At 68.6% G+C, this 55476-nt stretch carries 55 protein-coding genes and 1 tRNA gene (2 of these 56 cut by a window edge); 30 read left to right on the top strand and 26 right to left on the bottom strand.

All coding sequences use genetic code 11. The features are described 5' to 3' along the window. Together EES48_RS02285 and murC are read right to left on the bottom strand one after the other, a co-directional pair. A protein-coding gene (locus EES48_RS02285) for a hypothetical protein (RefSeq protein ID WP_122464751.1) crosses the window boundary here: on the bottom strand, positions 1-272 show its 5' portion. It extends 199 nt beyond the left edge of the window; only the first 272 of its 471 coding nucleotides appear in the window; it begins with the start codon at positions 270-272; the stop codon falls past the left edge of the window. Continuing rightward, entirely contained in the window at positions 269-1723 is a 1455-nt protein-coding gene (gene murC, locus EES48_RS02280) for a UDP-N-acetylmuramate--L-alanine ligase (protein ID WP_122464750.1), read from the bottom strand. The genes EES48_RS02285 and murC overlap by 4 nt, the downstream gene beginning before the upstream one ends. A gap of 243 nt (positions 1724-1966) precedes the next feature. Here murC and topA point away from each other — a divergent pair, with 243 nt between their 5' ends. Further along, positions 1967-4576 carry a type I DNA topoisomerase gene (topA, locus tag EES48_RS02275; RefSeq protein WP_122465093.1) on the top strand — a complete coding sequence of 870 codons (2610 nt, stop codon included), beginning with the start codon at positions 1967-1969 and terminating at the stop codon, positions 4574-4576. Positions 4577-4606: 30 nt separating this feature from the next. Here topA and gyrA read toward each other — a convergent pair whose 3' ends face one another. Then, the gene (gene gyrA / locus EES48_RS02270) at positions 4607-7387 is read right to left on the bottom strand and encodes a DNA gyrase subunit A (protein WP_122464749.1); all 2781 of its coding nucleotides are present in this window, start codon (positions 7385-7387) and stop codon (positions 4607-4609) included. Between the two features lie 134 nt (positions 7388-7521). On the opposite strand from gyrA, the gene EES48_RS02265 reads away from it, so the two are divergent. Continuing rightward, positions 7522-8127 (top strand): superoxide dismutase family protein, encoded by a 606-nt coding sequence (locus EES48_RS02265; protein WP_122464748.1) that lies wholly within the window; start codon positions 7522-7524, stop codon positions 8125-8127. 39 nt (positions 8128-8166) lie between these two features. On the opposite strand, the gene EES48_RS02260 is transcribed toward EES48_RS02265, so the two are convergent. Next, the gene (locus tag EES48_RS02260) at positions 8167-8724 is read right to left on the bottom strand and encodes a DUF1003 domain-containing protein (protein ID WP_122464747.1); all 558 of its coding nucleotides are present in this window, start codon (positions 8722-8724) and stop codon (positions 8167-8169) included. A gap of 197 nt (positions 8725-8921) precedes the next feature. Here EES48_RS02260 and EES48_RS02255 point away from each other — a divergent pair, with 197 nt between their 5' ends. Then, on the top strand, positions 8922-9278 hold the full coding sequence (locus EES48_RS02255) for a chromosomal replication initiator DnaA (protein WP_122464746.1): 357 nt from the start codon (positions 8922-8924) through the stop codon (positions 9276-9278). Further along, positions 9275-9991 (top strand): DUF6456 domain-containing protein, encoded by a 717-nt coding sequence (locus tag EES48_RS02250; RefSeq protein WP_122464745.1) that lies wholly within the window; start codon positions 9275-9277, stop codon positions 9989-9991. Before EES48_RS02255 ends, EES48_RS02250 begins: the two co-directional genes overlap by 4 nt. Positions 9992-10038: 47 nt before the next feature. Here the strand turns inward: EES48_RS02250 and EES48_RS02245 are convergent, their stop codons facing one another. Then, positions 10039-10470: a SufE family protein gene (locus EES48_RS02245; RefSeq protein WP_122465092.1), complete on the bottom strand. Its 432-nt coding sequence runs from the start codon at positions 10468-10470 to the stop codon at positions 10039-10041. 202 nt (positions 10471-10672) lie between these two features. Here EES48_RS02245 and EES48_RS02240 point away from each other — a divergent pair, with 202 nt between their 5' ends. Further along, positions 10673-12367, top strand: coding sequence for a sensor histidine kinase (locus EES48_RS02240; protein WP_122464744.1), 1695 nt, complete (start codon positions 10673-10675; stop codon positions 12365-12367). Positions 12368-12371: 4 nt separating this feature from the next. On the opposite strand, the gene EES48_RS02235 is transcribed toward EES48_RS02240, so the two are convergent. Further along, positions 12372-13250 (bottom strand): hypothetical protein, encoded by an 879-nt coding sequence (locus EES48_RS02235; RefSeq protein WP_122464743.1) that lies wholly within the window; start codon positions 13248-13250, stop codon positions 12372-12374. Positions 13251-13332: 82 nt separating this feature from the next. On the opposite strand from EES48_RS02235, the gene EES48_RS02230 reads away from it, so the two are divergent. From EES48_RS02230 to cckA, 7 genes are all read left to right on the top strand, one after another. Then, positions 13333-13650 (top strand): DUF1491 family protein, encoded by a 318-nt coding sequence (locus EES48_RS02230; RefSeq protein WP_122464742.1) that lies wholly within the window; start codon positions 13333-13335, stop codon positions 13648-13650. A 134-nt stretch (positions 13651-13784) separates the two neighbouring features. Further along, entirely contained in the window at positions 13785-14165 is a 381-nt protein-coding gene (locus EES48_RS02225; protein ID WP_122464741.1) for a hypothetical protein, read from the top strand. A gap of 167 nt (positions 14166-14332) precedes the next feature. Beyond that, positions 14333-14611, top strand: coding sequence for a hypothetical protein (locus tag EES48_RS02220; RefSeq protein WP_122464740.1), 279 nt, complete (start codon positions 14333-14335; stop codon positions 14609-14611). Positions 14612-14707: 96 nt separating this feature from the next. After that, positions 14708-14971 (top strand): flagellar biosynthesis protein FliQ, encoded by a 264-nt coding sequence (gene fliQ, locus EES48_RS02215; RefSeq protein ID WP_122464739.1) that lies wholly within the window; start codon positions 14708-14710, stop codon positions 14969-14971. A 1-nt stretch (position 14972) separates the two neighbouring features. Beyond that, entirely contained in the window at positions 14973-15743 is a 771-nt protein-coding gene (fliR, locus tag EES48_RS02210) for a flagellar biosynthetic protein FliR (RefSeq protein ID WP_122464738.1), read from the top strand. After that, a complete protein-coding gene (flhB, locus tag EES48_RS02205) occupies positions 15736-16812 on the top strand; it encodes a flagellar biosynthesis protein FlhB (RefSeq protein ID WP_122464737.1) in 1077 nt (358 codons plus the stop codon). Before fliR ends, flhB begins: the two co-directional genes overlap by 8 nt. 164 nt (positions 16813-16976) lie before the next feature. Then, positions 16977-19028 (top strand): cell cycle histidine kinase CckA, encoded by a 2052-nt coding sequence (cckA, locus tag EES48_RS02200; RefSeq protein WP_122464736.1) that lies wholly within the window; start codon positions 16977-16979, stop codon positions 19026-19028. Between the two features lie 15 nt (positions 19029-19043). Here cckA and EES48_RS02195 read toward each other — a convergent pair whose 3' ends face one another. Together EES48_RS02195 and EES48_RS02190 are read right to left on the bottom strand one after the other, a co-directional pair. Next, positions 19044-19379 (bottom strand): chorismate mutase, encoded by a 336-nt coding sequence (locus tag EES48_RS02195; RefSeq protein WP_122464735.1) that lies wholly within the window; start codon positions 19377-19379, stop codon positions 19044-19046. Continuing rightward, on the bottom strand, positions 19376-20206 hold the full coding sequence (locus tag EES48_RS02190; protein WP_122464734.1) for a ferredoxin--NADP reductase: 831 nt from the start codon (positions 20204-20206) through the stop codon (positions 19376-19378). The genes EES48_RS02195 and EES48_RS02190 overlap by 4 nt, the downstream gene beginning before the upstream one ends. Before the next feature lie 134 nt (positions 20207-20340). On the opposite strand from EES48_RS02190, the gene EES48_RS02185 reads away from it, so the two are divergent. Both EES48_RS02185 and EES48_RS02180 read left to right on the top strand, forming a co-directional pair. Further along, positions 20341-20415, top strand: a tRNA-Gly gene (locus tag EES48_RS02185). A gap of 163 nt (positions 20416-20578) precedes the next feature. Further along, complete coding sequence (locus tag EES48_RS02180) at positions 20579-23479, top strand: TonB-dependent receptor (protein WP_162997962.1); 2901 nt, start codon at positions 20579-20581, stop codon at positions 23477-23479. A 6-nt stretch (positions 23480-23485) separates the two neighbouring features. On the opposite strand, the gene EES48_RS02175 is transcribed toward EES48_RS02180, so the two are convergent. Continuing rightward, entirely contained in the window at positions 23486-23878 is a 393-nt protein-coding gene (locus EES48_RS02175; RefSeq protein WP_122464732.1) for a response regulator, read from the bottom strand. A 149-nt stretch (positions 23879-24027) separates the two neighbouring features. Here EES48_RS02175 and lpdA point away from each other — a divergent pair, with 149 nt between their 5' ends. Next, positions 24028-25440 carry a dihydrolipoyl dehydrogenase gene (gene lpdA, locus EES48_RS02170; protein ID WP_122464731.1) on the top strand — a complete coding sequence of 471 codons (1413 nt, stop codon included), beginning with the start codon at positions 24028-24030 and terminating at the stop codon, positions 25438-25440. A gap of 3 nt (positions 25441-25443) precedes the next feature. Here lpdA and EES48_RS02165 read toward each other — a convergent pair whose 3' ends face one another. Continuing rightward, positions 25444-26409, bottom strand: coding sequence for a pepsin/retropepsin-like aspartic protease family protein (locus EES48_RS02165; protein ID WP_122464730.1), 966 nt, complete (start codon positions 26407-26409; stop codon positions 25444-25446). 130 nt (positions 26410-26539) lie between these two features. Between EES48_RS02165 and EES48_RS02160 the strand changes: the two genes are divergently transcribed. After that, positions 26540-26857, top strand: a complete 318-nt coding sequence (locus EES48_RS02160) for a hypothetical protein (protein WP_122464729.1) — start codon at positions 26540-26542, stop codon at positions 26855-26857. Here the strand turns inward: EES48_RS02160 and EES48_RS02155 are convergent. The 4 genes from EES48_RS02155 to fsa all read right to left on the bottom strand — a co-directional run bounded on the left by EES48_RS02155 (position 26854) and on the right by fsa (position 30167). Continuing rightward, positions 26854-27675 carry a retropepsin-like aspartic protease gene (locus tag EES48_RS02155; protein ID WP_162997961.1) on the bottom strand — a complete coding sequence of 274 codons (822 nt, stop codon included), beginning with the start codon at positions 27673-27675 and terminating at the stop codon, positions 26854-26856. The two genes, EES48_RS02160 and EES48_RS02155, sit on opposite strands and share 4 nt — an antisense overlap. Positions 27676-27877: 202 nt before the next feature. Then, on the bottom strand, positions 27878-28792 hold the full coding sequence (locus EES48_RS02150) for a tyrosine recombinase XerC (protein WP_205679323.1): 915 nt from the start codon (positions 28790-28792) through the stop codon (positions 27878-27880). Continuing rightward, on the bottom strand, positions 28789-29457 hold the full coding sequence (locus EES48_RS02145; protein WP_122464726.1) for a DUF484 family protein: 669 nt from the start codon (positions 29455-29457) through the stop codon (positions 28789-28791). The genes EES48_RS02150 and EES48_RS02145 overlap by 4 nt, the downstream gene beginning before the upstream one ends. 56 nt (positions 29458-29513) lie before the next feature. Beyond that, positions 29514-30167: a fructose-6-phosphate aldolase gene (gene fsa / locus EES48_RS02140; RefSeq protein ID WP_122464725.1), complete on the bottom strand. Its 654-nt coding sequence runs from the start codon at positions 30165-30167 to the stop codon at positions 29514-29516. 30 nt (positions 30168-30197) lie between these two features. Here fsa and EES48_RS02135 point away from each other — a divergent pair, with 30 nt between their 5' ends. The 10 genes from EES48_RS02135 (at position 30198) to EES48_RS02090 (ending at position 41325) form a co-directional block, all read left to right on the top strand. Then, on the top strand, positions 30198-32357 hold the full coding sequence (locus tag EES48_RS02135) for a primosomal protein N' (RefSeq protein ID WP_122464724.1): 2160 nt from the start codon (positions 30198-30200) through the stop codon (positions 32355-32357). A gap of 70 nt (positions 32358-32427) precedes the next feature. Then, complete coding sequence (locus EES48_RS02130) at positions 32428-33009, top strand: prephenate dehydratase domain-containing protein (RefSeq protein WP_122464723.1); 582 nt, start codon at positions 32428-32430, stop codon at positions 33007-33009. Between the two features lie 274 nt (positions 33010-33283). After that, positions 33284-34066, top strand: a complete 783-nt coding sequence (locus EES48_RS02125) for a chorismate mutase (protein ID WP_122464722.1) — start codon at positions 33284-33286, stop codon at positions 34064-34066. 73 nt (positions 34067-34139) lie between these two features. Continuing rightward, positions 34140-35381 (top strand): putative DNA modification/repair radical SAM protein, encoded by a 1242-nt coding sequence (locus EES48_RS02120; RefSeq protein WP_122464721.1) that lies wholly within the window; start codon positions 34140-34142, stop codon positions 35379-35381. Next, a complete protein-coding gene (locus EES48_RS02115; RefSeq protein WP_122464720.1) occupies positions 35381-36823 on the top strand; it encodes a UdgX family uracil-DNA binding protein in 1443 nt (480 codons plus the stop codon). The genes EES48_RS02120 and EES48_RS02115 overlap by 1 nt, the downstream gene beginning before the upstream one ends. A gap of 73 nt (positions 36824-36896) precedes the next feature. Further along, complete coding sequence (locus EES48_RS02110) at positions 36897-38024, top strand: MlaE family ABC transporter permease (RefSeq protein WP_122464719.1); 1128 nt, start codon at positions 36897-36899, stop codon at positions 38022-38024. Then, positions 38021-38836 (top strand): ABC transporter ATP-binding protein, encoded by an 816-nt coding sequence (locus tag EES48_RS02105; protein ID WP_122464718.1) that lies wholly within the window; start codon positions 38021-38023, stop codon positions 38834-38836. The genes EES48_RS02110 and EES48_RS02105 overlap by 4 nt, the downstream gene beginning before the upstream one ends. Before the next feature lie 12 nt (positions 38837-38848). Beyond that, positions 38849-39787 (top strand): MlaD family protein, encoded by a 939-nt coding sequence (locus EES48_RS02100; RefSeq protein ID WP_122464717.1) that lies wholly within the window; start codon positions 38849-38851, stop codon positions 39785-39787. Then, on the top strand, positions 39784-40422 hold the full coding sequence (locus EES48_RS02095; RefSeq protein ID WP_122464716.1) for an ABC-type transport auxiliary lipoprotein family protein: 639 nt from the start codon (positions 39784-39786) through the stop codon (positions 40420-40422). Before EES48_RS02100 ends, EES48_RS02095 begins: the two co-directional genes overlap by 4 nt. A 27-nt stretch (positions 40423-40449) precedes the next feature. Further along, on the top strand, positions 40450-41325 hold the full coding sequence (locus EES48_RS02090) for an SMP-30/gluconolactonase/LRE family protein (RefSeq protein ID WP_122464715.1): 876 nt from the start codon (positions 40450-40452) through the stop codon (positions 41323-41325). On the opposite strand, the gene EES48_RS02085 is transcribed toward EES48_RS02090, so the two are convergent. Genes EES48_RS02085 through EES48_RS02065 form a run of 5 tightly spaced genes read right to left on the bottom strand, consistent with a single transcriptional unit; the run spans position 41306 to position 44390 of the window. Continuing rightward, complete coding sequence (locus EES48_RS02085; RefSeq protein WP_122464714.1) at positions 41306-42121, bottom strand: SirB1 family protein; 816 nt, start codon at positions 42119-42121, stop codon at positions 41306-41308. The genes EES48_RS02090 and EES48_RS02085 overlap by 20 nt on opposite strands. Positions 42122-42138: 17 nt before the next feature. Next, entirely contained in the window at positions 42139-42522 is a 384-nt protein-coding gene (locus EES48_RS02080) for a YraN family protein (RefSeq protein WP_122464713.1), read from the bottom strand. Next, the gene (rsmI, locus tag EES48_RS02075) at positions 42519-43391 is read right to left on the bottom strand and encodes a 16S rRNA (cytidine(1402)-2'-O)-methyltransferase (protein ID WP_122465091.1); all 873 of its coding nucleotides are present in this window, start codon (positions 43389-43391) and stop codon (positions 42519-42521) included. The genes EES48_RS02080 and rsmI overlap by 4 nt, the downstream gene beginning before the upstream one ends. A 32-nt stretch (positions 43392-43423) precedes the next feature. Then, on the bottom strand, positions 43424-43996 hold the full coding sequence (locus tag EES48_RS02070; protein ID WP_240623207.1) for an alpha-ketoglutarate-dependent dioxygenase AlkB: 573 nt from the start codon (positions 43994-43996) through the stop codon (positions 43424-43426). Between the two features lie 37 nt (positions 43997-44033). Next, positions 44034-44390: a hypothetical protein gene (locus tag EES48_RS02065; RefSeq protein ID WP_122464711.1), complete on the bottom strand. Its 357-nt coding sequence runs from the start codon at positions 44388-44390 to the stop codon at positions 44034-44036. Positions 44391-44673: 283 nt separating this feature from the next. Here EES48_RS02065 and dnaK point away from each other — a divergent pair, with 283 nt between their 5' ends. From dnaK to dapB, 3 genes are all read left to right on the top strand, one after another. Further along, positions 44674-46587, top strand: a complete 1914-nt coding sequence (gene dnaK / locus EES48_RS02060; RefSeq protein WP_122464710.1) for a molecular chaperone DnaK — start codon at positions 44674-44676, stop codon at positions 46585-46587. A gap of 167 nt (positions 46588-46754) precedes the next feature. Next, positions 46755-47933 carry a molecular chaperone DnaJ gene (dnaJ, locus tag EES48_RS02055; RefSeq protein WP_122464709.1) on the top strand — a complete coding sequence of 393 codons (1179 nt, stop codon included), beginning with the start codon at positions 46755-46757 and terminating at the stop codon, positions 47931-47933. Positions 47934-48065: 132 nt separating this feature from the next. Continuing rightward, a complete protein-coding gene (gene dapB, locus EES48_RS02050) occupies positions 48066-48815 on the top strand; it encodes a 4-hydroxy-tetrahydrodipicolinate reductase (RefSeq protein ID WP_122464708.1) in 750 nt (249 codons plus the stop codon). Between the two features lie 13 nt (positions 48816-48828). On the opposite strand, the gene ssb is transcribed toward dapB, so the two are convergent. The 4 genes from ssb to EES48_RS02030 form a co-directional block, all read right to left on the bottom strand. Further along, positions 48829-49311 (bottom strand): single-stranded DNA-binding protein, encoded by a 483-nt coding sequence (ssb, locus tag EES48_RS02045; RefSeq protein ID WP_122464707.1) that lies wholly within the window; start codon positions 49309-49311, stop codon positions 48829-48831. Between the two features lie 79 nt (positions 49312-49390). Then, a complete protein-coding gene (locus tag EES48_RS02040; protein WP_205679322.1) occupies positions 49391-49834 on the bottom strand; it encodes a hypothetical protein in 444 nt (147 codons plus the stop codon). Positions 49835-49837: 3 nt separating this feature from the next. Further along, positions 49838-50509 (bottom strand): hypothetical protein, encoded by a 672-nt coding sequence (locus tag EES48_RS02035; RefSeq protein ID WP_122464706.1) that lies wholly within the window; start codon positions 50507-50509, stop codon positions 49838-49840. Between the two features lie 74 nt (positions 50510-50583). Next, positions 50584-53340 carry an NHL repeat-containing protein gene (locus EES48_RS02030; RefSeq protein ID WP_122464705.1) on the bottom strand — a complete coding sequence of 919 codons (2757 nt, stop codon included), beginning with the start codon at positions 53338-53340 and terminating at the stop codon, positions 50584-50586. A gap of 115 nt (positions 53341-53455) precedes the next feature. Here EES48_RS02030 and EES48_RS15230 point away from each other — a divergent pair, with 115 nt between their 5' ends. After that, on the top strand, positions 53456-53581 hold the full coding sequence (locus EES48_RS15230) for a hypothetical protein (protein WP_276309573.1): 126 nt from the start codon (positions 53456-53458) through the stop codon (positions 53579-53581). Here EES48_RS15230 and EES48_RS02025 read toward each other — a convergent pair. The 3 genes from EES48_RS02025 to EES48_RS02015 all read right to left on the bottom strand — a co-directional run. Beyond that, positions 53578-54408, bottom strand: a complete 831-nt coding sequence (locus tag EES48_RS02025) for a flagellin (RefSeq protein ID WP_122464704.1) — start codon at positions 54406-54408, stop codon at positions 53578-53580. The genes EES48_RS15230 and EES48_RS02025 overlap by 4 nt on opposite strands. A gap of 140 nt (positions 54409-54548) precedes the next feature. Continuing rightward, positions 54549-54839, bottom strand: coding sequence for a flagellar protein FlaG (locus tag EES48_RS02020; RefSeq protein WP_122464703.1), 291 nt, complete (start codon positions 54837-54839; stop codon positions 54549-54551). Positions 54840-54929: 90 nt separating this feature from the next. Continuing rightward, positions 54930-55476, bottom strand: partial view of a flagellin gene (locus EES48_RS02015; RefSeq protein WP_122464702.1) — the 3' portion only. It continues 284 nt past the right edge of the window; the window shows 547 of its 831 coding nt (coding positions 285-831); the start codon falls outside the window, past its right edge; it ends in the stop codon at positions 54930-54932.

Below are 55476 nucleotides of genomic sequence, written 5' to 3'. Positions count from 1 at the left end.
AGGCCTACGCCGTTGGTGGCTTCCTCTGCGGTGGCGATGTCAACGACGCCGCCGTCGAACTCGGACTGGTCAAGAAGGCCGTCTACCAAGCTGCGGTCGAACGCCGGCTCTACAAATAGACCGCCCCTGTAGGCGACAAGGGTCGGAAAAAGCAGTCGGTAATGCGCCAAGGTCTCGCGCGGGTTGCTGCCGAGAAACATGATGTCAGCGTCCGCGCCCGGTGCTTGGACGGAGCCAAGGGTTTCAAGAAGGTGGACGCTCGCCTCGCTCACCCTAGCCCCTCCAACTGCCCCGGAAGCGCATAGGCCCACTGGGTGATATCACCGGCGCCGAGGAAGACGACCAGGTCGCCCGGCTTGGCCTCCTCGGCGATCATGGCGGGCAGGTCGTCGACCGAGGCCAGAGCCGAGACGCGGCGGTGGCCGAAGCGGCGGACGCCTTCGACCAGGGCGTCCTTGTCCACGCCCTCGATCGGCGTCTCACCGGCCGGATAGACATCGGCGACGAACACCGAGTCCGCATCGCCGAAACAGGTGGAGAAGTCGTCCATCAGGTCGCGCAGGCGGGTGAAGCGGTGCGGCTGGACCACGGCGATGACGCGACCGTGGTCCTCGCCCTCCCCCGCCCCTTGCGTCACCTCGCGGGCGGCCTTGAGCACGGCGGCGATCTCGACCGGGTGGTGGCCGTAGTCGTCGACGATGCGGACGCCGTTGACGATGCCCGTAGTGGTGAAGCGCCGACGCACCCCGCCGAAGCCGGCCAGGCCCTGACGGATGGCGTCCTCGGTGACCTCCAGCTCGCGCGCCACGGCGATGGCGGCCAGCGCATTGGCGACATTGTGCCCGCCGGTCATGGGCAGATGCAGGTTCTCCATCCGCTGGGGCGTGTCGAGCGCGGCCAGCCCCTGGCCCTGGATGACGACGTCGAAGCGGGCGCCGTCGGCGGCCATGCGGACGTTCTCGGCCCGGACCATGGCCTGGGGGCTATGGCCATAGGTGATCAGCCGCCGGTTATCGATCTGGGCGACCAGCCGCTGGACCTCGGGGTGGTCCAGGCAGACGGCGGCGAAGCCGTAGAAGGGCGTGTTCTCGACGAAATCGACGAAGGCTTTCCGCACCCCGTCAAAATCGCCGTAGTGGTCTAGGTGCTCGGGGTCGATGTTGGTGACGATCGCCACGGTCGACTTGAGGCGCAGGAAGCTGCCGTCCGACTCGTCGGCCTCGACCACGATCCAGTCGCCCTCGCCCACCTTGGCGTTGGCGCCATAGGCGTTGATGATGCCGCCGTTGACGATGGTCGGGTCCATGCCGCCCGCGTCCAGCACCGCCGCGACCATGGAGGTGGTGGTGGTCTTGCCGTGGGTGCCCGCCACCCCGATCGAGAACTGCAGCCGCATCAGCTCCGCCAGCATCTCGGCGCGGCGGACCAGGGGGATGCGGCGCTCGCGCGCGGCGCGGAGCTCGGGGTTGTCCATCTTGACCGCGGTCGAATAGACCACCGCCGAGACGTCGTCGCCGATCTGTTCGGCGTCATGGCCAATGTGGATGGTCGCGCCCAGGCTTTCGAGACGCTGGGTGTTGGTCGAGGCCTTGGCGTCGGAGCCCTGAACCTTGTAGCCGATCTTGAGCATGATCTCGGCGATGCCGCTCATGCCGATGCCGCCGATGCCGACGAAATGGACCGGACCGAGGTCGAAGGGGACGGGGCGCAGGCGAGGGCTCATTGGGGCGTCTTAGCGAGGTTCAGGGGTGGTGCAAACGCATCCTTATCCCCGCCTCCCCGGCGAAGGCCGGGGCCCAGGGCCACGAGCGCAAGCCTTCACCACGAGCTCACGCAGACCCACCTGGACCCCGGCCTTCGCCGCGGAAACGGGCTTAGATCAGCTTCACACTATAAAGACACCGCATTGACACGCCGGGTCGTGGCCACCACGTTCGCGCGCTTTTTCAGCCGGACCCCCGAATTCATGCAACTCGTCATCGTCGAAAGCCCGGCCAAGGCCAAGACCATCAACAAATACCTCGGCTCGGACTATCAGGTGCTGGCCTCCTACGGTCACGTGCGCGACCTGCCGTCCAAGGATGGCTCGGTCCTGCCCGACGACGACTTCGCCATGAGCTGGGAGGTCGATGCGCGGGCCTCCAAGCGCCTGTCCGAGATCGCCGAGGCCGCCAAGAAGGCCGATCGCGTCATCCTGGCCACCGACCCCGACCGCGAAGGCGAGGCGATCAGCTGGCACGTGCTGGAGGTGCTGACCAAGAAGAAGGCGCTGAAGGACACCGACGTCCAGCGTGTCACCTTCAACGCCATCACCAAGAGCGCCGTGCTGGACGCCATGGCCAATCCGCGCCAGCTGGATATGGAGCTGGTCGAGGCCTATCTGGCCCGCCGCGCGCTGGACTATCTGGTCGGCTTCACCCTGTCGCCGGTGCTGTGGCGCAAGCTTCCCGGCGCCCGCTCGGCGGGGCGCGTGCAATCCGTCGCCCTTCGCATCGTCGTCGATCGCGAGATGGAGATCGAGCGGTTCCGGGCCCAGGAATACTGGTCGGTCGAGGCCGACGTCACCGCCGACAGCCCGCCCTTCACCGCTCGACTGGTCAAGCACGCCGGCAAGCGCGTGCAGCGGCTGGACATCAAGGACGAGGCCACCGCCTCGGCTGCCCGCTCGGCGATCGAGGCCGCCAGCCTGTCGATCCGCGCCATCGAGAAGAAGCCGGTCAAGCGCAGCCCTGCCCCGCCCTTCACCACCTCGACCCTGCAACAGGAAGCATCTCGCAAGCTCGGCTTCACCGCCCAGCGCACCATGCAGGCGGCCCAGAAGCTGTACGAGGGCGTCGACGATCAGGGCGGCCTGATCACCTATATGCGGACCGACGGCCTGTTCGTCTCGCCCGAGGGCATCGCCCAGGCGCGCGAGGTGGTCGGCCAGCGTTTCGGCCCCGCCTATGTCCCGGGTGAGCCCCGCTACTACAAGTCCAAGGCCAAGAACGCCCAGGAGGCGCACGAGGCCATCCGCCCGACCAACATCGCCCGCGCGCCCGAGACCCTGCGCCTGGAGAGCGATCTGGCGCGGCTCTATGAGCTGATCTGGAAGCGAATGGTCGCCAGCCAGATGGAGAACGCCCGTCTGGACCGCACCACGGTCGAGATCGAGAGCGCCGACGGCCAGACGGGTCTGCGCGCCACCGGCCAGGTGGTCGCCTTCGACGGCTTCATGGCCGTGTACGAAGAGGGCCGCGACGAGCGTCAGAAGGGCGCCGAGAGCGAGGAGGACGACGACTCCACCCGCCTGCCGGCGCTCAAGGAAGGCGCAACGGCCAAGCCCGAAGCGATCCGCACCGAGCAGCATTTCACCGAGCCGCCGCCGCGCTTCTCCGAGGCCACCCTGGTCAAGAAGCTGGAGGAGCTGGGCATTGGCCGGCCCTCCACCTACGCCTCGATCCTGACCACCCTGCGCGACCGCGAATATGTCCGCATGGACAAGAACCGCTTCTATCCCGAGGACAAGGGGCGGCTGGTCACGGCGTTTCTGGAACAGTTCTTCGCCCGTTGGGTGGAGTACGACTTCACCGCCGCCCTGGAGACCCGGCTGGACGAGGTGTCGGCGGGCGATCTGAACTGGAAGGTGCTGCTGCGCGACTTCTGGACCGACTTCCATGCGGCGACCCAGGCGGCCGGCGAGCTGCGCACCTCGGCCATTCTCGATCACCTGAACGAGGCGCTGGGCCCGCACATCTTCCCGGACAAGGGTGACGGCTCCGACCCGCGGGAATGCCCGCTGTGCCACGAGGGCCAGCTGAGCCTGAAGACCAGCCGCTTCGGCGCCTTCATCGGCTGCTCGCGATATCCCGAGTGCCGCTACACCCGCCCCGTGGCCTCTCCCGATGCGACCGATGGGTCCGCCGAAGGCGGCGATCGCCAGCTGGGCGTCGACCCGGAGACCGGCCAGCCGGTGGAGCTGAAGATCGGCCGCTTCGGCCCCTATGTGGAGACCACCCCGCCAGGTGCTGAGAAGCCGAAACGCTCGTCCCTGCCCAAGGGCTGGACGCCGGGCGGCATGGATCTGGAGAAGGCGCTGCGTCTGCTGACCCTGCCGCGCGAGGTCGGGCCGCACCCCGAGGACGGCAAGATGATCACCGCCGGGCTGGGGCGTTATGGGCCCTTCGTCCAGCACGCCGGCACCTACGCCAATGTCTCGGACATCGAGGAGGTGTTCGAGGTCGGACTGAACCGCGCCGTGGCGCTGTTGGCCGAAAAGCGCGCCGGACGGCCGGGACGCGGCTCGGCGGCGGCGCCGCTGAAGGCGCTGGGCGACCACCCGGAGACGGGCGAGCCGGTTCAGGTGATGGCCGGGCGCTTCGGCCCCTATGTGAAGTCGGGCAAGATCAACGCCACCCTGCCAAAGGGCATGGATCCCGAGGCCCTGACGATGGAGGAGGCCCTCCCCCTCATCGCGGCCAAGGCCGCCTCGGCGCCGGCGAAGAAGGGCGCGGCCAAGAAACCGGCGGCCAAGAAGAAGCCTGCGGCGAAGAAGAAGCCCGCCGTGAAGGCGAAGGCGACACCGAAATCCGCCTAGGAGCCTGGCCCACCGAATAACGGCGGATGATCAGCCCTCGCCGCCCTCGCCATCATCGACCTCGGGGCCGTCTTCGCCGTCGCCAGCCGCTTCCGGCAGGCGTTCGACCGAGACCACACGCTCGCCCTCGGCGGTGCGGAACACCGTGACGCCCTGGCTGGCGCGGCCGACGATGCGGACCTTGTCGACGCGGGTACGGATCATCTGGCCGCCCGAGGTGACAAGCAGCAGTTCGTCGGACTCCTCGATCGGGAAGGCGGCGGCCAGGCGCGAACCGGCGCGACCGCCCAGACCGTGGGCCGTCAGCCCCTTACCGCCCCGGCCGGTGCGACGATATTCGTAGGCGGAGGTCCGCTTGCCGAAGCCCGTGTCGGTGACCGTTAGGATGAACTGTTCGGCCGCGCCCAATTCGGCGATGCGCTCCAGACTCAGCACGGCGTCTTCGGCGACCGGATCGCCCGCGTCGTCGTCCGAGGTCCCGGCGACCGGGACCTCATCGTCGGCGCCCTCGACCGCGCGGCGCATGGCGTTGGCGTGTTTGACGTAGGCGGCGCGCTCTTCCGGCGTCGCATCGACGCGCGCGAGCACCGCCATGGAGATGACCGCGTCGTCCTCCTGCAGACGCACGCCGCGCACGCCGGTCGAATCGCGGCCCTTGAAAACGCGCACGTCGTCGGCCTTGAAGCGGATGGCCTGACCGCGGGCGGTGGTCAGCAGGATGTCGTCCTCGCCGGTGCACAGGGCCACGCCGACCATGTGGTCGCCGTCCTCCAGCTTCATGGCGATCTTGCCGGCGCGGTTCACCGTGGCGAAGTCGCTGAGCTTGTTGCGCCGCACGTCGCCGGACTTGGTGGCGAACATGATGTCGTAGTTCGCCCAGTCGGCTTCGTCCTCGGGCAGCGGCAGCACGTTCATGATCGAGTCGCCGGGCTCGATCGGCAGCAGATTCACGAATGCCTTGCCACGCGAGGTCGGGCCGCCCAGCGGCAGCCTCCAGACCTTGAGCTTGTAGGCCTTTCCATTGGTGGCGAAGAACAGAACGGGTGCGTGGGTCGAGGCCGAGAACACGCCGGTGATGGCGTCCTCGTCCTTCATCCGCATGCCGGACTTGCCCTTGCCGCCGCGATGCTGGGTTCGATAGGCGTTCAGGGCGACGCGCTTGACGTAGCCGGTATGGGTGACGGTGACGACCATGTCCTCGCGCGGGATCAGGTCCTCGTCCTCCATGTCGCCGTCGCCCTCGCCGATAACGGTGCGGCGCGGCACGGCGAACTCGGCGCGCACGGCGAGCAGGTCGTCGCGGATCAGGGCGATGATGTGCTTACGGTCACTGAGCAGGGTCAGGTGGCTCTGGATGGTGTCGGCCAGGCTGCGGGCCTCGCCCATGATCTCGTCGCGGCCCAGGCCGGTCAGGCGGCTGAGCGTCAGGGCCAGGATGGCGCGGGCCTGTTCGTCGGTCAGACGCAGCTTGTCGCCGTCGATGACGATCGAGCGCGGGTCGGCGATCAGCTCGACCAGGGCGATCATGTCGCCCACCGGCCACGGCTTGCCCTGCAGCCGCTCGCGCGCCTCCGCGGGATCGGCCGAGGAGCGGATGATGTGGATCACCTCGTCGATGTTGGCGACGGCGGTGGCCAGGCCGACCAGCACGTGGCCGCGGTCGCGCGCCTTGGCCAGCTCGTACTTGATGCGCCGGACGACGACCTCTTCGCGGAACTCCAGAAAGGCGTCGATCAGGGCGCGCAGGCCCATCTGTTCGGGCCGGCCGCGGTTCAGCGCCAGCATGTTGACGCCGAACGAACTCTGCAGCGCCGTGTAGCGATACAGCTGGTTCAGCACCACGTCGCCCGAGGCGTCGCGCTTCAGCTCGATGACGATGCGCATGCCCTGGCGGCTGGATTCGTCGCGAACGTCGGAAATGCCCTCCAGCCGCTTTTCACGCACCATCTCGGCGATGCGCTCGATCAGGGTCTGTTTGTTCACCTGGAACGGGATCTCGGTGATCACGATGGCTTCGCGATCCTTGCGGATCTCCTCGATCGAGGCCTTGCCGCGCACCACCACCGAACCGCGACCGTCCAGCAGGGCGTTGCGCGCGCCCGTGCGGCCCATGATCTCGCCGCCGGTGGGAAAGTCCGGGCCCGGCACGATGTCCAGCAGCTGGTCGTGACCGATGTCGGGGTCGTCCAGCACCGCCACGCAGGCGTCGACGATCTCGCCCAGATTATGCGGCGGAATGTTGGTGGCCATGCCGACAGCGATGCCGCCGGCGCCGTTGACCAGCAGGTTCGGATACCGCGCCGGCAGGACGACGGGCTCCAGCTCCTTTTCGTCATAGTTCGGCTGGAAGTCGACGGTGTCCTTGTCGATGTCGGCCAGCAAGGCCACGGCCGCCGGAGCCATGCGCGATTCCGTGTATCGCATCGAGGCCGGCATATCGCCGTCAACCGAGCCGAAGTTGCCCTGCCCGTCGACCAGCATCAGCCCCATAGAGAACGGCTGGGCCATGCGCACCAGGGCCATATAGACCGACTGATCCCCGTGCGGATGGAACCGGCCCAGCACGTCGCCGACCACGCGGGCGCATTTCGAATAGGACCGGTTCGGCTCCATCCCCAGGTCGTGCATCGAATACAGGATGCGCCGGTGCACGGGCTTCAGGCCGTCGCGCGCGTCGGGCAGGGCGCGCGACACAATCACGCTCATCGCATAGTCGAGGTAGGACCTGCGCAGTTCGTCCTCGATGGAGATCGGGGCGATGTCTGAAGGCCCGCCCGGGGTCGGGGCGTCGATGTGGGAATCGTCGGTCAAGGGGGGTCTTTTGAGGCTGCTTCTGGGCCGGGAATCGGAACGCTATCCGGACCCCGACAGTTAGCAGTCCCAGCCCCTCAAAGCAAAGAAACGCGGGCCTTTCGCCGCCCGCTTCGCCATCTGGAGAAAGCTCAATGCGCACCCTCTTCGCCCTCGCCGCCGTTTCCGGCCTGACGCTGGCCGCCTGCACCGCCGAGGAGGCCGCCGCGCCCGCCGCCGATCCGGCCGCGACCACGCCTTCGCCCACCGCCCCGACCGTGGCGCGCGCGCCGGTCGGGGCCTCGGCCACCGTGCCCCTGCGCACCGCCGAGGGCGGCGACGCGGGCAGCGTCAACATCCGTCAGGGGTCTCAGGGTCTGGTCATGACCGTCGAGGCGACGGGCCTCACCCCCGGCTGGCACGGCATTCACCTGCACCAGGTCGGCACCTGTGACGGTCCGGCCTTCGAGAGCGCCGGCGGCCACATCCACATGGGCGAGGACGCCCCGACCCACGGCCTGCTGAACGCCGACGCCGACGACAGCGGCGACCTGCCCAACATCTGGGCCGGCCAGGACGGCCGCGCCATGGCCGAGATCTTCACTCCCTTCGCCCGTCTGGCCGACGCCGGTCCCGGCGTGCACCTGCTGGACGGCGACGGTTCGGCCATCGTCATCCACGCCAATGCCGACGACTATCAGAGCCAGCCCATCGGCGGGGCCGGCGACCGCGTCGCCTGCGGCGTCATCGCGGCCGGCTGATCCGCACTTACGAACCGACCGCGACGGCCCGCTGACCCCTCAGCGGGCCGTTCGCTCGTCCAGCATCCGCCGCATCAGCTCCAGTTGCTCGTTCTGGCGCTCGATGATGGATTGAAGCTGCTCGTTGCGGATCATCTCCAGCTTGTCGTGCAGGGCCATGATCTCAATTTCGGCCTTGAGATTGACCTGATAGTCGTTGGCCGCGTCCAGCCGATCCTTCGCCGCCTGGCGGTTCTGGCTCATCATGATCACCGGCGCCTGCAGAGCCGCCACCATGGACAGCATCAGGTTCAGGAAGATGAAGGGATAGGGGTCGAACGCGCCTCGCCCCAGGATCAGATTCAGCGCGGTCCAAACCGCCAGGAACACCCCGAACAGGCCGATGAAGGTCCATGATCCGCCGAACGCCGCCACCCGGTCGGCCAGCCGCTCGCCCAGGGACGCCTTGTCGTCATAGGCCCGGTTGATGTCCCGGGACACCGGCCGACGCCGAGCCGCATGGCCCAGCGCCTGTTTCTCCAGCGGCGGCAGCTCCCCCGCCGCCTTGTCGAGCCAGCGCCTGGAGAGGCTGTCGAGATCGAGATGGGTTTCGCTCATGTCCGGGGCTCCCTGAGACGGAGGGATCATCCACCCGCTCAGGCGCCTTCGGCAATCCGCCTATTCCCTCATCAGCGCCCACCCACGCACCGCCCCGGCAACCCCTACGACCGATTCCGTCGCCTATAATAGGAATATAATCCTCCACATGGGAGGGCCGCGATAATCTTCGGCTCCAGCGACAGCCGAGGATCATTATGGACACAGCCGCAAAGCCCTTCGAACCCTGGGGCGTGACGCTCAGGCGCGACCGCGAGCGGGCGGCGGCCATACTGACACTCACCGCCCTGAGCTTCGACGTGTCGCGCGACACGCTTGTCCGCGCCCGGCGCTGCGACGGACCGGCCTGCGTGGCGCGGCGGGCGGCCATCTATCTGGCGCGGATCACCTTCGACTGGCCGCTGCACCGGGTGGCGCGAGCGATGGGTTGCGACCGCTCCACGGTCGGTCTGGCCAGCCGCTGGATCGAGGACCGCCGCGACGATCCCGCCTTCGACGCCGTCATGTCCCGGCTGGAGGAAGCGCTGGCTCTGATCGAGGGACCGGGTCGATGACAAATCTCGACGACCGCGCCCGGCGCTTGCTGTTGCGCCCCGGAGCCTGGGTCGAGCAACGTCTCGACGCCGAGCCGCCCTATGCGCTCAGGCTCAACCCCGACCGGCGGCGTCGGCCTGTCTTGGAGTTCGACGAGGTCACCTTCCGCGCCCTCGCCGCCGAGCCGGGACTGATCGTCCAGTCCGCCCGCGCATGGCGCGCCCGCCCAGGCCCGTCCGACGGGCCCACGCCCGAACCCGGAAGACCAGGCATGATTCAGGGCCGCCGCCAGGTCATGACGCCAGACGGTCGCTGGCTGCCTTTGGGGGCCAACCTGACCCAGTCGCCGATCGCCTGGCTGGCCCGCCGGCGCGATCTGGATGGCCAGCCGTGGCTCAATCCGCTGCAGGCGGCGGCGGGAGAGCGCCTGCGCGCGGACGCCGAGCTGGCCAGCCTGGGCCAGCGCCTGACCGCCAACCACGACGCCCTGCCGCGCACAGGATCGGGTGGCGGCCGCGGCTACGCCCGCCATCCGACCCACATCGCAGCAGCCCGCCGCGTGGCCCGCGCTCTGGCCGCCGTCGATCCGCTGTTTCGTCCAATGGTCGAGGCGGTCTGCGTGAACGGCTCCTCGCTCCAGCTGGCCGAGAACGACCTCGGCGTGCGCCGCCGCGAAGGCAAGCTCGTGCTGCGGGAAGGTCTGGCCCAGCTGGCCCGGCACTATGGGGCGTGATGAATTACGCTTCCTCCCCCGACGCTGCGCGTCATGGGAGGATTACGTTACCCCGCCTCGACCGCCAGCGCGGCTTCGCGGATGCGGCCGACCATGGCGTTCAGGCCGTTGGCCCGCTGGCGGGTCAGGGCCTGGGGCAGTCCCAGCCGGTCCAGCGCGGCGCGGGCGTCGAAGCTGAGGATCTCGTCCGGCTCCCGCCCCGAGTACAGCCTGAGCAACAGCGCGATATTGCCCTTGGACAGGGCGCTGTCGGAGTCCGCGAGGAAGCTCAGGCGCGGCCCGTCGCGGCGGATCGCCAGCCAGACCTGGGCGGCGCAACCCGGCACCTTGTTCGGGTCGATCCGGTCGACCTCCGGCAGGGGCGCCAGTTCCTTGCCCAGTTCGATGACATATTCGATCCGGCTCTCCCAATCGCCCAGCAGATCGAATTCCTCGACCAAGTCGGTGAGCACGGCGTCTATGGAGGGCGGGGTCGTCATGACGGGCAGATAGGCCGCGCGGCGATCCGGGGCAAACCCGGCGAACTGGACAGACTGGACAAACTGGACTCTGCGCCGACCGCGACACGCCATCATCCTCCTGGCCTCCTCGTTCCCCTGCGGCGCGAACGGGGTCGCTGTCGGGCGGTCATCCGACTAGCCTCAGCCTCCAAACCGGGCCTATGCGCCTGATTCCGGGCCGATGGAGGGCCCCCGCCGGGTGATCAAGCGTCGCTTCGCCCCCTTGAACCAGTTGCCCAGCCTCGACGGCGAGGCGGTCGAGGCGCGCGCCGAGACCGCGCCCCTGGTCGCCGTCTGGGGGCTGGCGGTCGCCGCCGCCTTGGGTCTGTCGGCCCTGACGGCCGGCTGGCTTGAGGCCGACCGGATCGAGCCGTCCGTGGTCCCGGCCCTGCTGCTCCAGACCCTGCCGGGCCTGGCCGGCGTCTGGCTGGCGCTGAATTCCACCGTCACCGCCCGACGCCTGATGTTGCTGGCCTTCGCCCTGGCCGGAGTGGCGGCGGCGGCCATGACCGGCGGCCTGTCTGGCCCGGTCCCGGCCCTGGTCTTCCTGCCCCTGTTCGCCGGGATGGCCCTGGCCGCGCCGGAGGGGCGATCCGCCTCGCCGATCCTGCCGCTGGGCGGCGCCCTGGCCTCGGGTCTGGCGGCCGCGACCGGCCTGATTTCGGCCCTGGCTATCGGTGTCGGCGCGCCGGCGCCGACGCTTTCGGCCGTCACCACCCTGATCCTGCTGATCGCGGGCGCCGCCGCCATCGCCCTGGCCTGGAGCGGGGGCGGCCAGGATCACGTCGCCCAAGAACTGGGCGAGGACGACGCCCGCGCCCTGCTGGCCGATTTGCCGGGCCTGTCGGTCGTCATGTCCGCCTCGGGTCGCGCCCGCACCGCCTTCGGCTCGCCCCCGCCCGGGGTCACCGCCGACGCCTTGTTCGGAGAGGGTCTCGCCGACACCGCCGAAGCCGCCGACCGGCCGCTGGTCCAGTCCGCCCTGGATCGCGCCAACGCCGGGGAGGAGGTGCAGGTCGTGTTCACCCCGCGCACCGCGCCCAACCGCCGCGTCGCCGCCGTTATCCGCCCCCACGACGGCCGGCTGATCGCCCAGCTGTGGGACGCCAGCCCCCAGCGCGCCCGCGAGGCACGGCTGGACGCCGCGCGCCAGGCCGCCGAGGACCAGTCCGCCGGCAAGACCCGCTTCATCGCCTCCATGTCGCACGAGCTGCGCACCCCGCTGAACGCGGTGCTGGGCTTCTCGGACATCATGCGCAAACGCCTGTTCGGCCCCCTGCCCGACCGTTACGCCGAGTACGCCGACTCGATTCACCAGGCCGGTGGTCATTTGCTGGACCTGATCAACGACGTGCTGGACGTGTCCAAGATCGAGGCCGACCGGTTCGAGCTCAGCCCTGAGCGATTCGACGCCCGTGAGCCGGTCCGCGCGGCGCTGGATCTGGTCCAGCTGGCCGCCGCCCAGAAGTCGATCACCATCGTCGCCACGGTCGCCGACCAGGCCATTGAGGTGTTGGCCGACCGCCGCGCGCTGAAGCAGATCGCGCTGAACCTCTTGTCCAACGCCGTGAAGTTCACCCCGGAGGGCGGCGCCGTGACCCTGCGGCTCGAAGCCGTCGATCATGAGCTGGAGCTGCTGGTCGCCGACACCGGCGTCGGCATCGCGCCGGGCGATCTGGACCGGATCGGCAAGCCGTTCGAACAGGCGGGGTCGGCCGGACAGAAGGCGCTGGGGACCGGCCTCGGCCTATCCCTGGTCCGGTCTCTCGCCGAACTGCATCAGGGCCGCATGACCGTCGATAGCCGCCTCGATCACGGCACGGCCATTCTGGTGCGTTTGCCGGTGGTAGAGAGCGGGCCGGCGGTCGCCGACTGATCGCCTACAGCGGCCCCATCGACACGAAAGCCCGCGCGGCGGCGAAGTCGCCCGCCTGGTAGCGGACCCTCAGCACGCTGTCGTCGCGGAACAGGAACTCGACCGTGAAGGTCTCGCGCGGATCCAGCTCGGCGATGGCGGCGGCGGCGCTTTCGGGGAAACGCCAGACCTCGGCCGACCGGCCGGCCGGCGCCAGGGACGCCTCGGCGCGGCCCGTCTCGGTGGCCCAGACGAAGCGCCGGGCGGTCCGCGGCGGCAGGGGCAGGATCGAGGCCTGGACCGTGGGCAGGTGCGGAGAGCGGGCCCGCGCCGGGTCGCGCGTCACCACCCGCGCCGCATAGGGGCGAGACTTGCCGTGGAAGGCCACCACGGCGCTGAAGCTCAAGGGTTCGGTCCCGGCGGCGGCATATCCCACAGTCACCGGCGACGCGCCGACCCGGCCGTCCTGGGCAAGCCGCCAGGTGGGCCGCTCCTGCCGCACCCGATCGGCGCGCCATTGGCGGGCGCCGGCCTCGAACGTCATGCGGGAGCGGTCGCGCCAGCCGGAATAGGCCTGACGCACCCGGTCGACGACCTGAGCCAGGTCGGCGGAATCGCAGGCCGTGGTTCGGGCCCGTGTGCGTCCACGCAGGGCGGCGGCCTCCAGGTCGGTCCGCGACACTCCGGCTCGCGCGGCGGCGGAACGGGACTGAGCCGCCGAGACCTGCAGGGCCCCGCGCGTGTCCTCCGAGAACAGACCGCAGCGCCGGTCGGCTTCCAACAGCAGCGCGCGCTCATAGACGCCATCGGTCGGCGCCGCGCGCGCCGCGCCGGCGATCATGCAGGCGAAGGCCAGCATGAGGCCCAGGGCCGCCTTCAACGGGTCGGGGATGCGTCCGATCATGGCTCCATGCTAAGCGCGGCCTTGCGAAGACGCGGTTTCCGGATGTGGTGAACCGTTGATTGACGCCGGAGACGCCCGCGCCATGGAAATCTCGAGCGATGTTTGGGTGGCCGGCCTCATCCGCCGGGCCGAGATCGGCGGGGCCTTCGCCACCGTGGTCAAGCGCGGCGACGCACGAGGCGGAGCCGTGATCGTCAAGGCCTACGACACCTCCACGCGCCGCGCCCGGCTTTATAGTGAAGCCTTCGGGATGGATGGCGAACGCCGCTGGATCCAGCCGATCGAGAGCGAGTTCGAGAGCGAGCTCGACGCCTATGTCGATCGCCAGCGCCGCTATGACCCCGACCTCTGGGTCGTCGAGATCGAGGACCGCGAGGGCCGCAGCTTCGTCGAGATCTGACCGGGCGGCGCGTCAAGATTCCGTCAGTCTTTCAGTCGCAAACGCTTAACCGCGTTCGTGAACGGGGCGAAAAGCGTGGGCGGCCTAGGGTGTCGATACGGGCCAGAAGGGTCCGCACCTGAAGGGCGTACCCGATGCTGTTCCTGCTCAACGACGTGGTGTTCGATCTGGACCAGACCTGCCCGGTCTCGGCCGTCGACGCGCGCCGGTTCGAGCGCCTGGGCCTCGACTATGTCGTCGAGCTGGGTTGTGAGCTGTTTTCGGAAGACCCCATGCTTCACCGCAACGACCCGGAGCGCGCCCGCCGGCTGGCGTGGCTGATCGCCGCCCGCTCGCCCGACGTCAACGCCGCCCTGTTCGCCGCGCCCGAGGCCGGCTGCCCTGCCGATCTGGTCGAGCCGCGCTTCTGCGCCCTGCCCCAGACGGCGATGCAGCAGCTCCACCGCCGCGACGAGCGCGGCCGCCTGGATGCCGTCGCCGCCGACAAGGCCGTCTGGAACCGCATGGCGGCCTAAGGCCGTCACTCGCCTCATGCGATCGTCATCGGTCGGGATCACGCGTCATGCGCGAGCCCGCTAGCGTGTCCGCACGCGGGAGGACAGTTCATGTACGACGACTTCGCCTTCGAGGCGCCGATCAAATTTCCGGTGGATTTTCTCCGCCGACGGAAGAGGCTGGCGGGTTGGCCGTCACCTTCGGCGCCCGACACGCCGACCTGACCGCCGCCGCCGACCTGCGTCTGGGCGCGGCCCGATCGGAGCGATCCCGTCAGGTCGTCCGTGTCGACGCCAGTTGTCCGGACGACTCCAATGATCTGATCGTGGGGCTGGTCATCAGCGAGGCGTCTGGCGATGCCGCGACCTGGGAGAACGTCCGGCTGGTGCTGAGCCATGATCTGGACTTGGCCGACTCATCGACGCGAGCCATCCCATCGGAGGATCTGCCCGCATTCCTGGAGTGAGCCAGGCGACAGCCGCCAGGCGCGCCGGATTAGCCCCCCGTTAACCCTACTCCCGGCATTTTCTGCCCGGTAGCGTAGGTGTTCGAGGACGGCAGAATGAGCGGATCGGAAGTGCTGGACGTGGGGCGCGACGCCCTGTGGCTGACCATTCAGCTGTGCGCGCCGGTGCTGCTGGTCGGCCTGGTCGTCGGCGTGGTCATCGGCCTGTTTCAGGCCCTGACCCAGATCCAGGAAGCCACCCTGATCTTCGCGCCCAAGATCATCGCCATCTTCGTCTCCCTGCTGCTGTTCCTGCCTCTGATGGGGGCGCTGCTGGGCGGTTTCTTCCAGGAGATGACCGCGCGCATCGCGGGCATGTAGGGTGGAGCCTTACGCCACCGCCGATCAGGTCTGGGTGGGCGGTCTGATCTTCGCCCGCATGGGCGCCATCTTCTTCAGCCTGCCGGGCATCGGCGAATCCTACATCCCGCCCCGCGTGCGCCTTTCGCTGGCGCTGCTGGTGTCCTTCGTCCTGTGGCCGGTGGTGGGCGGAGCGCTGCCGGGCCTTCCCGAGACCGTCGGCGGCATGGTCGGCTGGGTCATCCGCGAGGTGCTGACCGGCCTGGCCATCGGCGTCATGCTGCGGATGCTGCTCAGCTCGCTGGCCGTGGCCGGCGAGATCGTGTCCCTGCAGACCACCCTGGGGTTCGCCCAGACCGCCAATCCGATGCAGGCCCAGCCGGGATCGACGCTCGCGGCCTTCCTGACCATCCTGGGCCTGACCCTGATCTTCGCCACCAATACCCACCACCTGTTCATCGCCGGCCTGGTCGGCAGCTATGAGGTGATCGCCCCCTCCGCCCCCCTGGCCGTCAATGACTTCGCCACCCTGGCCGTGCGGGTGGTCGGCGATAGCTTTCTGCTGGGGGTTCAGCTGGCGGCGCCGGTGCTGGTGTTCGCCCTGATCTTCAACCTGGCGACGGGTCTGGTGGCGCGGGTCATGCCTCAGTTCCAGGTGTTCTTCGCCTCGGCGCCGCTCAGCGTTCTGCTGGGGCTTTCCGTCTTCGCCCTGTCGCTGGGCGTGGTGGGCACGGTCTTCATCGACCGGTACCGCACCCTGGCGCAGCAGTTTGTGGGAGGGGCCGGTGGCTGACACGCCCGATCCCGAGTCCAAGACAGAAGAGGCGACTCCGCGAAAGCTGGACGAGGCGCGAAAGAAGGGCGACGTCGCCCGCACCCCGGACCTGCCCAGCTGGCTGGCGCTGCTGTTCGGGTCGGCCGTGCTGCTGTACGGCGGGGGCCTGTTTGCGACGCAGTTGGCCGAGAGCCTGGTTCCCTTCATCGCCAGCCCGCACGAGATGGTCGGCGCCTTCCACGCCGGCGGCGGGGTCGAGATCGGCGCGCGGGCCATCTGGGGGACCATTCCGCTGCTGGGCGCCGTCGCCATCGCCACCATCCTGGGCGGCGCGGGCGGCAATCTGGCCCAGTCCGGCCTGATCTTCTCGGCCGAGAAGATGAAGCCCAAATGGTCGAAGGTGAACCCGATGGAAGGGTTCAAGCGCATCTTCGGCCCTGACGGCCTGGTGCAGTTCATCAAGACCTTCCTTAAGCTGGTCGCCACGGGGGTGATCTGCTGGCTGGTGCTCAAGCCCCACGTCCGCGAGATCGAGGCCCTGGCCGCCATGAGCCCGGCGACCATCCTGCCTTTCGCCCGCGACCTGGCGCTGGCGCTGATGATCAGCATGCTGGTGTTCCTGGGCTTTACCGCCGCCGCCGACCTGATGTGGCAGAAGTTCCAGTTCGCCAAGCGCATGCGCATGACCAAGGAAGAGCTGAAGGAAGACTACAAACAGGCCGAGGGCGACCCCCATGTGAAGGCCAAGCTGAAGCAGATCCGCAGCCAGCGCAGCCGCCAGCGGATGATGCAGGCGGTGCCCGAGGCCACGGTCGTGGTCACCAACCCGACCCACTATTCCGTCGCCCTGCGCTATGAGCCCGACAAGGGCGATGGCGCGCCGGTCTGCGTGGCCAAGGGGGTCGACGCCCTGGCCCTGCGCATCCGCGAGGTGGCGCGCGAGCACAATGTTCCGGTGGTCGAAAACGTGCCCCTGGCCCGCGCCCTCTACGCCAAGGTCGAGGTCGACGCCGTCATTCCCCGCGAGCATTTCGAGGCCGCCGCGAAAGTGATCGGCTTCGTCATGAACCGGCGGCGGCGGCGCTGAACGAACACCCACCGTCTCCCCGGCGAGGGCTGGGGTCCAGGACCGCGAGCGACGGCGCGTGATCCCCTGGGCCCCGGCCTTCGCCGGGGACGCGGTTCTGGGGCGCGGCGTTCCCCATCATAAAGGCGTATGCTGACACTCGCGAATCGGCGCAGCGAGGCAGGATGGCGGCGCGAAAGAGCACAGCCCCCCGGATCGATCCCTGGCTGATCGCCGCGATGGTCGCGGCCGCCGTGGCGGTGGCCCTGGCGGCGTGGCCGGCGTTTCAGGCCGACCCGATGTCGGCGCCGGGCCTGATCCTGATCGCCACCCTGACCATCATCGCCGGCATCGCCGTGTTCGGTTTCGGCCGCGCCGAGGCCCAACTGGCCCAGGATCAGGTCGACTCCGACGCCGTCGTCGCCCTGCTGGACGCCATCGCCGAGCCCGCCGCCCTGGTCTGGAAGGGCGGCAAGGTGCTGGCCTTCAACGCCGCCTGGGCCGAGGCGGGGGGAGCCCAGGCCACCCTGCCGCCGTCGCGATCCGCGTCCGCCGTCTATATGGCCTTCGCCCAGGCGCGCGGCGGGCAGCCGGCCCGCGCCATCCTGAGCCTGGGCGAGCGCGAACTGGAGGTTCTGATCGGCTCGGTCGGCGACGGGCGGTTTCTGGTGCGCGAGGCCCCGGCGGCGGAGACGGTCAGCCCCGCCGCCGCCCTTCCCGTCCAGACCACGCGGCCGGGCGAGGGCCGCGCCATGGCGGCCGGCGCCCCGTTCGGCTCGGCGGTGATCCCGGGCGACGATCTGTTCGCCGGGCGCGCCGAGGAGGCCAATCTGGCGCTGGAGGCGCTGACGGGGCCATCCGCTTCGCGCGACGCCGCCTTTGGCCATCTGTTCGATCCCCGGGGCGTGGAGGAGGCCCGCCGCGCCCTTACCGAAGGCTCCTCGGGGCCCATCGCCCTGGTCGCCCGCGCCTTTCCGGACCGGACGCTTCACCTCTATGTCGCGCCCGAGGGCGAGCGTCGGCGCGTCTGGCTGTTCGACGTGACGGCGCAGAAATCGACCGAGATGCAGCTGGCCCAGGCCCAGAAGATGCAGGCGATCGGCCTGCTGGCCGGCGGGGTCGCCCACGACTTCAACAATCTGCTCACCGCCATCGAGATGCAGCTGGACGCCCTGCTGCAACGTCACCCCGTGGGCGACCCGTCCTATGAGGGGCTGAACGAGATCAGGAAGACGGGCCACCGTTCCGCCGACCTGGTCAGAAAGCTCCTCGCCTTCTCCTCCAAACAGACCGTCCGCCGGGAGCGGCTGGATTTGGGCGAGCTGATCTCGGAATTCGAGGTGCTGCTGCGCCGCCTGATGCGCGAGGATGTCCGCCTCGAGACCGATTACGGTCCCGACCTCCCAGCCGTGGTCGCCGACAAGAGCCAGGTCGAGACCGCGGTCATGAACCTGGCCGTCAACGCCCGCGACGCCATGCGCGGCGTGACCGAGCCGGGCGCCGGCGTCGTCCGCATCCAGACGCGGCGACTGGACCAGACCGCCGCCGAAATCCTGGGCTGGCCCTCCGCCCCGGCCGAGGGCGCCGCCCTGATCGAGGTCTCAGACACCGGCCCCGGCATCCCCCCCGCCCTGCTGGACAAGATCTTCGAGCCCTTCTTCACCACCAAGGCGGTGGGCGAAGGCACCGGCATGGGCCTGGCCACCGTCTACGGCATCGTCCAGCAGGCGGGCGGACACATCACCGTCGGCAATCTGGAGGGCGCGGGCGCCGTCTTCCGCATCTTCCTGCCCATCGCCTCGGATGTCGAACTGGCGCAGGTCGTTCCGGTCGAGCCGGCCAAGGCCGTGCCGCGCGACCTCTCCGGCGCCGGCCGCATCCTGTTCGTCGAGGACGAGGCCGCCGTTCGCGGCATCGCCGCCCGGCTGCTGCGCGAGCGCGGCTATGAGGTGATCGAGGCCGCCGACGGCGAGGAGGCGCTGGAGGTGGCGGAAGCCAACGCCGGCCAGATCGACATGCTGATCTCCGACGTCATCATGCCCGGCCTCGACGGCCCGGCCCTGCTGAAGAAGGCCCGCCCCTGGCTGGGCGACATCCCGGTGATGTTCATCTCCGGCTACGCCGAAAGCGACTTCTCGGACCTGCTGGAGGACGAGAAAAACGTCTCCTTCCTGCCCAAGCCGCTGAACATCAAGACGCTCGCGGAGCGGGTGAAGATGTCACTGCGGGCGGAGTAGGCTCCCTGGCTCTGACTAACCCCGCGTGCGGTCCCAGGTGTGGAACTCGTGGGCGATGCAGCGGTCGATCAGGGTGCGCCATACGGGTTCGGCGATGTCGGGGGACAGGCCGGCGGGGGCGGCGGCGGCCAGCACCTTGGCCACCACATCCTCGATGCGCGCGTCGTCATGGACGACGTCGCGGCTGGGCTTGATGCGGGCGGCGGCGTCCATGTAGCGCTGGCGTTCGGCCAGGAGCGCGACCAGGGCGCGGTCCAGGGCGTCGACGCCGTGGCGCACCTCAGCCATCGTCGCCGCGTCTTCGGGCGAGACGCGCGGATCGATTGACAGGGTCGTGGGCGCGCCGCTCATCCGACGAAGGCCCGTTCCAGGACGAACTCGCCGGGCTCGGCGTTGGAGCCTTCGCGGAGGCCGAAGCCCTCCAGCAGGGCCGCCGTCTCCTTGATCATGGCCATGGAGCCGCACAGCATGACCCGGTCGCGTGCGGGATCGAAACCGCCGTCCAGCCCCAGATCGCGGAAATAGTCGCCCGAGCGGATGCGGTCGGTGATGCGTCCCGGGTGGTGGAAGGGCTCGCGCGTCACCGTGGGGTAATAGGCCAGCTGGGCCGCCGCCTCCTCGCCGATCAGGGGGTCGTCCTTGATCCCGGCTTCGAAGAACTCGCGGTAGGCCAGGTCGGCGGCCATGCGCACCGTGTGGCTGACGACCACCCGGCCGAACCGCGAATAGGTCTCCGGGTCGCGCGCCACGCTGAGCCAGGGGGCCAGGCCCGTACCGGTGCCGATCAGATGCAGCCGCTCGCCACCCGTCAGGGCGTCCAGGACCAGGGTGCCGGTCGGCTTTTTGCCCATCAGCACCGTATCGCCGGGCTGGATCAATTGCAGGCGCGAGGTCAGGGGGCCGTCCGGAACCTTGATGGAGAAGAACTCCAGCTCCTCGGCCCAGAAGGGGCTGGCCACCGAATAGGCGCGCAGCAGGGGTTTCGCGCCCTCCGCGCCGGGCAGGCCGATCATCACGAACTCGCCCGAACGGAAGCGGAAATCCTCGGGCCGGGTGATGGCGAAGGAGAACAGCTGGTCGGTCCAGTGGCGCACCCACAACACCCGGCCCTCATGGAAGGGGCTGGGCCTGGGTGGCGCGGCGGAGGGCGGCGAGGCCGGTGCGGAGGCGTCGGTCATCGCGGCGTGGTCTAGGGGTTCGGCTCTCGAAAGGGAAGCCGGTCGGAAAGTCACGCCGGTCGGCGAAGAAACCGGAAAAGAGGGCTTGCGGCCCCTCCGCCCCCTCCGCTATACGCCCCGCTCTCGACTGAAGCGCGGGCGTAGCTCAGGGGTAGAGCATCACCTTGCCAAGGTGAGGGTCGGGCGTTCGAATCGCCTCGCCCGCTCCAGTCGAAGACCTGAAAAGCCCGGCCATCGCGCCGGGCTTTTTGCCGTCCGCCCCTCGCCAGTCGCAGGCGGCGATGTCGCCAAGCTGTCATGACATGGCGCGGCGAACTGTCACGGGGAACGCCTAGCCAGAGCCCGACGGCCGCCCAAGCGAGCGGCCGTTCGATGTCGCGCACGCCGGGGGTCGGCAGCGCCTTTGATGGGGCCATCGTCATGTCGTCAGTCTACACGCCCGCCCGCGCAGGACGCCTGCGCGCCGCGACCGCCGCCTGCGCCCTGCTGGGTGCGACGATGGCCGGGCTGGCCCTGCCGCAGGCTGCGCTGGCTCAGTCCGCCCAGGGCTCGATCGAGGGTCGGGTCAGCGATCAGCAGGGCGGCGCCTATTTCGAAGGGGCGCAGGTGGAGATCGTCGAGCTGGGTCGGCGCGCCGTCACGGGGCCGGACGGTCGCTATCAGTTCATCGGCGTGCCCAACGGCAGCTATACCCTGCGCACCACCTATCTCGGAGCGCCGACGACGGAGACGCGGATCGCGGTGCTCGGCGCCGCGCGGGCCGACGTGCGCCTGGGCGACGACGTCACGACCCTGGACAACATCCTGGTCATCGGCCAGCGCGCCAATCTGGCCAGCGCCATCAACCAGAAGCGCAACGCGTCGAACATCATCTCCGGCGTCACTTCGGACTTCGTCGGCCAATTCCCCGATCAGAACGTGACCGAGGCGGCCCAGCGCATCCCCGGCGTGTCAATCAACCGCGACCAGGGCGAAGGCCGGTTCATCTCGATCCGCGGCGCCAATCCGAACCTCAACGCCATCACAATCAACGGCGTGGGCGTGCCCAGCGCCGAGGGCGATCAGCGCCAGGTGGCGCTGGACGTCATTCCCGCCGAACTGATCGACACCCTGACGGTCACCAAGTCCCTGACGCCGGACATCGACGGCGACTCGATCGGCGGCGCGGTCAACATCGAATCCGCCACCGCCTTCGACCGCGCGGGCTTTTCCGGCTCGCTGACCGCCGAGGGCTCCTACAACGACCTGCGCGGTGAGTGGTCGCCCCGCCTCAGCGGGTCGGCGTCGGACATCTTCGACGTGGGGACGGGCCAGCTGGGGATCGCCGGCTCGATCAGCTATTTCGACCGCGAGCTGGGCTCGGACGGCATCGAGAACGGTGACGGCGAGCTGGACGAGGTGGACGGGGTCGCCTTTCCCGTCACCGCCGAGCCGCGCGACTATGTGCTGGCCCGCACCCGGTTCGGCGCGGCGGTCAATTTCGACTGGCGGCCGGACGCCAACAACGATCTGTATCTGCGCACCTTCTATTCCGACTTCGCGGACGACGAGGTGCAGGGCGGCACGCTGTTCGAGCCGGACACGGACGACGGCGGCAATGTCGTCTCGGCCAGCGGAAACACCGTGCTACTCGCCAATCAGGAGGTCGAGAGCTACGTCTCGGACCGCAAGGAGACCCAGACCATCCTGTCGCTGGCCGCCGGCGGCGAGAGCCGCTTCGGCGCCACCACGGTGGAGTATCAGCTGGCCTATGCCGAGGCGGGAGAGGAGAACCCGGACTATATCGAGTTCATCTTCGTCGGCGACTTCTCAGACAGCGGCGCGCTGGTCGGGACCAATCTGGATGATCCGCGCCGCCCGCTGATCGTCACCGACGACCTGGCGACGTTCAACGATGCCTCGCTCTACGAGCTGGACGAGGCCATCTTCGAAAGCGGCGTTACCGAGGACACCGAGTGGTCGGGTCGCGTCGATGTGCGTCACGACATGAACTTCGGCGAAAACCCGGGCTTCGTGAAGTTCGGCGCCAAGGCCCGGCTGCGCGACAAGATGGCCGATCTGAACGTCGATGTTTACGGCGGCGCCGATCAGGACTTCACGGTCGCCGACTTCCTCAACTCCGACATCGACTATCCGTTGGGTTTGATCGCGCCCCAGGCCGATCCCAATGCGGTGGCCGCCGCCATCCGCGCCAATCAGGCGGCCTTCGACGAGGATTTCGACGAGGAAGGCAGTTTCATCGACTCCAACGTCGAGGACTACGACGTCACCGAGGATGTCTTCGCCGGCTACGGCATGGGCAGCGTCGACATCGGCGCCCTGACCCTGGTCGGCGGCCTGCGGGTCGAGCACACCGAATACGCGGCGCAGGGCAACCAGATCACCCTGGACGAGGAGGCCGGCACGCTGGATCTGGTCCCGATCGATGTCGAGGACAGCTACACCGACCTGCTGCCCAGCGTGAACGCCCGCTATGAGCTGAGCGACGACGTCATCCTGCGCGCCGCCTACTTCCGCTCCGTGGTCCGTCCGATCCTGGAGCAGAACCGTCCCGCCGGCCTGATCGAGATCAACGACGAGGGCGAGATCGAGGCCGAGTTCGGCAACACCGAGCTGGAGCGCTACAAGGCCGACAGCGTGGATCTGGCCATCGAATATTACCCGGGCGGCGTCGGCCTGCTGACCGCCGGCGTCTTCTTCAAGAACATCCAGAACCCGGTGTTCGGCGTCGATCTGGCCGGTCAGGACGGGTTCGAGGGCTTTGACGCCTATGAGACCTTCATCAACGGCGACGACGCCACGGTAATGGGGTTCGAGACGGCCTGGCAGCAGGATCTGACCTTCCTGCCCTCGCCGCTGGACGGCCTGCTGATTTCGGCCAACTACACCTTCGTCGACACCGAGTCGTCCATTCCCCTGCCGGACGGCGGCTCACGCGACATCGCCCTGCCCTTCCAGGCGCGCCACACCGCCAACCTGTCGCTCGGCTATGAGAAGGCGGGCTTCTCAGGGCGGGTGGCGGTGGCCTATCGCGACCGCATCCTCGATTCGATCGGCGACCCCGAGGACGCCGCTTTCGACGTCTATATCGACGACCACGTCCAGGTCGACGTCACCGCCGCCTACCAGGTGACGCCGATGATCCAGGTCTTCGTCGAGGGGACCAATCTCAACGACGAGCCGCTCTACAGCTACAGCGGCACGCGCAACGTGAACGTCCAGTACGAGGAATACGGACCGTCGTGGACCCTGGGACTGAAGGCGGTGTTCTGAGGCCGATCAGCCCGCCTGGCGCAGCGCTGACGGGCTGGCCAGAAGCCTGTCCACGGTGACCCGGAAGCTGTCGAGGCGGAGCGGCTTTTCCAGCGAGGCGTCGGCGCCCAGGGTCATGGCGGCCTTCAGATAGCTGGCGGGCGAAACACGGCCACCACTGGAGATGGCCAGGATCGGCACCTGGGGTTTCAGCGCCTTCATCTCCAGCAGGGTTTCCAGTCCGTCGCGGTTGGGCATCAGCATATCCAGCACGACCAGATCGACCGGCAGCGCCTTGAACAGGCGGATGCCCTCCACGCCGTCGGCGGCCTCGACCATGGCGTGGTCGGAGGCGCGCAGCAGTTCCGCCGCGATCAGGTGGATGGTGGGATCGTCATCGACGACCAGGATCGACGCCATGCAATGTCTCCGCGTCCTCAGGGTGACGCCGATCCTTTGCCGATCCGCCAACGGTCATGGTTGACGGCGGATGACCGTCAAGCGGGTGGCCCCGCGCGGCGGCTGCGCTATATGAGGCCCTTCCCTGACGCCTACAGTCCGAGACCGCCATGACCGACGCCGCCGCCCCGACCTATGATGTGATCATCATCGGCGGCGGACCTGGGGGCTACAACGCCGCCATCCGCGCGGGACAGCTGGGCCTGAAGGTCGCCTGCGTCGAGATGCGCCAGACCCTCGGCGGCACCTGCCTGAACGTCGGCTGCATGCCGTCCAAGGCGCTGCTGCATGCCTCGGAGCTGTATGAGGCGGCCAACACCGAATTCGCCGGCATCGGCATCGAGGTGAAGCCCAAGCTGAACCTGGACCAGATGCACAAGGCCAAGGACGACAGCGTTACGGCCCTGACCAAGGGGATCGAATTCCTGTTCAAGAAGAACAAGGTCGACTGGCTGAAGGGCCGCGGCCGGATCGCGGGCAAGGGCAAGGTCGAGGTCGAGGCGGCGGACGGGTCAAGGGCCGTCCATCAGACCAGAAACATCATCATCGCCACGGGCTCGGAGCCCATGCCCCTGCCGGGCGTCGCCTTCGAGGACGGCAAGGTGATCGATTCCACCGGGGCGCTGTTCCTGCCCAAGGTTCCAAAGCATCTGGTGGTGGTCGGCGCGGGCGTCATCGGTCTGGAGCTGGGCTCAGTGTGGCGCCGGCTGGGGGCCGAGGTCACCGTGGTGGAGTTCCTCGACAAGGTCGGCGCCGGCATGGACGGCGAGATCGCCACCGCCTTCCAGCGCGGCCTGACCAAACAGGGCATGACCTTCCGCATGGGGACCAAGGTCACCGGCGCCAAGAGCGGCAAGGACGGGGTCGAGCTGACCCTTGAACCCGCCGCCGGCGGGGCCGCCGAGACCCTGAAGGCTGATGTGGTGCTGGTCGCCATCGGCCGGCGTCCCTACACCGCCGATCTGGGGCTGGAGACCGTCGGGATCGAGACCGACAAACGCGGCTTCATCGCCAATGATCACTTCAAGACCGGCCAGGACGGCGTCTGGGTGGTCGGCGACGTGACCCACGGGCCGATGCTGGCCCACAAGGCCGAGGAGGACGCGGTCGCCGCCGTCGAGCTGATCGCCGGCAAGGCGGGACACGTCGATTACGACCTGGTGCCGAGCGTCATCTACACCACGCCCGAAGTGGCCTGGGTCGGCAAGACCGAGGAGCAGCTGAAGGCCGCCGGGGTCGCCTACAAGAAGGGCAAGTTCCCCTTCACGGCCAACAGCCGCGCCAAGATCAATCACGAGACCGAAGGACTGGCCAAGGTCCTGGCCGACGAGAAGACCGACAAGGTTCTGGGCGTGCACATTTTCGGGCCCCAGGCGGGCGAACTGATCGGCGAGGCCTGTATCGCCATGGCTTTCGGGGCGTCGTCGGAGGACATCGCCCGCACCTGCCACGCTCACCCGACCCGATCCGAGGCCGTGCGTCAGGCGGCCATGGGGGTCGAGGGCTGGACGATGCAGGCCTGACCGTCAGTCGATCACGCGCGCCGGCCGGCGTCGGAGCGTGCCGAAGCGCACCTCTCCGCCAACGAAATCAAGGGTGACGGAACTGAAGGCGCCGATCAGGTCGGAGCCGAGAAGCAGCGCGGGCCGATCCTCGAGCCCCAGCACGCGAAAGGCGTGAAGATCGGCGAAGACAGCCGGCAGCTCGGTGAGGGTGGCGGCGCCGATCCGCAGGGCCCGGATGACAGCCACCTCGCCGATCAGCCGTTGTCCCGTGACGCCCATGACCGGCACGTCATAGCGCCGCCCTCTGACGCCCGCCCGGTCAACCGCCAGCGACCGCAGCAGCGCGGGGTTGCCGACAGAATACTGCGCGCCAGTGTCGATAAAGGCTTCGACCGGAACGTCGTCGGCAGAGACGCCGATGAGGGTCAGTTGATCGCCGCGCCGACGCACGACGACCGTGGTCTCGCGCCGGAGACGGCTGCCGGTAACGAAGCCCGAGCCGCCGGTGACGACGCCCCTCACTCGGCTGGCCAGGGTGACGAGCTGAGCGGCGTTGTCGATGGTCAGGCGGAATTGGCCCAGGACATCCAGGCCCAGAAGGCCTTCGGCGCCGAGTTGAGCGAGCGGCGCCGTGGGCAGGGTCAGATCCCGGAAATTCTGACCTCTCACCTCAATCACCGGCGTCAGCGCCGAAGGGAGAACTTCGGGCTCCGTCACGCCGTGAACCAGCACCGACGGTCCCGGCTTCAGCCCCAGGCGAGCAGCCAGTTCGGCGGCCAGCGCCGAGCGTCCCGCCCCGGTGTCGATGATGAACAGCGCGGACTGCCCGGCGACCCGCACCGCGATGCTCATGCGGGTGACCTGACGGCTGAGCAGGGCCAGCACCAGGTCGGGCGAGGGCTCGAACGGCGGGGCCGCCTCCTGAGCCCAGGACGCTGCCGGCGCGGTCAGCGCGGCGGCGATCAGACCCCGGCGGCTCCAGCGCACGCGCGCCCCCTTTCCGCCCCCCGATCCTCTGCGATGCTAGGCCCGACAGCGCCCCGGCGCCTAGCCGAGAAGTGATTTCCAAGGCCGGCGGTCATCGACCTAGGATACAGATGCTCAACGGAGGGACATCATGCGCTGGCTCGAACTGCTCGTCGCCGCCTCGCCGGAACAGGCGGTGCTGCCGCCCACAGATCCCCAACCTTCCATCCCTGTCGAGGTACGGGCCCCGTGCGACACGCGGCTTTATCAAACACGCGGTTCCCGCCCGGAAATCCGTCGGCTGGACGAGTCCGATGAGTCCGTGCGCATGTACTACCTGGTCGAGAACCGGGTGAACGGCTGCTCCATGCCCGTCATCGCCATCGAGCATCTGCCCGAGGCCGATCGTGCTCGGGGCCGGGAACTTGGCCGAGACCGCTCATGGTCCGACCGTCAGTCGCAGCGTTAGGTCAGCCTGCGCCTGGATGGGCGGGAGAAGCTGATTTCCGACCGGCCGTAATCTAGCACCACCCGATCAAAGCGCTGGATGACGTCGCCGCCGATCAACAGGGCCGGGCGCTCGATCAGATCGAGGACGCGAAAGGCGTGGAGATCTGCGAAAAGCAGCGATGTGCGCCCGAGGCCCTGATTGGCGAGCCTTAGGCGGGGAGCCGAGCCGATGTAGGCGTCGACCGATTGGCCGATCACGCCATACACCTGTACCGACCGGGCGCCGCTGGGGCTGACGTCGATGCCGATGGCGCGGGCCAAGGCCATGTTGCCGATCGAGTATTGAGCGCCGCTGTCCACGAAGGCCTCCACCGGAACGCCCCCGACAGTGGCGTCAGTGACGATCAGTTGGCCGAACCGGCCCGATCGCGCGTATCGCGGAACTGTCCTGGTCAGACGGGAGGGGGTTGCGTGGGTTCGGCTGACCTGAACCACGTCCGGAGCCGAGGGCGACATCTCCACCTGGTTTCGCTTCAGATCGAAGCTCAAACGAAAACGGGATAAGGCGTCCAGCCCTAGCAGGCCGTCGGCGCCCAGGAGTTCGCGGCTGAAGACGGGCGTAACAAGGTCGTCGAAGCGGATCGGACCGAGATCGAGGCGGGCAACCCGAACAGATCGTGCGACTTCGGGAGATGTCAGGCCGTGAACCAGAATGTCGCCGGCAGACGGCGCTGCGATCGCCTCGGCCACATCGCTAGCCAGAGCCGTACGGCCCGCGCCGGTGTCCACCACAAACACGCACTTGCGCCGCCCATTGAGCTCCAGCGCGAGAGACATGCGGGTTAGCAGGTTCGATCCGAGATCGGCCTCGCTCGCGCCTTCCGGAACGGCTTGCCAAACCCCGGCGGTAAGCGCGCCGGCCACAAATGACCGCCGATCGAGACGCCGTATCTGTGGTGTCGGCTCGCGCATGGATATCAGCCCCTCAAGGCCCTCCCAATCTAGCGCTTGAAGACGGATGGAGGGGAGTCCCCAGTCGTTATTGGCGTGGATGAGCCGCCGCATAGGCTCCAAGCAGGCGCTCGGCATCGACGGCGGCGTATTTCTGGGTGGTCGACAGGCTGGCGTGGCCCAGCAATTCCTGAATCGAGCGCAGATCGGCGCCGCCGCCCAGCAGATGGGTGGCGAAACTGTGCCTCAGCGCGTGCGGCGTCGCCGAGGCCGGCAGACCGAGACGTCCGCGAAGCCGTGCGACCGCCGCCTGGACATGTCGCGGGCTAAGCGCGCCGCCGCGTTTGGCCCGAAACAGGGGGTCGGCGGGCGCCGCCGGGAAAGGCTGGACCGCCAGATAGGCGTCGACCGCCTGGCGAACCGCCGGCAGGGCGGGGATCAGCCGCGTCTTGCCGCCCTTTCCGGTGATCCGCAGGCGCTCCGCCAAGGGCGCATCGGCGCGGGTCAGCGACAGGGCTTCGGAAATCCGTAGCCCGCAGCCATAGAGCAGGCTGAGCACCGCCTGGTCGCGGGCGGCCTCCCAGGGATCGAGATCGGGATCCAGGCCCGGCTCGGCGATCAGGCCCAGAGCGTGATCGGCGCTAATCGGGCGCGGGAGGCCGGGCTTAAGCTTCGGGCCGCGCACCAGGGCAAGGCCGGGAGCCGGGGCGCCGAGGCGACGGTCGAGAAAGCGGTGAAAGGACCGGATCGCCGACAGGGTCTGGCTGATCGACCGAGCGTTCAGGGGGCGATCGCCCTGGCGTCGTTCCGCCAGATGGGCCCGCACCTCGGCGGCCGTCACGGCGGCCAGGCCAGAGACGGTGAGCGCCTCGCCACGATGACGTTCCAGAAAAGCGAGATGGAGCCGAACGATGTGGCCATAGGCCTCCAGGGTGCGGGGTGAGCAGCGGCGCTCGTGCGCCAGATGCTCCAGCCAGGCTATCAGGGCCTCGGCAGCGGTCATTCCAGCACCGGCCACCGTTCGGCGGTGCGCGCCGTCACCCCGGCGAGGAAGGCGACCAGCTCGCCCCCCATGGAGGCGGTGAACCCCTCGGCGTCGAACGAGCCGAAAGCGCACAGGGCCGGCCGCTCGGGCGACCACAGGCTCATCCGCACCAGGGCGACGCTGTTCACCTCGGCGCTGGCGGCTCCGAACAGCTCCAGCCCCTCGAACACCGGCCCCAGCCACAGCATGCCGTCCTGACCCAGCAGCTGATCGACCCGGGACGCCTCCAGGGCGCGCCAGCCGAAGGGCACGCCTCCGGGCTTTTCCAGAGCGATGGCGGCGCCGGCCAGGCCGAACCGCTCACGCGCGGCGGCGTCCAGGCGGCGGGCCAGGTCGGAATGATTGCGGGCCTCCAGCAGGTCCAGGCAGGCGGCGTGGGTCTGGGTCTGAGCGGCGAAATTGGCCTCGGCCACCTGTTCGACGGCCTTGCGCTGTCCCGCCTCGCGCTCGACCACCGCCTCGAGCCGGACCAGGGCCGCGCGGCCGAGGTCGACGACATTGCGGCCGGTGTGGCGCAGACCGATGTCCTCGAGCAGCGCCCGGTCTTCGCTCAACAGGTCGGGGTTCGACAACAGCCAGGCGCGCACGCGCGGCCAGTGCAGGCCGTCATCCGGATCCGCCATGGAAAGCTCACTGTTGGACGCCACGACGCAGAACTCCTGGCCGTGGAGCGGCGCGGTCAGAGTATGGACTGACCCGTCTTGCCCCAGTCGGCGAGGAATTGATCAAGACCCTTGTCGGTTAACGGGTGCTTGACCAAGGCCTTGAAGGTGTCGGCCGGCAGGGTCGCGGCGTCGGCGCCGGCCAGGGCCGCGGCCGAGACATGGCCGGGATTACGCAGGGACGCCGCCAGGATTTCGGTCTCGAAGCCGTGGATGTCGTAAAGGGTGCGGATCTCTTCCAGCAGGCCGATGCCGTCGGCGCCGTTGTCCTCCAGACGACCGACGAAGGGCGACACGAAGGTCGCGCCGGCCTTGGCCGCCATCAGGGCCTGGGCGGCCGAGAAGCACAGGGTGACATTGGTCTTGATCCCCTTGTCCGAAAACGCCCGCGCCGCGCGCAGGCCGTCCCAGGTCAGGGGCAGCTTGACCACCACATTCGGGGCGATCTGGGCCAGCTTGTCGCCCTCCTTGACCATGGTCTCGAAGTCGGTGGCCACGGCCTCGGCGGAGATCGGCCCCTCGACCAGGGCGCAAATCTCGGCGATGACCTCGGCGATGTTGCGACCGGATTTGGCGATCAGAGAGGGATTGGTGGTCACGCCGTCCACCATGCCGGTGGGCAGCATGTCCTGGATGACGGCGACGTCGGCGGTGTCGAGGAAGAGTTTCATGGCCGGGTGTCTAGCCGACTGGAGCCAAGCGTGAAAGTCGCCTCGGTCCTCATTCCCCTGCCCGTGCCCGAGGCCTTCGACTACGAGGTTCCCGACGGCCTTGGCCTGGCGCGCGGCGACCAGGTGGCCGTGCCGCTGGGGCCGCGGCGACTGCGCGGCGTGGTGGCCGAGGTGCGCGAGACGACGGGATCGAACCGGCGGCTGAAGGCGGTTGAAGGGAAGCTGGACGACCCGGCCCTGCCGGAGCGGACGCTGGACTTTCTGGAGTGGGCCGCGCGCTGGACGCTGAGCCCGCCGGGCGAGATGGCGGGCGTGGCGCTGAATGGCCTGCGCGCGCCGCCGCCCCGTCCGGAGCGCCGGGTGCGCCGGGTCGGCGACCGCCAGCCGGCGCGGGCCACCCCGGCGCGGACGGTGGTGCTGGAGACGTTGAGCGAGCGCGCTCTGCCCGCCGCCGAGTTGGCGCGGCAGGCTGGGGTGTCGTCGGGTGTGGTCAAGGGTCTGGTCGACGAGGGGGTGCTGGAGATCATCGAGGTCGCCGCCGAGCATGGCTTCGACGCGCCCGATCCCCGCCACGCGCCCGCGACGCTGAACCCGGATCAGGCGGCGGCCGCCGAAGCCATGGCGGCGGCGGTGGGCGGCGGCTTCCAGCCCATCCTGCTGGACGGGGTCACCGGCTCGGGCAAGACCGAGGCTTATCTGGAGGCGGTGGCGCGCCTGCTGAGCGCCGAGCCCGAGGCGCAGGTGCTGATCCTGTTGCCCGAGATCGCCCTGACCCAGGCGCTGATCGAGCGGATCACCACGCGGTTCGGCGCCGCCCCGGCCGAGTGGCATTCCGGCGTCTCGCCGCCGCGCCGTCGCCAGGTCTGGGAGGCGGTGGTCGGCGGCCGGGTGCGGATCGTGGTCGGGGCGCGCTCGGCCCTGTTTCTCCCCTTCACGCATCTGCGCCTGATCGTCGTCGACGAGGAGCACGACAGTTCGTTCAAACAGGAGGACGGCCTCGTCTATCACGGCCGCGACCTGGCCGTGGCGCGGGCCCGGATCGAGGGGGCGGCCATCGTCCTCGCCTCGGCCACCCCCTCGCTGGAAACGCTGTGGAACGCGCGCCAGGGCCGCTATCGGTGGCTGAGGCTGGGGGCGCGGCACGGGACGGCGGTGATGCCGGATATCCGCCTGATCGATCTGCGCCAGACCCCGCCCGAGCGCGATCACTGGCTGAGCCCGCCCCTGGTCGAGGCCATGGTCGAGACTCTGGGCCGCCGTGAGCAGGTGCTGTTGTTCCTCAACCGGCGCGGCTATGCGCCAGTGGTTCTGTGCCGGGCCTGCGGGCATAGGCTGACGGCCCCCGACACCGACAGCTGGCTGGTCGAGCATCGCTACACCGGGCGGCTGGTCTGTCATCTGACAGGGTTTTCGATGCCGCGTCCCGCGCGGTGCCCGGAATGCGGCGCGGCCGACAGCCTCGTCCCGGTCGGGCCGGGGGTGGAGCGGGTCGAGGAGGAGGCGGAGAGCCTGTTCCCCGACGCGCGCATCGCGGTGTTCAGCTCGGACACAGCGCCCGATGCGCGGTCGGCGCGCGAGCTGATCCGCCGCATGACCGACGGCGAGATCGACATCCTGGTAGCCACCCAGGCGGCGGCCAAGGGGCACAACTTTCCGCACCTGACCCTGGTCGGGGTGGTGGACGCGGACCTGGGCCTCAGAGGCGGCGACCTGCGAGCGGCCGAGCGCACCTGGCAGCTGCTGACCCAGGCGACCGGCCGCTCGGGCCGTCACGACAAGCCAGGTCGGGCCCTGCTCCAGACCTGGACGCCCGACCATCCGGTGCTGCAGGCGCTGCAGCACGGCGACCGCGAGGGGTTCGTCGAGACGGAACTGGCCGAGCGCGAGGCGGCGTCCCTGCCGCCGTGGGGCCGCCTGGCCGCCCTGATCCTGACCGGCGAGAAGGCCGAGGCGGTCGAGGACACGGCCGCCGCCCTGGCCGCCGCCATTCCCAACGCCGAGCGGCTCGAGGTCTATGGCCCCGCCGACGCGCCTCTCGCACTGGTGCGCGGGCGTCGTCGAAAGCGTTTGCTTGTGCGGGCCGATCGCGATGTCGACCTTCAGGCCTTCCTGCGGGCCTGGCTGGCCCGGGTGAAGATCCCGGGCTCGGTTCGGCTGACGGTCGATGTCGATCCCTACAGCTTCCTGTAGGACGACCCATGATTTGCCGCTTTCGTCGCGATAATCGCCGTGTTTACTGGTCCCGACACGGAGCGCCGAGATGACCGACGCCGATCAGACCGAACAGCAGCCGGGCGGCGGCCGCGTCGCCTATCAGGGCGCGCCGGGGGCCTTTTCGCACGAGGCCTGCGCGGAGTTGCGCCCGTGGGACGAGGCCGTGCCCTTCGACAGTTTCGAGGCGGCGCTGGAGGCGGTGCGGACCGGAGACTGCGGCTGCGCCCTGATACCGGTCGAGAACACCACCATCGGCCGCGTCGAACCTGCCGCCAGTCTGGTCGAGGCCTCGCACCTGGCCACGATCAGCGAGGTGTGGCGGCCGATCCGTCTGGCCCTGTTGGGGGTCGAAGGCGTGCGCCTGTCCGACATCCGCACCGCCGAGAGCCACCCGGTGGCGCTGAGCCAGTGCGTGCGCACCCTAGGCCAATTGGGCGTCGACCCGGTCGAGGCCTTCGACACCGCCGGGGCGGCCCGAGCCGTGGCCGAAGCGGGTGACCGCAGTCGGGCCGCCGTGGCGCCCTCGGCCGCCGCCGGCGTCTACGGACTGTCGATTCTGAGACACGATGTTCAGGATAACGCCGACAATCGCACGCGTTTTGTCCTGTTATGCGCCCAGAACGCTTGACCGCGCACGATCCTTGCGTCTGAAAGGTCAGGCGGGCCGATTGGGTCCGCCACCGGCAGAACCGGACCGACCCATGACCGCCCCGCGCGCTTCGATCGTCGAACTCTCCACCGCTTCGCGCGCGGCCGTCTTCTATTTCGGCTTCGGCTTTCGATACGCCGGCTGAGGCGTCGGGCGACACACTGACCTGACAATCTCGCCGGCGACCGCTTCTGAACGGAGCGGCCTTTCGCCCATCGACTGTCGTTCAAGCCTTTCTCCGGTATTTCCGCTCATGACCACATCTTCCGCCCCCCGCCGCGCGGAGTCCGCCCAGGCCCGATGGCCTCGTCTCGTCCAGGGCGCCGGCGCTTCCGATCCCATGACGCTCGACGCCCTCAGGCTCGAGATCGACCATCTGGACGACCAGATGCTGGCCCTTTTCGAGCGACGTCTTGCCCTGGCCTCGCGCGTCGGTCGGGCCAAGGGCGCGCCGGACGGCCCCCACGCCAAGCTGCGGCCCGATCGCGAGCAGGCCGTGCTGGACCGCATGACCGGCCAGGCTTCAGAGGATACCCGCCAGGCCGTCGCCGGCCTGTGGCGGGAGGTCGTCGGCTGGGGCCTGGCGCGGCAGGGCGAGCTCAAGGTGGCGGTCTGGTCGCCGACCGAGCCGGCCCTGGCCTATGACGGCGCGCGTAGCCGCTTCGGCCGGGCCGCCGCCATCAAGATGGCCCGCACCCCCGAGGCGGCTCTGGCCCAGGCGGCGGAAGGCGGGGGCGTCGCCGTCCTGGCCATCAACCACGCCGAGCCCTGGTGGATCGGCCTGAGACGCGACTGGTCGATGCTGTCGGTGTTCGATGGATTCGGCGACGGCCCGATCCCGTCCAGCCTGGCGATCGGTCGCATTGACCCGGCCGCCCTACCCTCAGGCCCTCGTGTGCTGGTTCAGGCCGGCGGCGACGCGGGCGAAGGCCGGGTTCGCCGGCGTGGATTGCACACCCACCACGGCTGGACCCTGTCGCTGGTCGAGGCCGACATCCCGGTGGGCGAGGACGGCTGCGTCGGCGCGATCGGCTGAAGCACCACGAAAAATCCAGCGTGGTCAAATGGCTACGCTGGACTCGCCCCGCTTGAGAACATAGCATGAACGGATGGCCCAGCTCGACCTCCGACGCAAGCTCTCCATTCTGGCTGATGCGGCCAAGTACGATGCGTCGTGCGCCTCGTCAGGCACCAGCAAGCGCAGCTCCGCGGACGGCAAGGGCCTGGGTTCGACCGAAGGCATGGGCATCTGCCACGCCTATACGCCGGACGGACGCTGCGTCTCGCTGCTCAAAATCCTGCTGACCAACTTCTGCGTCTACGATTGCGCCTATTGCATCAATCGGGTGTCGTCGAACGTCGAGCGGGCGCGGTTCTCGGTCGAGGAGGTGGTCAAGCTGACCCTCGACTTCTACCGGCGCAACTACATCGAGGGCCTGTTCCTGTCGTCGGGCATCATCCGCTCGGGCGATTACACGATGGAGCAGCTGGTGCGGGTGGCGCGGAGCCTGCGCGAGGATCACCAGTTCCGGGGCTATATCCACCTGAAACTGATCCCCGAGGCCGATCCGCTGCTGGTCGAGGAGGCGGGGCTATATGCCGACCGGCTGTCGGCCAATATCGAACTGCCGCGCGACGAGGCGATCCGGCGACTGGCGCCGCAGAAGGATCCGGGCGTCATCAAGAAGGCCATGGGTCAGGTGCGGCTGAAGGTGGAGGCGGCGCGACCCGGCAAGAAGGATCGCGCCAAGCCGCCGAAGTTCGCGCCGGCGGGGCAGTCGACCCAGCTGATCGTGGGGGCGGACGGGGCGCCGGACACCGAGATCATGGCCCGCAGCGCGTCGCTTTATGGCGGCTATGGGCTAAAGCGGGTCTATTATTCCGCCTTCAGCCCCATTCCGGATTCGTCGGCCATCCTGCCGGTGTCGCGGCCGCCGCTGATGCGGGAGCATCGACTGTATCAGGCCGACTGGCTGATGCGATTCTATGGGTTTTCGGCGCCCGAGATCGGACAGTCGGCGACGGACGGCATGCTGGATCTGGCCATCGATCCCAAGCTGGCCTGGGCGCTGAACAGCCGAGAGCAGTTTCCGGTCGATGTGAACTCAGCGCCGCGCGAGATGCTGTTGCGGGTGCCGGGGCTGGGGGTGAAGTCGGTCAACCGGATGATCCAGGTGCGGCGCTGGAAGGCGCTGAGGCTGGAGGATGTGGGGCGGCTGACACGATCGGTGGACAAGATCAGACCGTTCATTACGGCGCTGGACTGGACGCCAGGCGGGCTGACGGATGCGGTAGATCTGCGCCAGCGGATCGCGCCGGAACGACCGCCGGAACAGCTGAGCCTGTTCTGATGCGGGTCGAGACCCTGGCCCACGAGATCGACATCGACGGCTGGCGGGCGGCCGCGCGTCGGCTGCGACTGGCCGGGGTGGCGCCCGAGAACGCCCGGTTCCGCGTGGCGGGGTCCGGTCAGGGCGGGCTTCTGGATCAGATCGAGGAGACCCCCGTCGAGGCGGCGCCCGCGCCGGCCTTCGCCGTGCCCAAGGCGTTTCTCGATCTCGCCGGAGAGGTGATCCTGCATCGGTCAGCCGATCGGTTCGACCTGATGTACCGGCTCCTGTGGCGGCTACGCGACGAGCCGAACCTGATGCGGATCACCACCGATCGGGATGTGGCCGACGCCCTGGAGCGGGCCAAGAACGTCAGTCGCGCCAGCCACAAGATGAAGGCCTTCGTGCGCTTTCGGCGCATCGAGGATCAGGCGGGGGAAGCGTGGGTGGCGTGGTTCGAACCGGCGCACCGCGTGCTGGAGAAGACGGCGGGATTTTTTGTCAGGCGGTTCGCGACCATGCGCTGGTCGATCCTGACGCCGGATGGCTCCGCGATGTGGGACGGCGAATCCCTGGCGTTCGGGCCGCCGGCGACCCGCGACATGGCGCCGGACGGCGATGCGGTCGAGGACTACTGGAAGACCTATTACGCCTCGACCTTCAATCCGGCGCGGCTAAAGACCAAGACCATGCAGGGCGAGATGCCCAAGCGGTACTGGAAGAACCTGCCCGAAGCGTCGCTGATCCCGGAACTGACGGCCCTGTCCGCGGTTCGCACGACGACCATGGTCGAGGCCGCCCCAACGCCTGTGAATGCCCGCCTGGCGCGCGCCGTCGCGCCGGATGCGCGCGTGTCAGGCTCGGTCGACGACGTGGTCGCCGCCACCCTTCCCGAACTCGACCGCGCGATTCAGGGCTGTCGTCGGTGCCCGCTGTGGCGCGACGCGACCCAGGGCGTCTGCGGCGAGGGACCGCGACAGGCGAAACTGATGGTGGTCGGGGAGCAACCCGGCGATCAGGAGGATCTGGCTGGGAAACCTTTCGTAGGACCCGCCGGTCAGGTGTTCAATGCGGCGCTCGAGGACGCGGGGATCGACCGCGCCGACGTCTATGTCACCAACGCCGTCAAACACTTCAAGCACGAACCGCGCGGCAAGCGCCGCCTGCACAAGACGCCAAACGCCGGAGAGGTCACGGCCTGTCGCTGGTGGCTGGATCAGGAGCGCAGGCTGGTGAAGCCGAAGGTCATTCTGGCGCTGGGCGGGACGGCGGGTCTGGGCGTGCTGGGCCGCAAGCCGGCGGTGACCAGGGAGCGCGGCCAGCCGATCGCGCTCGAGGACGGCGCCACCGGTCTGATCACCGTCCACCCCTCATACCTATTGCGACTGCCCGACGAGGCGGGGCGCGTCCGCGAGCGGGCGGCGTTCGTAGAAGACCTGAAGGCGGTCCGCCGCCTGCTGTGAACTTCGCGCCACGCCGCGCGCTTTGCGGGAATGGACCGCTAGCCAAGGCGGGGGGATCGGCTAAAGAGGGTCAATGGCGCGGGCGCAGTTCGACGTGGGGGAAGAGGGCGGCGACCGCGAGGGCGGATCGACCGTGCTCGCCCTGCGTGGCGACTGGAGCGCGACGGAGCTCGGCGACGCGCCGCGCCGGTTGCCGCGACGCCTCGAGGGCGTTCAGGTCGGCGGTCTGGACCTGACCGATCTGGGTCGGTTCGACACCGCCGGCGCCCTGGCCCTGATCCAGTCCGGCGTTCATCTGCCCGAAGACGCCTGGTCGGACCGCCCCGAGGCGGGCCGGGTCTACGCCATGGTCGAGAAGCTGGAGCGCGATCAGGCGCCGCCGCCCAAGCGCGGACCCTGGGCGGTCCGCGCCTTTGGCCGGGTCGGTCGCGGCGTGGAGGACGTGTGGTCCGAGATGGTGCTGTCGATGGCCTTCCTCGGCCGTCTGCTGATCGCCATGGGTCGGGCCATCGTCGCGCCCGGCAAGATCCGCTGGCCGGCCTGGGTCAGTCAGATGGAGCGCGCCGGTCTGGACGCCCTGCCCATCATCGCCGTGACCAACTTCTTCATCGGCGCCGTCATCGCCTTTCTGGGGGCGGATCTGCTGACCCAGTTCGGGGCCGGGGTGTTCGCGGTTCAGCTGATCGGAGTGTCGGTGCTGCGCGAGTTCGCGGTGGTGATCACCGCCGTGCTGCTGGCCGGCCGCTCAGCCTCCTCCTTCGCTGCCGAGATCGGCTCGATGCGGATGAATCAGGAGGTCGACGCCATGAACGTGATGGGCGTCGACCCCTTCCAGGCTCTGGTCATTCCCCGCCTCGCGGCCCTGCTGATCATGCTGCCGCTGCTGACCTTCGTGGCGGTGCTGGCGGGTCTGTTCGGCGGCATGCTGGTGACCTGGAGCCAGTTGGGCCTGGGCCCCGCCTTCTTCATCCAGCGGATGTACGAGGACGGGACGATGTTCATGCACCTGATGGTCGGCCTGTCCAAGGCGCCGGTGTTCGCCATCGTGGTCGCCGCCATCGGCTGCCGCCAGGGCATGGCCGTGGCCGGCGATGTCGAGAGCCTGGGCCGACGCGTCACGGCGGCGGTGGTCCAGGCCATCTTCGCCATCATCTTCCTCGATGCCGTCTTCGCCCTGATCTATCTGGAGCTGGGTGTATGACCGAAGCCCGGACCGACGAGCCAGACGTCCGCCTGGATGACGACGGCGATGTGCCCGTCATCGAGGTCAAAAATCTGCTCAGCCAGTTCGGCGAGCGGGTGATCCATCAGGATCTCGATCTGGTCGTCGAAAAGGGCGAGGTTCTGGGCGTGGTCGGCGGCTCGGGCACCGGCAAAACGGTTCTGCTGAATACGATCGTCGGCCTCAAGGATCCGGAAGGTGGGACGGTCAAGCTGTTCGGGGTCGATCGCGCGGAGATGAATCGGCGCGAGCAGGCTGAGATCGAGCAGCGCACCGGATTGCTGTTTCAACAGGGCGCCCTGTTTTCCTCGCTGACGGTGCTGGAAAACGTCGCCTCGCCATTGGTCGAGCACACCGACCTGTCGCGCGACGTGATCCGCGAGCTGGCCGAAATGAAGATCGCCATGGTCGGGCTGGGCCCCGAAAGCCATCACCTGAAGCCAGCCGAACTCTCGGGCGGGATGAAGAAGCGGGCCGGCCTGGCGCGCGCCCTGGCGCTGGACCCGGAGCTGCTGTTCCTGGACGAACCGACCGCCGGACTCGATCCCATCGGCGCCGCGGCTTTCGACGATCTGATCCGCCAGCTGTCGGACGACCTCGGTCTGACCGTTTTTATGATCACCCACGACCTCGACAGCCTTTACGCCGTCTGCGACCGCATCGCGGTGCTGGCGGACAAGCATGTTGTCGAAAAGGCCACGATCGAGGAACTGGAGCGTTCCGACCATCCGTGGATCAAGGAATACTTTCTGGGGCCGCGCGGTCGCGCAGCCCAAAAGACTGCCGCCTGAGGAGGGCGGACGATGGAAAGAGACGCCCATTACGCCGTTGTCGGGATCGCCACCGTGGCGCTGCTCGGCCTGCTGGCCATCTTCGCCATCTGGCTGGCGAGGATCAGCTTCGCCAACGAGTATGACCTGTACGACATCGTCTTCTACGGCCCGGTGCGCGGCCTGTCTGAAGGCGGTGAAGTGCATTTCAACGGCATCCGCGTGGGCGAAGTCACCGACCTCAATCTCGATCCGGACACCGGCAGCGAGGTGATCGCGCGGGTCCGCCTGGACGCCACCACGCCGGTGCGGGTGACCTCGCGGGCGCAACTTGAGCCCCAAGGCATCACCGGGCTGAACTATATCCAGATCACCGCCGGCAATCCCGAAAGCCAGCTGCTCAAGACCCAGTACGCCGAGAACGTCGTGCCGGTGATCCAGAGCCAGCCCAGCCCGATCGCCGAGTTGCTGCAGGGCGGCGGCACCGTGCTGGCCCAGGCCGTCGATGCGCTGAACCGCGTCAACCGCGTGCTGTCGGACGACAATATCCGCTCCTTCTCCACCACGCTCGACAATGTCGAGAGCCTCAGCACCGAGCTTGAGGCGCGCAAGGGCATGCTGGCCGATCTGGAACGCACCCTGGCCTCCGCCGCCGACGCGGTCGAGGAGTATGAAGCCCTGGGCGCGGAGGCCCGGCGCCTGGTTGCGGGCGACGGCGCCAAGGCGATCGCCAATATCGAGCAGGCCGCCGATGAGGCGCGTCAGGCGATGGAGACGATCAACGAGACCGCCAGCGGCCTGCAAGGGCCGATCGACAACTTCGCCACCACTGGCCTGCCGCAACTGACCACCGCCATCCAGGGTCTGGAAAACGCCACGGAGTCTCTGGAAGAACTGGTCGATCAGGTGCGGACCAGCCCGCGTGACTTCATCGGCCGACCGGCCTCCACCGAACTCGAGGTCGAACCATGACCCGCGCCCTCCCCTTCGCCGCCACGGCCGCCGCCGCCATCGCCCTCAGCGGCTGCGCCCTGCTCAGCACGCCCGACCCGGTGCAGCTCTACCGCTTCGGATCCGTCCCCGCCGAGGCGGCGCCAGGCGCGCCGTCGGCCCGGACCACATCGGTGGCCATGCGCCGGATCACCTTCCCGGACGCCACGCGGGCTCAGCGCATCCTGGGCGTGACCGGCTCAGAGGCCGCCTATATCGGCGGCGCGCGCTGGGTGTCCGACGCCGACACCCTGTTCACCGACAATCTCCAGAACGCCTTCGCCGAGCGCAGCCGGTCGACCCGGATCATCGGCCGCCAGGAGCTGACCCCCGCCGACGTGTCGCTCGATCTCGACGTCCGCTCGTTCGAGGCGCGCTACGAGTATGAGGGCGCAGCCCCGACCGTGGTGATCGCCGCGCGCGGCCGCATCCTGGGCTTCCCCGATCGCCAGGTCATCGCAGAGCGGAACTTCAGCGTCAGTCAGCCGGCCGGCGAGAACCGGGTCTCGGCCATCGTCCAGGCCTTCGATGTCGCCAGCCGCCACATCAACACCCAGATCATCGACTGGACCGATCAGGTCGCCGCCAGCCGTCCGCCCGCGCCGCCGGCCGACTGACCCAAACCGCAGACGGAGCGCGACTCCATGGCCGAAGCCGCCCCCGAACTCGTCTGGGATCTGAAAGCCGAACTGGGCGAGGGCCCGGTTTGGGACGCCGCGCGCGCCTCGATCTGGTTCGTCGACATCAAGGGCCGACGGCTGCATCGCTACGGCCATGACGACGGTTCGACCGAAAGCTGGGACGCGCCCGATCAGATCGGCTTCGCCCTGCCGGCTGATGACGGCTCTCTGATTTGCGGCGTGCGCGGCGGCCTTCATCGGTTCGACCCGGAAAGTGGCCGGTTCGACCTGATCGCGCCGGTCGAGCGCGACCGGCCGCAGAACCGCATCAACGACGGCTTCGTGGCGCCCGACGGCACGTTGTGGTTCGGCACCATGGACGACAGCGAGGGCATGGTATCGGGCGCGCTCTATCGCTGGCGCAACGGCGAGATCACCCGCCACGACGACGGCTATCGCGTGACCAACGGACCGGCGCTGAGCCCCGATGGACGAACGCTCTATCACCACGACACCACCGAACGGCGCATCTACGCCTTCGACCACGCCGACGGCTACCTCTCCAATCGACGCCTGTTCGCCGTCACCGAGGACGGTTTTGCGGACGGACCCAGCGTGGATTCGTCGGGCGTCTTGCATGTCGGCCTGTTCAACGGCTGGGGCGTGGCGCGCTTTTCCCCAGCGGGCGAGCGGATCGGCACCATACGCCTGCCGGTCCAGACCGTGACCAAGGCCGCCTTCGGCGGGCCGAATCTCACCGACCTCTACTGCACCACCGCCTGGCTGGGGAACGCCGACAAGCGCGCGGCCCAGCCGACCCTGGGCGGTCTCTATCGCGTAAAGGTTGATACGCCCGGCCTGCCCCAGGCGCGCGTGCGACTCAGTTCAGCTGCATCCTGACCCGCGCCCGGGCCATGTCGGCATGAACCGCCGCGTGGCCGTCGAGGCCGCGAGCCCGGTCAAGCGCCTGCAGCGCCCCGGCCAACGCGCCCTGCTTTTCGCGGGTCGCGGCCACGTCAAGCCAGGGTCGGTGATCGTCGGGGTTCAGCAGGGCGCAGCGCAGCGCCGCTCGCTCGGCGCCCTCGTAATCCCGCGAGCGAATGGCGCGGTTGTAGAGCACGTTCTGCAGCCGGATCAGGGCCTGACGGTCGGTGACGGGGGTCATCAGCAGGTCGAGGCGGTCGGCCACATGCGGCGTCAGGCCCGCCAGCAGGGCGCGGCGGGTTAATTCCGACGGCAGCACCAGTCGGCCCTGGCTGAAGGGGTCCAGGGCGACGGGCCCCTCCTCCGTCTCGACCCGCAGGAGGAAGTGGTTCGGGAAATCGACACCGTGCGCCCCTATCCCCGCCGCCCGGGCGGCATGCAGATAGAAGATGGCCAGCGCGGCCGACAGGCCGCGTCTGCGCTCGGCGACATCGATCAGATCGGTGTTCGCCGGGTGGTCGTAGTTCAGGAGATCCCCGGTCAGGCGCAGGTCGCCGGCCAGGGTCTCGGTCAGGGCCTCATCATGGGGTTCGCCGCCGATGCGGCTCTTGAGACGCTCGGCCGCCGAAGCCGCAAGATCGCGGGCGGCGGTGACGTCGCGAAACGGCTGGTCGTGGATGGCGCAGGCCAGCCCCGCCTCGAACAGCGGAAAGGCGCCGTCTTCGGCTGTGCCCGCGGCGCCGAGGATCGCCTCGGCCTCTTCCCTGATCATTCCCCCGCTCCCCCGACTCACCCCTGGGGCAGATCACGAGCATGGCGCGGGAACCGTCCGGGGGCCAGCGCCACCATGTCGAGTGCGAGATCAAGTTTTCGCCATTGCGGACGGCCGCGCTGGATCATCTGGCCGGCGGTGAGCAGCCGTCGGCGTTGCTCGACCGTCAAGGCCTGGAGCGCGGCCTCCATCGTCTGACGGCGCTTGACCTCGACCACGACCAGTCGCCGTCCCTGACGCGCCAGGATGTCGATCTCGCCGGCGCGGCTGGGCAGGCGAAAGCCGAGGATCTGATAGCCCTTGGCCATCAGCAGCAAGGCGGCGATCCACTCCGCGCGCCGCCCGGCCCCGCGCGACCGACCGCCGAGGTCGGAGCGCCAGGCGCGCGGCGGACGGCTCATCGTCCCTGAAGCTCCAGCGCCCGGGCGTAGACGGCCTTGCGCTTCAGCCCCAGGGCCTGGGCCACCTCCCGCGCCGCATCGCCGGGCGACAGGCGCGTCAGGGCGTCGGTGAGGGCCATATCCACATCGTCATCGCTGGCGGCGACCTCCTCGCCCGGGCCGATCAGCACCACGATCTCGCCCTTGGGGCCGTCCAGGCGCGGGTCGATGGCGAGGGCCGGCAGCGTTCCCCGAACGCACTCCTCGTGCAGCTTGGTCAGCTCGCGCGCCACGGCGGCGGGCCGGTCGCCCAACACCTCGGCCATGTCCGTCAGGCTGTCCTTCAGGCGCGGTCCGCTCTCGAACAACACCAAGGTGGCGCGCGTGGCCTTCAAGGTCTCCAGCGCCGTGCGCCGCGCGGCGGATTTCGGCGGCAGGAAGCCGGCGAACAGCACCCGGTCGGCGGGCAGGCCGGCGATGGCCAGGGCGGCGGTCAGGCTGGATGGGCCGGGAATCGGATGGATCGGCAGACCGGCCTCGACCATCGCGCGCGCCACCACGAAACCGGGGTCGGAAATCAGCGGGGTGCCCGCATCCGACACCAGAGCCACGACCTCGCCCTCCCCCACCCGGCGCACGGCCTCATCAGCGACGGCCTCGCTCGCGTGATCGTCGGCGCGCCGTAGGGGCCGTTTCAGCCCGTAGGCGGTCAAGAGCTTTGCGGTGACGCGGGTGTCCTCGGCCAGGATCAGGTCGGCGGCGGCCAGGACGTCCAGCGCCCTGAGCGTGATGTCGCGCAGATTCCCGATCGGGGTGGAGACCAGATACAGGCCAGGCGACACGGGCCGGGGCGGCGGCGCCGCGGGCGGAAAGGGCGAGGGGCCGTCCATGGCCTTGATGCTGCCCGAGGGCGGGGCCGGGCTCAAGCCGCGCGTCTCAGCGTCAGATTGATCCGCCCGCCGCCCGGGATCAGTCGCGATGAACCCGGGAGGATGCGATCGACGCCATGCCGAGCCAGCCGCGCCTCTCCCGCCAGAAGACAGACATCGCCGGAGGCCAAGCGGAAACTCCGGGTGCGTCCGCCCTCGGCAGGACCGATCCTGAACTTCGCCGTGTCGCCCAGCGAGACGGAGAGAACGGGCGCCGAAAAGTCCGCCTCGTCCCTGTCCTGATGCAGGCCCATGCGGGCGTCGGCGTCGTAGAGATTCACCAGGCAGGCGTCGGGGCGCCAAGTCGCGTCAGCAAGGTCACGCCAGAGGTCGAGCAGCAGAGGCGGAATGGCGGGCCACGGGCGGCCGGTTTCCGGGTGTGTGGGCTGATAGCGATAGCCCCCACGGTCCGAAACCCAGCCCAGCGGCCCGAAGTTCGACATGCGCACGGAGAACGGCCGCCCGCCGGGCGTCACCGGCCGGTATAGCGGGGCCTCGGCCAGACCCGCCGTCACCGCCTCAAGCAGCGCCGCCTGCTGAGCAGCGTTGAGTCGCCCGGGCCACAGGCGAAAGCCCGCGACCGGCCCGGCCGCCCCCGATCCGTCAGCGGGTGTAGGTGTAGGTTGTGATTTCGCAGACGTTGATATTGTAGCGCTCGAGCGACTGGCCATCCTCGAAGACGGCCTTGAAATCATAGCGGCAGGCGCGCGAGCCGTCGTCGATATTCGCCGTCACGCTGTCGCCGTCCTCCAGGATGTCGGAGCCGAGAATATCCTCCTCCCAGCTGTCGACGCCCTGACGCGAGGCGTAGAAATACATGATGGTCCGGCCGGTATCGTTGATGATCCGCACCCGGCGGTCCATGCCGTCGTTGGACTGCGCCTGAACGACGACCGGCGTCGCCGACAAGGCGAGCGCCATCGCCAGGACCGCGCCACGGGCCAAGGTCTTGATGGTCATGATCTTCTCCCCAGGTTCGCCCCCGGCCGCCCGGAGCCGCGAACGCCTCTCCCATACGCCCGACGAACGCGGTTCGCCACAGAAATTCGGCACGTGTCGAGAGGGAGCAAGCCCTTGCGGCGCATGCGGGCTTTCCCATATCCCGCACGACCCCGGCGCATGCCGGAACCAACCTGTCCCGCCCCTGGAAATCCGGGGGTTCGTTCAACTGGGGGCGGTCACGCGCGGCGCTTCCTCGAAGGCCGCCGCACCGCCCGCCGCAAGAAGTGAGACTAGAGAGATCATGGCCAAGATCATCGGCATCGACCTCGGCACGACCAACTCGTGCGTCGCCGTCATGGACGGCAAGAACCCCAAGGTCATCGAGAACGCGGAAGGCAACCGCACCACCCCCTCGGTCGTCGCCATTCAGGACGGCGGCGAAATCCTGGTCGGCCAGCCGGCCAAGCGCCAGGCGGTGACCAATCCGTCCAACACCTTTTTCGCCATCAAGCGCCTGATCGGCCGCAACTTCGATGACCCGGTGGTGGCCAAGGACAAGGGCATGGTGCCCTATGAGATCGTCAAGGGGCCGACCGGCGACGCCTGGGTTAAGGCCCACGGCAAGGACTATTCCCCCCAGCAGGTCTCGGCCTACATCCTGGGCAAGATGAAAGAGGCCGCCGAGTCCTATCTGGGCGAGACGGTCACCCAGGCGGTGATCACCGTTCCCGCCTATTTCAACGACGCCCAGCGTCAGGCGACCAAGGACGCCGGCAAGATCGCCGGCCTCGAAGTCCTGCGCATCATCAACGAGCCGACCGCAGCGGCTCTGGCCTACGGTCTGGACAAGAACGACGGCCAGAAGATCGCCGTCTATGACCTGGGCGGCGGCACCTTCGACGTCTCGATCCTGGAGATCGGCGACGGCGTGTTCGAGGTGAAGTCGACCAACGGCGACACCTTCCTGGGCGGCGAGGACTTCGACCTGCGTCTGGTCGATTACCTGGCCGACGAATTCAAGAAGGAACAGGGCGTCGATCTGCGCCAGGACAAGCTGGCCCTGCAGCGCCTGAAGGAAGAGGCCGAAAAGGCCAAGAAGGAGCTGAGCTCCACGACCCAGTATGAGGTCAATCTGCCGTTCATCACCATGAATGCGTCGGGCCCGCTACATCTGAACATCAAGCTGTCGCGCGCCAAGCTGGAGGCCCTGGTCGAGGACCTGGTCCAGCGCACCATCGAGCCCTGCGCCAAGGCGCTGAAGGACGCGGGCCTGAAGGCCTCGGACATCGACGAGGTGGTGCTGGTGGGCGGTATGACCCGCATGCCCAAGGTGCAGGAGGCGGTGAAGGCCTTCTTCGGCAAGGAGCCGCACAAGGGCGTGAACCCCGACGAGGTCGTGGCCCTGGGCGCCGCCGTTCAGGCCGGCGTGCTGCAAGGCGACGTCAAGGACGTGCTGCTGCTGGACGTCACCCCGCTGACCCTGGGCATCGAGACCCTGGGCGGCGTCTTCACCCCGCTGATCGAGCGCAACACCACCATCCCGACCAAGAAGAGCCAGACCTTCTCGACCGCCGACGACAACCAGTCGGCCGTGACCATCCGGGTCTTCCAGGGCGAGCGGCCGATGGCGGCAGACAACAAGGTGCTGGGTCAGTTCGACCTGATGGGCATTCCGCCGGCGCCACGCGGCATGCCGCAGATCGAGGTCGCCTTCGACATCGACGCCAACGGCATCGTCCACGTCACCGCCAAGGACAAGGCGACCAACAAGGAGCAGTCGATCCGCATCCAGGCCAACGGCGGCCTGTCGGATGAGGACATCGACAAGATGGTCAAGGAGGCCGAGGCCAACGCCGCCGCCGACAAGACCCGCAAGGAACTGGTCGAGGCCCAGAACGGCGCCGACAGCCTGATCCACTCCACCGAAAAGGCTATGGCCGAGCACGGCGACAAGATCGGCGGCGACGACAAGTCGGCCATTGAGGCCGCCATCGCCGACCTCAAGGCGGCCAAGGAAGGCTCGGACCCGGCCGACATCACGGCCAAGACCAACACCCTGGCCCAGGCCTCGATGAAGCTGGGCGAGGCCATGTACGCTGCCCAGCAGGGCTCGGGCGACGGTGAAGCTCAGACCGAGGCCCAGCCCGCCGACGACGGCGTGGTCGATGCCGAGTTCGAGGACGTCACCGAGGGCGACGACAAGAAGAGCGCCTGATTTCGTCCGCCGGAAACGGCCCCGCTTGCCAGGCGCAGGCGGGGCCTTTCTTTTGCACCGGTTGCATCATCGAACCCGGTTCCCATCTGAACCGGACAGGGTTCCGCGACGACCGCCCGCAAGAGGCGGGGCGCAAGGAGCCGCAGGGGAAGAGGACATGACGCCCGATGGCGCGTGACTATTACGAGATTCTGGGTGTCGAGCGGACCGTCGACGCCCCTGGACTGAAGGCCGCCTATCGCAAGCTGGCCATGGTCCATCATCCCGACCGCAACGGCGGCTCGGAGGAATCGCTGGCGACGTTCAAGGAAATCTCCGAGGCCTATTCTGTCCTGTCGGACGATCAGAAGCGGGCCGCCTACGACCGGTTCGGACATGCCGGGGTGAATGGCGGCGGCCAGGGCGGCGGTCAGGGTTTTCACGACATCAACGACATCTTCTCCCAGGTGTTCGGCGAGGCGTTCGGCGACGCCTTCGGCGGCCGGGGTGGCGGACGCGGCGCGCGCGGGGGACCGCAGCGCGGCTCGGACCTGCGCTTCGACCTCGAGATCACCCTGGAGGACGCCTATCGCGGCCTGGAGCGCGAAATCGCCGTCCCGACGACGATGACCTGCGACACCTGCTCCGGTTCGGGAGCCAAGGCGGGCGCGCAGCCGACCAACTGTTCGACCTGCGGCGGCCAGGGCCGCATCCGCCAGGCCAACGGCTTTTTCGCCATGGAGCGCACCTGCCCCCACTGCGGCGGGGCCGGCAAGCGACTGAACCCGGCGGACGCCTGCCCCAGTTGTCGCGGCCATGGACAGGTGCGCAAGACCCGCAGCCTGAACCTGAAGATCCCGGCCGGCGTCGATGACGGCTCGCGCATCCGCTTGTCGGGCGAGGGCGATGTCGGCATGCGCGGCGGTCCGCGGGGGGATCTGTACGTCTTCCTGTCGGTGAAGCCGCACGAACTGTTCGAGCGGGACAATCTGGACCTGCTGGTCCAGACCCCGATCCCGGTGTGGACGGCGGCCCTGGGCGGCCAGATCGAGGCCCCGTGCCTGGTGTCCGAAGCCTGCGACGGTCAGTGCCGGGCCGGGGTCAAGGTCCCGGAGGGCGCCCAGACCGGCCAGACGGTGCGGATCAAGGGAAAGGGAATGCCGCATCTGAACGGCAAGACCCGTGGCGACCTGGTGGTCGAGCTCCTGGTCGAGACCCCGACCAACCTGACCGGCCGTCAACGTGACCTGATGAAGGAGCTGGGTGAGATCTGCGGCGAGAGCCAGAGCCCGCGCAACGCCGGTTTCGCCGGCAAGGCCAAGCGATTCTGGGCCGACATCACCGGCGACAAGGAAGCGGCGCAGTAGTAGAGATTTCCGCCTCCCCGGCGTAGGCCGGGGTCCAGAGACGCGGGCGCCGCGCCGTCACAGGCATCTCACGCAAGCCCTTCTGGGCCCCGGCCTTCGCCGGGGAGCGGCTCTGTCGGAGGGGAAGCAGCCATGACCACCATCGTCCACGTCGGCATCTCCGGGGCGCGCGGGCGCATGGGACGGGCGGTGTCGGCGGTGCTGGATGCGCGCGACGACATGGTGACGGCAGCGCGCTTCGATCGCGGGGAAGAGCCTGACCTGAGCCGTTGCGATGTGATCATCGATTTCTCCACGCCCGAACATTCGGTGGAGTTGGCAGAGGCGGCGGCATCGCGGGGCGGCCCGGCGCTGGTGATCGGCTCAACCGGGCTATCCGACGCCCAGGAGCAGGCCATCGCCCGGGCGGCGGAAAAGGTCGCCATCGTACGCAGCGGCAATTTCTCGCTGGGCGTCAACATCCTGGTCGGGCTGGTCGAGCGGGCGGCTGCGCGGCTGGACGCGGCGGACTGGGACATCGAAGTCTCGGAGGCTCATCACCGGATGAAGCGTGACGCACCGTCGGGGACCGCCCTGATGCTGGGCGAGGCGGCGGCGCTGGGGCGCGGCAGGACCATGGCCGAGGTACGCGCGCCGGTTCGCGATGGCGTCGGGGACGCTCGCGTCGAGGGTTCGATCGGCTTTTCAGCCCTGCGGGCCGGCGGCATCGTCGGCGATCACACGGTGCTGTTCGCCTCGGACGACGAGGTGATCAGCCTCAGCCACCACGCCATCGATCGCAGCCTGTTCGCCAAGGGCGCCGTGGTGGCGGCCAACTGGGTCCGTCCCCGCCCGCCGGGCCTCTATGACATGCAGGATGTCCTGGGCTTCCGGCAGGCGTAAATGACGGCGTGACTTAGAACGGGATGTCGTCGTTCAGGTCGTAGCTCTCCTTGGGACCCGAGGGCTTGTTGGCGCCGCCGGTGGAGAAGCCCGAGGAATAGTCGTCGTCGCCGCGACCGCCGCCCGCGCCCGCACCGCCGCCGTCACGGCCGCCCAGCATGGTCAGTTGGCCGTTGAAGCGCTGGATCACCACCTCGGTGGTGTATTTCTCGACGCCCTGCTGGTCGGTCCACTTGCGGGTCTGGAGTTGGCCCTCGACATAGATGGTCGAGCCCTTTTTCAGATAATTTTCAACGACCTTGACGATGTTGTCGTTGAAGATCACCACCCGGTGCCACTCGGTCTTTTCCTTGCGCTCGCCCGAGGATTTGTCGCGCCAGGTCTCCGACGTGGCGAGCGATAGCTGGGCGACACGGTCGCCGTTGTTCAATGAGCGAATTTCGGGGTCGCGGCCCAGATTGCCGATGAGGATGACCTTGTTGACGCTGCCGGCCATGGCGGAATGTCCTTCTGACTTGATGCGAGGGCCAAGGGCGAACCCCTAGCCGATGTTCCTATTTAGTTCCAGTCCGCCGCTACTGGGCGGTCGTGGCGGGTTGCGCGTCCGCTTGGGCCGCTGCGGCGCGAGCCTCGGCGGTATTCCAGTCGATGGCTGAGGGCACGATCAACCGGCCATCGCCGCTGCGGGTCATGGTGAAAAAGCGGCCGCCATCGAAGCTCTGCGCCACCCAGACGCCCTGGCGGTCGATGAAGATGAACTGGCCGCCGTAGGCGCCGGTGATCTCCTGGACGGAACCACCCATGCGCAAGAAGCTGAGGCGCATCACCTCCAGCTGGGCGGCGCAATGCTCCAACGACTCGACGTTCTCAGCGACCTCGTTGAACCGCGGCTCTTCGTTCTTCACGCCCGGATTGCCGAGGTGGTAGCAAACTTGCGGCTCGGACGGCGCCTCGGGGCCGGAAGAGCAGGCGGCAAGAAGGCCAAGCAAACCGACGGTTGCGATCAGACTTAGTCGCATGGATCAGATCCCCGGAAATTGGCAGGCGTCGTTCTGATCGACATAGGTGCGGAAGCGGTTGTTGTCGGGCGATTCCTCGACGCGTCGGGGAACGAGTCTCAGGGTCGTGTCGCCCCAACGGCCGTAAAGGGCGTCTCCCGGCGCCACGCAGGTGCCCGAGAACAGCGCCTGGACACAGGCCCCCTTGCCCATGTTGCCCGACAGCTGACGCCAGCCACCGCCGACGTGGCGCAGGCAGGCCGCACCGTCGGCGGTGGGCCGGCTGGGCACGGCGCCCGGCGGCGCGCGCTCCACGATCAGATCGGATGGCGGCAGGGCCGAGACATCCTCGGGAAGCTCGGGTGGCGGCGCCAGCGAGGCGGTCGGCGCGGCGATCAGTTCTCCCGAGGCGTCGACCCCGACATCCAGGGCGTCTGTGGCCAGGCCGTTTCTCTGCGCGCAGTCCGCCAGGGTGGCCATGCCGACATACTGCCCCTCGACGTAGCACCGCAGCTCACGGGCGGGATCGAGCTCCGGCGCATCGGCGACATCGACCTGCAGAGCGCCGCGCGGGCCGTCCTGTCGCGCCGGGGGATTGTCGCCGCGTCCGACGCCGAAGGCGATGGCGGCGCCCGCGATCACGGCCAGGGCGGCGCCGCCGATCAGAATGGCGCGGTTATCTCGGGGAACAGGCATCGACGGCTCGTTGATGGCGGGGGGTCAGTAACCCCGCCGGACCGGTCCGCGTCAACCGGACCTTTCGACCCGCGTCACATGCCGCCGGTCAGTCGCGACAGGGCGGCCTGATAATTGGCGATCTGGGCCGTAAGATAGGCGGGCGCCGGGCCACGGTTCGCGTTGGCGGCCGTCTCGGGCGCGAGCGCTCTGTAGGCGTCGCGGATGGCCTTCATCGCCGCCTGGATCCGTTCACCGGCGGCCTTGATGGTCTCGGCGGTCGACAGCGACAGGGTGGCGGGCAAATCGAGACCGTAGGTTTTGATGTCATCGTCCTCGCTGCTGGTCGGACCGATATAGCCGGGCGACACTCCCAGACCCGCGAGGGCGTCGCGACCGCCGGGTCCGGCGGATAGGGTCGCACCCTCATCACGGCCGCTTCGCGCCGAGATCGACAACCGCTGCCAGCCGCCCGCCGTGGTGCGGGTCTCGCCGTCGGCTTCGGTGCCGGTGACATAACCGCCCTCGGACGCGACGGTGACGCGCAGCCGCATCTGCGAGGCCTGCTCGATCTTGCGGGCCAGGGTCTGAAGCGTGTCGCGCGCCTCGATGGTGACCGTGCGCGGGCGGCCGCCGTCGATCGCGATGGTGAACTGGTCCCCGACCCTTAAGGAGGTCCCGTCGACCAGCCGCTTGGAGGCGCTCTGATCGATCGCGCCCTGGGGCAGACCCAGACGGTCCAGCACGCTGGCGCCATTGGATGCGATCGCCAGGCTGGCCGGCGCCGCCTGATCGCCGTCGCCCTTCCAGGTGCGGCTGCTGGCCACAGCGCCGGTGGAAAGGTTCACGCTGGCCAGATAGGCCTGGCGCGGGGCGTCGTCCTTGGCGCCGATGGGACGGTCGTGCTGGCCGGTGACCCAGACCTGACCGTCGTGAAGCTTGACGTCGGCGACGGTGTCGTCGCCCTCGCCGCCCAGATAGGTGACGCGGTCGCCCGACCCAGCGGTCAGGGAGGCGTCGAGGCTGAGCACGAAGGCGTCCGTGCCGCCGGAATGAGCCGCCGCCGCGGTCACGCCGCCAAGCGCGCCATTCCGGGTCGTGCCGGCGATCACCACGCGCCCGTCCTCGACCATGATTCCGGCGATGTCCCCGCTCATGGCGCCGAGATCGCGCGTGGCCGACAGGGTCAGCTGGCCGGTTCCGGACAGGGCGTACTGGCGTACGACCGCGCGTCCGTTCTCGACCGAGGCGGCATAGACGCTGGACCCCGAAACGGTGACGGCGGCGACCGAGTCCTCGCCCGCCGTGCCGAACTGGACGATGTCCTCCAGACGCGCGGTGACGGGCGCGACCGGGTGAGCCTGATGCTGGCTGAAGGTCTGGATGTAGCCGTCCCAATTGCCCAGCGGCCCGCCTCCGGGCATGGCCGACCTGGCGCGACCGGCCACGACCACCGTGCCGTCGGCGGCGAAGGAGACGGCGGTGGCCTCGTCTTCGGCGCGGGCGCCGCGCCTCTGAGTCCACAGCTCACCGCCCTCGGCGTCGAACACGGTGACGAAGCTATCGGCCACCTTGGCGTCGTCGCCCTCCAGCTTGCCGGTCAGGGCGCCCAGCGAGCCGGTCACCGCGAGACCGCCGGTGACCGATCCAGCCACGGCCACCCGCCCGTCCGCGCCGACGGCCAGAGCGAAGCCCGAGGCGGTGTCGGCCGCCCCAAGCGTACGGGTCATCATCAGCCGTCCGGCGCTGTCGAAGCGCATCAGGGCGACGTCACGCTGACCCTTGATCGGCTGGTTGTCGCCGCCGGCGCTCAAGTCGCCCAGCACCCAGACCGAACCGTCCGGCGCGGTGGCGCTGGCGCGGATGGTTTCGACACCCTCGGGCAGGTTGGTCTGCGACACCCGGCCATCGACCCAGTGGGTTTCGCCGATACGGGACGCCCCGCCGCCCTCGGCGTCGAACTTGAGGAGCTGATGCCCGCCTGCGGTCCCTGCGCCTTGGGTGACATAGATGGCGTCGTTTTCCTCAGGCGCCGAGAAGCTGACGTCTTCAACGACCGAGCCGCGGATCATCAGGGCCCATCGATCGGCGCCGCTGGGCAGGGTGACGGTCTTGTCGCCGACCTGAACGGTCTTGGGTTGGGCGGCGATCTGCTCGCGACCGATCCGGGTGGCCACCCCGGCGTCCTCAAGCTTGCCGTTGATGAAGCGCAGGACATTGTCGAGGCTGCGGGTTTGGCCGCCCATCTCGGCCAGATCGATCTGCACGTCGCTGACGTTGTTCAGCTTCTTGACGGAAATGGTGAAGCGAACGTCGCCTTCGAAGGCCGCGACCGCCTGATCGGTGCGGCCTTCATGGATCGGCCCGGTCAGGGACTGGGCGGAATCGCGTTGGATGGCCGCCGTGGACTTGGACAGGGACGCGGTGACGCCCTGCGTCAGACGCACGCCCTCGAGTTCGGCCGTCTGCATCCACCCCGAGAGCTCGGCCATCCCCGCGGTGAAGCGCTTGTCGATCAGCGATAATTCACTGGCCGGCACGCCCTTGGTTCCCGCCCGGTTCACCAGGGCGTTCAGGCTCTCGAGACCGTTGTAGAGGGCGAACAGCTTGCGGTAGTCGGCTGAGGCGCCGCCGAGATCGACCTTCGCCTGCGATTCATTGATCAGTTTTCGCCCGCCCAGAGCGGCGCGCAGGAGAGCGCTGGGCTCGGGCGCCTCAACCGTGGTCGACCACGGCGCGGTGGGCTGAGTGCGAGGCTTGGGGACCGACACTCCGGTCGCGCCGAGCCCGGACGTCGTCGAGGACGACATCCCGAAAAGGCCCAGCAGATAGGAATTGTCGATCAAGCCCATGGCCTCCCGGCCGCCAGCTTAGCCGCCGTCCGGTAACGAGGAGTTTAAGCCCGCCGCGGAACGTTCGCCGCCGAACAGTGTTCAGCGCCCACGACAACCACGATGGAGCGCCAGAATGCGCCGTCTGTCCGACCTGCTCGCCAAGTTTGCGCGGCTGTACGGTTTCGGAGCGAGAGGCTTCCACCGCCGGACCGACCCCATCCGCATCGGCTACGGTCCCCCGGACCGCCGCTATGGCTAGCGGAACAGTGACAGGATGATCTGCGGCGCCTGGTTTGCGATCGACAGGGCTTGGGCGCCCAGCTGTTGCTGGACCTGCAGGGCCTGAAGCCGCGCGCTCTCCTTGGCAAGATCGGCGTCCACGAGGTTGCCGATCCCCGTTTCAAGAGTGTCCTGCAGCTTCGAGACGAAGGTGTTGTGCGCTGCGATCTGCTTGCCCTGAGACCCCATCTCGCCCAGCGCCGAATTCAGATTGTCGATCGAGGCGTCCAGCAGGGCCAGCACGTCATTCGCCTCGGTCACCGTCTGCAGGTTCGAGCTGGTCGTGATGCTGATGATCGAGCCCGACAGGCTCAGATCCTTAGACGACAGGGTGATGAAGGCGTCAGCCTCGGCATTTGCCAAGAAACGGATACCGTTGGTCAGGCTACCATCAAGCAGGTTCGAACCGTCAAACTCCGCGTTCTCGGCCGCCTGCTGGATGGCGCGGAGAATGGCCTGGAAGTCGGCGTCCAATAGTTCGCGCGACTGAGTCTTCAGAGACTCGTCGGTGGCGGCGACCACCTTTTCCTTCAACTGATTGAGCAGATCCGAGATGTTCTCGCCGGCGGCGAGGGCCACATCCACCACCGAGGTGGCGCGATCCAGGCTCATCTTGACGGCCGACAGGGCGCTCATGTCGGCGCGCTGGCCTTGGGCGATGGCCCAGATGGAGGCGTTATCCTTGGCGCCGTTGACCTTCAGCCCGGTGTTCACCCGGTTCTGGACGTCCGCCAGACGATCGTTCGTCTTGTTTAGATTCTGCAGCGCGATGAGCGCTGAGTTGTTGGTATGGACGCTGTTGGTCATTTGGGTCTTCGCCCCCGGGATGTTCGCCGGGAGGCTAGACCGTGATTCGTGTGCACATGGTTAATGCGCGCTAACCATGAGGTCAGCCCGCTTGCGGAACGCTTCGGGCGCGTTCCAAACCCTGGACGGGTCCGTCGATTTCAGGCCCGGGTGTCGATCACGGCGCCGGAATCGTAGCCGATGTGCGCCGCCAGATTGACCACTTCCTCACGCGGCAGCTGACGCACGACTTCACCCGTCACTCGGTCCAGCATCTTGTAGATGAAGGAGCCGGCCTTGGCGCCTTCCTCGATGACCAGTCGATAGCGCGACGCACGGTCGGCCTCTTCGGCGATCTGTTGTCGGGCTGGATTGTCGGCTGGTTCGGCGACGACGATGGGGGCGATCCCCACGGCGACGGCGGCGATGTTCAGATCGGTTGCGGCATCCATCTCCTTAAAACGCCGAGTTCTTCAGCGCCCTTCCTAAGCCAGGGGCAGGCGATCGGCGGACGGGGGTCACCCCCGTCCGCCTCGCGAGCCTTAGCGGAACAGTCCGAGCAGGATCGAGGTCGAGGAGTTGGCGATCGACAGCGCCTGCACGCCCAGCTGTTGCTTGGTCTGCAGAGCGGTCAGTCGGGCCGATTCCTTGGCCAGGTCGGCGTCCACCAGGTTGCCGACGCCGGCTTCCAGGGTGTCCTGGAGCTTGCCGACGAAGGTCAGGTGGGTGCCGAAGGACTTCGACCCGGTGCCCAGGCGAGCCAGGGCGGCCGAGACGTTGGCGATCGAATCCGTCACGTCGTCCAGCGCGGCGCTGGCGTTCGTCATGGTGTCGATCGAGGAGGTCGAGGCCAGGGTCACGGCGCTGCCCGATTCACCGATCGCCATCTCTTCGGCATCGATGTCCAGGGTGTCGCCATCGACGTTCGACAGGGCCTTGAAGCCCTCGGTGCCCGTCAGCAGATTCACGCCGTTGAACTCCGCGTTGTCGATCACCGAGGTGATCTGGTCGCGAAGGGCGGAGAAGTCCTCGTTGAGGGCATCGCGCGAAGCGGTCGACAGGGTCTCGTCGGTGGCGGCGAGCGCCAGT

The sequence above is a fragment of the Brevundimonas lutea genome (assembly GCF_003704105.1).
Lineage (GTDB): Bacteria > Pseudomonadota > Alphaproteobacteria > Caulobacterales > Caulobacteraceae > Brevundimonas > Brevundimonas lutea.
This window is presented reverse-complemented; position numbering and strand designations above follow the sequence as displayed.

Bases quoted from the DNA above. Each gene is read 5' to 3' on its own strand.
- EES48_RS02155 (WP_162997961.1), bottom strand. From the start codon at position 27,675: ATGTCTCTCGCGCTGGAGCTCAATGGGCGGCGCAAGTGCGTGTTTGTG.
- EES48_RS02230 (WP_122464742.1), top strand. From the start codon at position 13,333: ATGGAAATCTCGAGCGATGTTTGGGTGGCCGGCCTCATCCGCCGGGCC.
- murC (WP_122464750.1), bottom strand. From the start codon at position 1,723: ATGAGCCCTCGCCTGCGCCCCGTCCCCTTCGACCTCGGTCCGGTCCAT.
- EES48_RS02250 (WP_122464745.1), top strand. From the start codon at position 9,275: ATGACAAATCTCGACGACCGCGCCCGGCGCTTGCTGTTGCGCCCCGGA.
- EES48_RS02120 (WP_122464721.1), top strand. From the start codon at position 34,140: ATGGCCCAGCTCGACCTCCGACGCAAGCTCTCCATTCTGGCTGATGCG.
- fliQ (WP_122464739.1), top strand. From the start codon at position 14,708: ATGAGCGGATCGGAAGTGCTGGACGTGGGGCGCGACGCCCTGTGGCTG.
- EES48_RS02255 (WP_122464746.1), top strand. From the start codon at position 8,922: ATGGACACAGCCGCAAAGCCCTTCGAACCCTGGGGCGTGACGCTCAGG.
- EES48_RS02085 (WP_122464714.1), bottom strand. From the start codon at position 42,121: ATGATCAGGGAAGAGGCCGAGGCGATCCTCGGCGCCGCGGGCACAGCC.
- dnaK (WP_122464710.1), top strand. From the start codon at position 44,674: ATGGCCAAGATCATCGGCATCGACCTCGGCACGACCAACTCGTGCGTC.
- dnaJ (WP_122464709.1), top strand. From the start codon at position 46,755: ATGGCGCGTGACTATTACGAGATTCTGGGTGTCGAGCGGACCGTCGAC.
- rsmI (WP_122465091.1), bottom strand. From the start codon at position 43,391: ATGGACGGCCCCTCGCCCTTTCCGCCCGCGGCGCCGCCGCCCCGGCCC.
- EES48_RS02040 (WP_205679322.1), bottom strand. From the start codon at position 49,834: ATGCGACTAAGTCTGATCGCAACCGTCGGTTTGCTTGGCCTTCTTGCC.
- EES48_RS02260 (WP_122464747.1), bottom strand. From the start codon at position 8,724: ATGAGCGAAACCCATCTCGATCTCGACAGCCTCTCCAGGCGCTGGCTC.
- EES48_RS02115 (WP_122464720.1), top strand. From the start codon at position 35,381: ATGCGGGTCGAGACCCTGGCCCACGAGATCGACATCGACGGCTGGCGG.
- EES48_RS02130 (WP_122464723.1), top strand. From the start codon at position 32,428: ATGACCGACGCCGATCAGACCGAACAGCAGCCGGGCGGCGGCCGCGTC.
- EES48_RS02195 (WP_122464735.1), bottom strand. From the start codon at position 19,379: ATGAGCGGCGCGCCCACGACCCTGTCAATCGATCCGCGCGTCTCGCCC.
- EES48_RS02175 (WP_122464732.1), bottom strand. From the start codon at position 23,878: ATGGCGTCGATCCTGGTCGTCGATGACGATCCCACCATCCACCTGATC.
- EES48_RS02225 (WP_122464741.1), top strand. From the start codon at position 13,785: ATGCTGTTCCTGCTCAACGACGTGGTGTTCGATCTGGACCAGACCTGC.
- EES48_RS15230 (WP_276309573.1), top strand. From the start codon at position 53,456: ATGCGCCGTCTGTCCGACCTGCTCGCCAAGTTTGCGCGGCTGTACGGT.
- EES48_RS02125 (WP_122464722.1), top strand. From the start codon at position 33,284: ATGACCACATCTTCCGCCCCCCGCCGCGCGGAGTCCGCCCAGGCCCGA.
- topA (WP_122465093.1), top strand. From the start codon at position 1,967: ATGCAACTCGTCATCGTCGAAAGCCCGGCCAAGGCCAAGACCATCAAC.
- EES48_RS02080 (WP_122464713.1), bottom strand. From the start codon at position 42,522: ATGAGCCGTCCGCCGCGCGCCTGGCGCTCCGACCTCGGCGGTCGGTCG.
- EES48_RS02100 (WP_122464717.1), top strand. From the start codon at position 38,849: ATGGAAAGAGACGCCCATTACGCCGTTGTCGGGATCGCCACCGTGGCG.
- EES48_RS02110 (WP_122464719.1), top strand. From the start codon at position 36,897: ATGGCGCGGGCGCAGTTCGACGTGGGGGAAGAGGGCGGCGACCGCGAG.
- fsa (WP_122464725.1), bottom strand. From the start codon at position 30,167: ATGAAACTCTTCCTCGACACCGCCGACGTCGCCGTCATCCAGGACATG.
- EES48_RS02090 (WP_122464715.1), top strand. From the start codon at position 40,450: ATGGCCGAAGCCGCCCCCGAACTCGTCTGGGATCTGAAAGCCGAACTG.
- EES48_RS02160 (WP_122464729.1), top strand. From the start codon at position 26,540: ATGCGCTGGCTCGAACTGCTCGTCGCCGCCTCGCCGGAACAGGCGGTG.
- EES48_RS02095 (WP_122464716.1), top strand. From the start codon at position 39,784: ATGACCCGCGCCCTCCCCTTCGCCGCCACGGCCGCCGCCGCCATCGCC.
- EES48_RS02035 (WP_122464706.1), bottom strand. From the start codon at position 50,509: ATGCCTGTTCCCCGAGATAACCGCGCCATTCTGATCGGCGGCGCCGCC.
- EES48_RS02145 (WP_122464726.1), bottom strand. From the start codon at position 29,457: ATGGCGGATCCGGATGACGGCCTGCACTGGCCGCGCGTGCGCGCCTGG.
- dapB (WP_122464708.1), top strand. From the start codon at position 48,066: ATGACCACCATCGTCCACGTCGGCATCTCCGGGGCGCGCGGGCGCATG.
- EES48_RS02025 (WP_122464704.1), bottom strand. From the start codon at position 54,408: ATGACCAACAGCGTCCATACCAACAACTCAGCGCTCATCGCGCTGCAG.
- EES48_RS02265 (WP_122464748.1), top strand. From the start codon at position 7,522: ATGCGCACCCTCTTCGCCCTCGCCGCCGTTTCCGGCCTGACGCTGGCC.
- cckA (WP_122464736.1), top strand. From the start codon at position 16,977: ATGGCGGCGCGAAAGAGCACAGCCCCCCGGATCGATCCCTGGCTGATC.
- ssb (WP_122464707.1), bottom strand. From the start codon at position 49,311: ATGGCCGGCAGCGTCAACAAGGTCATCCTCATCGGCAATCTGGGCCGC.
- lpdA (WP_122464731.1), top strand. From the start codon at position 24,028: ATGACCGACGCCGCCGCCCCGACCTATGATGTGATCATCATCGGCGGC.
- EES48_RS02065 (WP_122464711.1), bottom strand. From the start codon at position 44,390: ATGACCATCAAGACCTTGGCCCGTGGCGCGGTCCTGGCGATGGCGCTC.
- EES48_RS02105 (WP_122464718.1), top strand. From the start codon at position 38,021: ATGACCGAAGCCCGGACCGACGAGCCAGACGTCCGCCTGGATGACGAC.
- EES48_RS02150 (WP_205679323.1), bottom strand. From the start codon at position 28,792: ATGACCGCTGCCGAGGCCCTGATAGCCTGGCTGGAGCATCTGGCGCAC.
- EES48_RS02020 (WP_122464703.1), bottom strand. From the start codon at position 54,839: ATGGATGCCGCAACCGATCTGAACATCGCCGCCGTCGCCGTGGGGATC.
- EES48_RS02180 (WP_162997962.1), top strand. From the start codon at position 20,579: ATGTCGCGCACGCCGGGGGTCGGCAGCGCCTTTGATGGGGCCATCGTC.
- EES48_RS02240 (WP_122464744.1), top strand. From the start codon at position 10,673: ATGGAGGGCCCCCGCCGGGTGATCAAGCGTCGCTTCGCCCCCTTGAAC.
- EES48_RS02030 (WP_122464705.1), bottom strand. From the start codon at position 53,340: ATGGGCTTGATCGACAATTCCTATCTGCTGGGCCTTTTCGGGATGTCG.
- EES48_RS02245 (WP_122465092.1), bottom strand. From the start codon at position 10,470: ATGACGACCCCGCCCTCCATAGACGCCGTGCTCACCGACTTGGTCGAG.
- EES48_RS02190 (WP_122464734.1), bottom strand. From the start codon at position 20,206: ATGACCGACGCCTCCGCACCGGCCTCGCCGCCCTCCGCCGCGCCACCC.
- EES48_RS02235 (WP_122464743.1), bottom strand. From the start codon at position 13,250: ATGATCGGACGCATCCCCGACCCGTTGAAGGCGGCCCTGGGCCTCATG.